Annotated in this window: 50 protein-coding genes and 2 pseudogenes (2 of these 52 running past the window's edge); 24 read left to right on the forward strand and 28 right to left on the reverse strand. The window is 59.5% G+C overall.

Translation table 11 applies throughout. The features are described 5' to 3' along the window. Positions 1-3,663: the 3' portion of an ATP-dependent RNA helicase HrpA gene (gene hrpA / locus A1WC_RS14215; RefSeq protein WP_016160916.1), read on the forward strand. 240 nt of this gene lie to the left of the window's left edge; the window shows 3,663 of its 3,903 coding nt (coding positions 241-3,903); the start codon falls outside the window, past its left edge; its stop codon occupies positions 3,661-3,663. 241 nt (positions 3,664-3,904) lie between these two features. Continuing rightward, a complete protein-coding gene (locus A1WC_RS14210) occupies positions 3,905-4,705 on the forward strand; it encodes a hypothetical protein (RefSeq protein ID WP_228691823.1) in 801 nt (266 codons plus the stop codon). A gap of 100 nt (positions 4,706-4,805) precedes the next feature. On the opposite strand, the gene A1WC_RS14205 is transcribed toward A1WC_RS14210, so the two are convergent. The 6 genes and pseudogenes from A1WC_RS14205 to A1WC_RS14180 all read right to left on the reverse strand — a co-directional run bounded on the left by A1WC_RS14205 (position 4,806) and on the right by A1WC_RS14180 (position 11,185). Then, on the reverse strand, positions 4,806-5,465 hold the full coding sequence (locus A1WC_RS14205) for an O-methyltransferase (protein ID WP_016160918.1): 660 nt from the start codon (positions 5,463-5,465) through the stop codon (positions 4,806-4,808). A gap of 103 nt (positions 5,466-5,568) precedes the next feature. Beyond that, complete coding sequence (locus A1WC_RS14200; protein ID WP_016160919.1) at positions 5,569-6,939, reverse strand: efflux transporter outer membrane subunit; 1,371 nt, start codon at positions 6,937-6,939, stop codon at positions 5,569-5,571. Then, a complete protein-coding gene (locus tag A1WC_RS14195) occupies positions 6,936-8,021 on the reverse strand; it encodes an HlyD family secretion protein (protein WP_008805107.1) in 1,086 nt (361 codons plus the stop codon). Before A1WC_RS14195 ends, A1WC_RS14200 begins: the two co-directional genes overlap by 4 nt. Before the next feature lie 28 nt (positions 8,022-8,049). Further along, positions 8,050-9,702: pseudogene (locus A1WC_RS14190) on the reverse strand (MFS transporter). Next, positions 9,702-10,133, reverse strand: coding sequence for a MarR family winged helix-turn-helix transcriptional regulator (locus A1WC_RS14185; RefSeq protein ID WP_008805105.1), 432 nt, complete (start codon positions 10,131-10,133; stop codon positions 9,702-9,704). The pseudogene A1WC_RS14190 and the gene A1WC_RS14185 overlap by 1 nt, the downstream one beginning before the upstream one ends. A 137-nt stretch (positions 10,134-10,270) precedes the next feature. Continuing rightward, entirely contained in the window at positions 10,271-11,185 is a 915-nt protein-coding gene (locus tag A1WC_RS14180) for a LysR family transcriptional regulator (protein ID WP_008805104.1), read from the reverse strand. 100 nt (positions 11,186-11,285) lie between these two features. On the opposite strand from A1WC_RS14180, the gene A1WC_RS14175 reads away from it, so the two are divergent. The 7 genes from A1WC_RS14175 (at position 11,286) to A1WC_RS14145 (ending at position 18,769) form a co-directional block, all read left to right on the forward strand. Beyond that, complete coding sequence (locus tag A1WC_RS14175; protein WP_008805103.1) at positions 11,286-12,284, forward strand: aldo/keto reductase; 999 nt, start codon at positions 11,286-11,288, stop codon at positions 12,282-12,284. A gap of 49 nt (positions 12,285-12,333) precedes the next feature. After that, positions 12,334-13,521: an MFS transporter gene (locus tag A1WC_RS14170; protein WP_016160921.1), complete on the forward strand. Its 1,188-nt coding sequence runs from the start codon at positions 12,334-12,336 to the stop codon at positions 13,519-13,521. Then, complete coding sequence (locus tag A1WC_RS14165) at positions 13,518-14,582, forward strand: aldo/keto reductase (protein WP_008805101.1); 1,065 nt, start codon at positions 13,518-13,520, stop codon at positions 14,580-14,582. The genes A1WC_RS14170 and A1WC_RS14165 overlap by 4 nt, the downstream gene beginning before the upstream one ends. A 61-nt stretch (positions 14,583-14,643) precedes the next feature. Continuing rightward, positions 14,644-16,128: an FAD-dependent oxidoreductase gene (locus A1WC_RS14160; protein ID WP_016160922.1), complete on the forward strand. Its 1,485-nt coding sequence runs from the start codon at positions 14,644-14,646 to the stop codon at positions 16,126-16,128. A 2-nt stretch (positions 16,129-16,130) separates the two neighbouring features. Continuing rightward, the gene (locus tag A1WC_RS14155) at positions 16,131-17,336 is read left to right on the forward strand and encodes an acetyl-CoA C-acyltransferase (protein WP_016160923.1); all 1,206 of its coding nucleotides are present in this window, start codon (positions 16,131-16,133) and stop codon (positions 17,334-17,336) included. Between the two features lie 13 nt (positions 17,337-17,349). Further along, on the forward strand, positions 17,350-18,135 hold the full coding sequence (locus A1WC_RS14150; RefSeq protein ID WP_016160924.1) for an AfsA-related hotdog domain-containing protein: 786 nt from the start codon (positions 17,350-17,352) through the stop codon (positions 18,133-18,135). Then, the gene (locus tag A1WC_RS14145; RefSeq protein WP_016160925.1) at positions 18,116-18,769 is read left to right on the forward strand and encodes an HAD family hydrolase; all 654 of its coding nucleotides are present in this window, start codon (positions 18,116-18,118) and stop codon (positions 18,767-18,769) included. The genes A1WC_RS14150 and A1WC_RS14145 overlap by 20 nt, the downstream gene beginning before the upstream one ends. A gap of 64 nt (positions 18,770-18,833) precedes the next feature. Here the strand turns inward: A1WC_RS14145 and A1WC_RS14140 are convergent, their stop codons facing one another. Together A1WC_RS14140 and A1WC_RS27910 are read right to left on the reverse strand one after the other, a co-directional pair. Further along, the gene (locus A1WC_RS14140) at positions 18,834-20,108 is read right to left on the reverse strand and encodes a Glu/Leu/Phe/Val family dehydrogenase (protein WP_008805096.1); all 1,275 of its coding nucleotides are present in this window, start codon (positions 20,106-20,108) and stop codon (positions 18,834-18,836) included. A 212-nt stretch (positions 20,109-20,320) separates the two neighbouring features. Beyond that, a pseudogene (locus A1WC_RS27910) lies at positions 20,321-20,467 on the reverse strand (hypothetical protein). Positions 20,468-20,636: 169 nt separating this feature from the next. Here A1WC_RS27910 and A1WC_RS14135 point away from each other — a divergent pair. The 6 genes from A1WC_RS14135 to A1WC_RS14110 are packed head-to-tail and all read left to right on the forward strand — an operon-like array spanning position 20,637 to position 28,148. Beyond that, positions 20,637-21,842, forward strand: a complete 1,206-nt coding sequence (locus A1WC_RS14135) for a bifunctional succinylornithine transaminase/acetylornithine transaminase (RefSeq protein ID WP_016160926.1) — start codon at positions 20,637-20,639, stop codon at positions 21,840-21,842. An 18-nt stretch (positions 21,843-21,860) separates the two neighbouring features. Beyond that, positions 21,861-22,883 (forward strand): arginine N-succinyltransferase, encoded by a 1,023-nt coding sequence (astA, locus tag A1WC_RS14130; protein WP_012968350.1) that lies wholly within the window; start codon positions 21,861-21,863, stop codon positions 22,881-22,883. Next, positions 22,874-24,340, forward strand: coding sequence for a succinylglutamate-semialdehyde dehydrogenase (gene astD / locus A1WC_RS14125; RefSeq protein ID WP_012968349.1), 1,467 nt, complete (start codon positions 22,874-22,876; stop codon positions 24,338-24,340). The genes astA and astD overlap by 10 nt, the downstream gene beginning before the upstream one ends. Before the next feature lie 21 nt (positions 24,341-24,361). Continuing rightward, a complete protein-coding gene (gene astB / locus A1WC_RS14120) occupies positions 24,362-25,702 on the forward strand; it encodes an N-succinylarginine dihydrolase (protein ID WP_004148240.1) in 1,341 nt (446 codons plus the stop codon). A 10-nt stretch (positions 25,703-25,712) separates the two neighbouring features. After that, on the forward strand, positions 25,713-26,708 hold the full coding sequence (gene astE, locus A1WC_RS14115; protein ID WP_008805092.1) for a succinylglutamate desuccinylase: 996 nt from the start codon (positions 25,713-25,715) through the stop codon (positions 26,706-26,708). A gap of 9 nt (positions 26,709-26,717) precedes the next feature. Continuing rightward, positions 26,718-28,148, forward strand: coding sequence for an amino acid permease (locus A1WC_RS14110; RefSeq protein WP_008805091.1), 1,431 nt, complete (start codon positions 26,718-26,720; stop codon positions 28,146-28,148). A gap of 354 nt (positions 28,149-28,502) precedes the next feature. Here A1WC_RS14110 and A1WC_RS14105 read toward each other — a convergent pair whose 3' ends face one another. Further along, positions 28,503-29,828: an MFS transporter gene (locus A1WC_RS14105; protein ID WP_008805090.1), complete on the reverse strand. Its 1,326-nt coding sequence runs from the start codon at positions 29,826-29,828 to the stop codon at positions 28,503-28,505. Between the two features lie 380 nt (positions 29,829-30,208). Between A1WC_RS14105 and A1WC_RS14100 the strand changes: the two genes are divergently transcribed. Further along, on the forward strand, positions 30,209-31,009 hold the full coding sequence (locus A1WC_RS14100) for a YdcF family protein (RefSeq protein ID WP_016160927.1): 801 nt from the start codon (positions 30,209-30,211) through the stop codon (positions 31,007-31,009). 61 nt (positions 31,010-31,070) lie between these two features. On the opposite strand, the gene A1WC_RS27915 is transcribed toward A1WC_RS14100, so the two are convergent. Continuing rightward, positions 31,071-31,208 carry a hypothetical protein gene (locus tag A1WC_RS27915; RefSeq protein ID WP_012541908.1) on the reverse strand — a complete coding sequence of 46 codons (138 nt, stop codon included), beginning with the start codon at positions 31,206-31,208 and terminating at the stop codon, positions 31,071-31,073. On the opposite strand from A1WC_RS27915, the gene aldA reads away from it, so the two are divergent. Next, positions 31,207-32,646, forward strand: coding sequence for an aldehyde dehydrogenase (gene aldA, locus A1WC_RS14095; RefSeq protein ID WP_016160928.1), 1,440 nt, complete (start codon positions 31,207-31,209; stop codon positions 32,644-32,646). The two genes, A1WC_RS27915 and aldA, sit on opposite strands and share 2 nt — an antisense overlap. Positions 32,647-32,694: 48 nt before the next feature. Here aldA and gap read toward each other — a convergent pair whose 3' ends face one another. Beyond that, the gene (gene gap, locus A1WC_RS14090; protein WP_016160929.1) at positions 32,695-33,693 is read right to left on the reverse strand and encodes a type I glyceraldehyde-3-phosphate dehydrogenase; all 999 of its coding nucleotides are present in this window, start codon (positions 33,691-33,693) and stop codon (positions 32,695-32,697) included. A 282-nt stretch (positions 33,694-33,975) separates the two neighbouring features. Between gap and A1WC_RS26190 the strand changes: the two genes are divergently transcribed. Continuing rightward, positions 33,976-34,134 (forward strand): YqaE/Pmp3 family membrane protein, encoded by a 159-nt coding sequence (locus A1WC_RS26190; RefSeq protein ID WP_002903230.1) that lies wholly within the window; start codon positions 33,976-33,978, stop codon positions 34,132-34,134. 38 nt (positions 34,135-34,172) lie between these two features. Here A1WC_RS26190 and A1WC_RS14080 read toward each other — a convergent pair whose 3' ends face one another. From A1WC_RS14080 to A1WC_RS14065, 4 genes are all read right to left on the reverse strand, one after another. Next, positions 34,173-34,565, reverse strand: a complete 393-nt coding sequence (locus A1WC_RS14080) for a DUF1398 domain-containing protein (protein ID WP_016160930.1) — start codon at positions 34,563-34,565, stop codon at positions 34,173-34,175. A gap of 260 nt (positions 34,566-34,825) precedes the next feature. Next, a complete protein-coding gene (gene yedF, locus A1WC_RS14075; RefSeq protein ID WP_002903233.1) occupies positions 34,826-35,059 on the reverse strand; it encodes a sulfurtransferase-like selenium metabolism protein YedF in 234 nt (77 codons plus the stop codon). Continuing rightward, entirely contained in the window at positions 35,056-36,267 is a 1,212-nt protein-coding gene (gene yedE / locus A1WC_RS14070; RefSeq protein ID WP_016160931.1) for a selenium metabolism membrane protein YedE/FdhT, read from the reverse strand. The genes yedF and yedE overlap by 4 nt, the downstream gene beginning before the upstream one ends. 103 nt (positions 36,268-36,370) lie before the next feature. Further along, positions 36,371-36,724 (reverse strand): DUF1304 domain-containing protein, encoded by a 354-nt coding sequence (locus tag A1WC_RS14065; RefSeq protein ID WP_012968344.1) that lies wholly within the window; start codon positions 36,722-36,724, stop codon positions 36,371-36,373. Positions 36,725-36,959: 235 nt separating this feature from the next. On the opposite strand from A1WC_RS14065, the gene A1WC_RS14060 reads away from it, so the two are divergent. Further along, the gene (locus A1WC_RS14060) at positions 36,960-37,439 is read left to right on the forward strand and encodes a hypothetical protein (RefSeq protein WP_162493319.1); all 480 of its coding nucleotides are present in this window, start codon (positions 36,960-36,962) and stop codon (positions 37,437-37,439) included. A 69-nt stretch (positions 37,440-37,508) separates the two neighbouring features. Here A1WC_RS14060 and ydfZ read toward each other — a convergent pair whose 3' ends face one another. Continuing rightward, on the reverse strand, positions 37,509-37,712 hold the full coding sequence (gene ydfZ / locus A1WC_RS14055) for a putative selenium delivery protein YdfZ (protein WP_004151566.1): 204 nt from the start codon (positions 37,710-37,712) through the stop codon (positions 37,509-37,511). A gap of 299 nt (positions 37,713-38,011) precedes the next feature. On the opposite strand from ydfZ, the gene A1WC_RS14050 reads away from it, so the two are divergent. Continuing rightward, entirely contained in the window at positions 38,012-39,040 is a 1,029-nt protein-coding gene (locus A1WC_RS14050; protein WP_016160932.1) for a CorA family divalent cation transporter, read from the forward strand. Positions 39,041-39,053: 13 nt separating this feature from the next. Here A1WC_RS14050 and A1WC_RS14045 read toward each other — a convergent pair whose 3' ends face one another. Then, positions 39,054-40,226 carry a MalY/PatB family protein gene (locus A1WC_RS14045; RefSeq protein ID WP_016160933.1) on the reverse strand — a complete coding sequence of 391 codons (1,173 nt, stop codon included), beginning with the start codon at positions 40,224-40,226 and terminating at the stop codon, positions 39,054-39,056. A 52-nt stretch (positions 40,227-40,278) separates the two neighbouring features. Next, on the reverse strand, positions 40,279-41,871 hold the full coding sequence (gene malX / locus A1WC_RS14040; protein WP_016160934.1) for a maltose/glucose-specific PTS transporter subunit IIBC: 1,593 nt from the start codon (positions 41,869-41,871) through the stop codon (positions 40,279-40,281). A gap of 173 nt (positions 41,872-42,044) precedes the next feature. On the opposite strand from malX, the gene A1WC_RS14035 reads away from it, so the two are divergent. Next, the gene (locus A1WC_RS14035; protein ID WP_016160935.1) at positions 42,045-43,073 is read left to right on the forward strand and encodes a Mal regulon transcriptional regulator MalI; all 1,029 of its coding nucleotides are present in this window, start codon (positions 42,045-42,047) and stop codon (positions 43,071-43,073) included. Positions 43,074-43,112: 39 nt separating this feature from the next. Here the strand turns inward: A1WC_RS14035 and A1WC_RS14030 are convergent, their stop codons facing one another. Then, positions 43,113-44,672, reverse strand: coding sequence for a YdgA family protein (locus tag A1WC_RS14030; protein WP_016160936.1), 1,560 nt, complete (start codon positions 44,670-44,672; stop codon positions 43,113-43,115). An 87-nt stretch (positions 44,673-44,759) separates the two neighbouring features. Next, the gene (manA, locus tag A1WC_RS14025) at positions 44,760-45,938 is read right to left on the reverse strand and encodes a mannose-6-phosphate isomerase (protein WP_016160937.1); all 1,179 of its coding nucleotides are present in this window, start codon (positions 45,936-45,938) and stop codon (positions 44,760-44,762) included. 201 nt (positions 45,939-46,139) lie between these two features. Between manA and fumA the strand changes: the two genes are divergently transcribed. Both fumA and fumC read left to right on the forward strand, forming a co-directional pair. Beyond that, positions 46,140-47,786 (forward strand): class I fumarate hydratase FumA, encoded by a 1,647-nt coding sequence (gene fumA / locus A1WC_RS14020; protein ID WP_012968340.1) that lies wholly within the window; start codon positions 46,140-46,142, stop codon positions 47,784-47,786. A 141-nt stretch (positions 47,787-47,927) separates the two neighbouring features. Next, positions 47,928-49,328, forward strand: coding sequence for a class II fumarate hydratase (gene fumC / locus A1WC_RS14015; RefSeq protein WP_016160938.1), 1,401 nt, complete (start codon positions 47,928-47,930; stop codon positions 49,326-49,328). Here fumC and tus read toward each other — a convergent pair. The 5 genes from tus to rstA form a co-directional block, all read right to left on the reverse strand. Beyond that, positions 49,318-50,250: a DNA replication terminus site-binding protein gene (gene tus, locus A1WC_RS14010; RefSeq protein ID WP_016160939.1), complete on the reverse strand. Its 933-nt coding sequence runs from the start codon at positions 50,248-50,250 to the stop codon at positions 49,318-49,320. The genes fumC and tus overlap by 11 nt on opposite strands. 74 nt (positions 50,251-50,324) lie before the next feature. After that, positions 50,325-51,626: a two-component system sensor histidine kinase RstB gene (gene rstB / locus A1WC_RS14005; RefSeq protein ID WP_016160940.1), complete on the reverse strand. Its 1,302-nt coding sequence runs from the start codon at positions 51,624-51,626 to the stop codon at positions 50,325-50,327. Between the two features lie 240 nt (positions 51,627-51,866). Further along, a complete protein-coding gene (locus tag A1WC_RS14000; RefSeq protein WP_016160941.1) occupies positions 51,867-52,607 on the reverse strand; it encodes an SDR family oxidoreductase in 741 nt (246 codons plus the stop codon). Between the two features lie 244 nt (positions 52,608-52,851). Continuing rightward, entirely contained in the window at positions 52,852-53,214 is a 363-nt protein-coding gene (locus tag A1WC_RS13995) for a hypothetical protein (protein ID WP_008805071.1), read from the reverse strand. Between the two features lie 252 nt (positions 53,215-53,466). Then, entirely contained in the window at positions 53,467-54,189 is a 723-nt protein-coding gene (gene rstA / locus A1WC_RS13990; RefSeq protein ID WP_008805070.1) for a two-component system response regulator RstA, read from the reverse strand. 128 nt (positions 54,190-54,317) lie between these two features. Between rstA and A1WC_RS13985 the strand changes: the two genes are divergently transcribed. Continuing rightward, on the forward strand, positions 54,318-54,653 hold the full coding sequence (locus A1WC_RS13985; protein WP_008805069.1) for a GlpM family protein: 336 nt from the start codon (positions 54,318-54,320) through the stop codon (positions 54,651-54,653). On the opposite strand, the gene folM is transcribed toward A1WC_RS13985, so the two are convergent. From folM to ydgH, 3 genes are all read right to left on the reverse strand, one after another. After that, a complete protein-coding gene (gene folM / locus A1WC_RS13980) occupies positions 54,650-55,372 on the reverse strand; it encodes a dihydromonapterin reductase (protein ID WP_012541894.1) in 723 nt (240 codons plus the stop codon). The two genes, A1WC_RS13985 and folM, sit on opposite strands and share 4 nt — an antisense overlap. 36 nt (positions 55,373-55,408) lie before the next feature. Next, positions 55,409-56,791: an amino acid permease gene (locus tag A1WC_RS13975; protein WP_012541893.1), complete on the reverse strand. Its 1,383-nt coding sequence runs from the start codon at positions 56,789-56,791 to the stop codon at positions 55,409-55,411. A 177-nt stretch (positions 56,792-56,968) separates the two neighbouring features. Further along, positions 56,969-57,671, reverse strand: the 3' portion of a protein-coding gene (ydgH, locus tag A1WC_RS13970; protein ID WP_008805066.1) for a DUF1471 family protein YdgH. The gene runs 248 nt beyond the window's last position; 703 of the gene's 951 nt are visible here — the last part of the coding sequence; its start codon lies beyond the right edge, outside the window; the stop codon is at positions 56,969-56,971.

A 57,671-nucleotide genomic window follows, 5' to 3' on the forward strand; every position in this document is an offset into this window, starting at 1 on the left:
CAGAAAAAACAAGAGATTCTCGAGGCGGTGCGCGATCACCAGGTGGTGATAGTCGCCGGAGAGACCGGTTCGGGTAAAACCACCCAGTTGCCAAAAATCTGCATGGAGCTGGGCCGCGGGCTGAAAGGGCTGATCGGCCATACCCAGCCGCGTCGTCTGGCCGCGCGAACCGTCGCCAACCGTATCGCCGAGGAGCTGCAAACGGAGCCGGGCAGTTGCATCGGCTATAAAGTTCGCTTTAGCGATCACGTCAGCGACAACACCATGGTCAAGCTGATGACCGACGGTATTCTGCTGGCGGAGATCCAGCAGGATCGCCTGCTGATGCAGTACGACACCATCATTATCGATGAAGCGCACGAGCGCAGTCTGAACATTGATTTTCTGCTCGGCTATCTGAAAGAGCTCCTGCCGCGCCGCCCGGACCTGAAAATCATCATTACCTCGGCGACCATCGACCCGGAACGTTTCTCAAAGCATTTCAATCATGCGCCCATTATCGAAGTCTCCGGGCGGACTTACCCGGTGGAAGTCCGCTACCGGCCGATAGTGGAAGAGGCGGACGACACCGAGCGCGATCAATTACAGGCGATTTTTGATGCGGTTGACGAACTGGGGCGCGAAGGGCCCGGCGATATTCTGATCTTTATGAGCGGTGAGCGGGAAATTCGCGATACCGCTGATGCGCTGAATAAGCTGGATCTGCGCCATACTGAAGTGCTGCCGCTGTATGCCCGCCTGTCCAACAGCGAGCAGAACCGCGTCTTCCAGCCGCACAGCGGACGACGCATCGTGCTGGCGACCAACGTGGCGGAAACTTCGCTGACCGTGCCGGGCATTAAATACGTTATCGATCCCGGTACTGCGCGTATCAGCCGTTACAGCTACCGCACCAAGGTGCAGCGCCTGCCGATCGAGCCGGTTTCCCAGGCGTCCGCCAACCAGCGTAAGGGCCGCTGCGGCCGCGTTTCGGAAGGGATCTGTATTCGTCTTTATTCGGAAGACGATTTCCTGTCGCGCCCGGAGTTTACTGACCCGGAAATTCTGCGTACCAACCTGGCGTCGGTCATCCTGCAGATGACCGCCCTGGGCTTAGGCGATATCGCCGCCTTCCCGTTTGTCGAAGCGCCGGATAAGCGCAATATCCAGGACGGCGTGCGCCTGCTGGAAGAGCTGGGCGCCATCACCACCGATGAGCAGGCCACCGCCTATAAGCTGACGCCGATGGGCCGCCAGCTCAGCCAACTGCCGGTGGATCCCCGTCTGGCGCGCATGGTGCTGGAGGCGCAGAAGCACGGCTGCGTGCGGGAAGCGATGATCATCACCTCCGCGCTGTCGATTCAGGACCCGCGCGAGCGGCCGATGGACAAACAGCAGGCCTCCGATGAGAAGCACCGCCGCTTCCACGATAAAGAGTCCGATTTCCTCGCCTTCGTCAATCTGTGGAACTACCTTGGCGAGCAGCAGAAGGCACTGTCGTCGAATCAGTTCCGCCGCCAGTGCCGGGTCGATTTTCTTAACTATCTGCGCGTGCGCGAGTGGCAGGACATCTACACCCAGTTGCGCCAGGTGGTGAAAGAGCTCGGCCTGCCGATCAACAGCGAGCCGGCGGAATATCGCGAGATCCATACCGCGTTGCTGACCGGTTTGCTGTCGCACATCGGCATGAAGGATGCCGATAAGCAGGAGTTTACCGGCGCGCGCAACGCCCGCTTCTCCATCTTCCCGGGTTCCGGTTTGTTTAAAAAGCCGCCAAAATGGACGATGGTGGCGGAACTGGTGGAAACCAGCCGGCTGTGGGGGCGCATCGCCGCCCGCATTGAGCCGGAGTGGGTTGAGCCGGTCGCGCAGCACCTGATCAAGCGCTCATACAGCGAACCGCACTGGGAGCGGGCGCAGGGCGCGGTGATGGCGACGGAGAAGGTCACCGTCTACGGCCTGCCGATCGTTGGCGCACGCAAGGTCAACTACAGCCAGATCGACCCGGCGCTGTGCCGCGAACTGTTTATCCGCCACGCGCTGGTGGAGGGCGACTGGCAGACGCGGCATGCCTTCTTCCGGGAAAATCTGAAGCTGCGGGCGGAAATCGAAGAGCTGGAGCATAAATCGCGCCGTCGCGACATCCTGGTGGATGACGAAACCCTGTTCGAGTTCTACGACCAGCGCATTAGCCACGACGTCATCTCCGCCCGTCATTTTGATGCCTGGTGGAAGCAGGCCAGCCGCGAAACGCCAGACTTGCTCAATTTTGAAAAGAGCATGCTGATTAAAGAAGGGGCGGAGCAGGTCAGCAAGCTGGACTACCCGAACTTCTGGCATCAGGGGAATCTCAAGCTGCGGCTTAGCTACCAGTTTGAACCGGGCGCCGATGCCGATGGCGTGACGGTGCATATTCCGCTGCCTCTGCTGAACCAGGTGGAGGAGGCCGGATTTGAGTGGCAGATCCCAGGCCTGCGTCGCGAGCTGATTATCGCGCTGATAAAATCGCTGCCGAAGCCGGTGCGGCGCAATTTCGTCCCGGCCCCTAACTATGCGGAAGCGTTTCTCGGCCGGGCGACGCCGATTGAGCTGCCGCTGCTTGATTCGCTGGAGCGTGAGCTGCGTAAGATGACCGGCGTGACCATCGACCGCGAGGCCTGGCAATGGGATCAGGTGCCCGATCACCTGAAAATCACCTTCCGGGTGGTGGATGACAAAAACAAGAAGCTGCAGGAAGGGCGCTCGCTGCAGGCGTTGAAAGACGCGCTGAAGGGCAAAGTTCAGGAGACGCTGTCGGCGGTGGCCGATGACGGCATCGAGCAGAGCGGGCTGCATATCTGGAGCTTTGGTACGCTGGCGGAAAGTTACGAACAGAAACGCGGCAACTATAAGGTGAAAGCCTGGCCGGCGCTGGTGGACGAGCGCGACAGCGTGGCTATCAAGCTGTTTGATAATCCACAGGAACAGCAGCAGGCCATGTGGCGTGGTCTGCGCCGCCTGCTGCTGCTCAACATCCCGTCGCCAATTAAGTATCTGCACGAAAAACTGCCGAACAAAGCCAAGCTTGGGCTCTATTTTAACCCGTACGGTAAAGTGCTGGATCTGATTGACGATTGCATCTCCTGCGGCGTTGATAAGCTTATCGACGAGGCGGGTGGTCCGGTGTGGACGGAAGAGGGCTTCAGTCAATTGCACGATAAAGTGCGAGCCGAGCTCAACGACACGGTGGTGGAGATCGCTAAACAGGTCGAGCAGATCCTCACCGCGGTGTTCAATATCAACAAACGGCTGAAAGGCCGCGTGGATATGACCATGGCGCTGGGGCTGTCGGATATCAAAGCGCAGATGGCGGGTCTGGTGTATCGCGGTTTTGTCACCGGCAACGGTTTCCGCCGTCTTGGCGATACGCTGCGTTATCTGCAGGCGATTGAAAAGCGTCTCGAGAAGATGGCTATCGATCCGCACCGCGATCGCGCACAGATGCTGAAAATTGAGAGCGTGCAGCAGGCGTGGCAGCAGTGGCTGAATAAGCTGCCGCCGAACCGCCGTGAGGACGACGATGTCCGGGAGATCCGCTGGATGATCGAGGAATTGCGGGTGAGCTTCTTCGCCCAGCAATTGGGCACCCCGTATCCCATCTCGGACAAACGCGTCCTGCAGGCGATGGAACAGATCACGCCGTAATCCCCTCATTCCCCAGCCCGGTGGCGCTGTGCTTGCCGGGCGGGGGCATATCCTGAGGCTGATACTCATCAGTACGCCGCACCCGATAATCTTCCCGCCCCGGATGTGGCCCATACCGGTTCTCCCGGACGTAAAATTAACGGATTCTGAAAATCAACCCGGTGGCTTGGGGAACCTGCTTTATTGGCGTATGTTTAGCCTCGCTTTGCCGGATAAACAGGACACGGAGTCTATTTTTACGATGATGGCTATGTACAGACTATTTATGCTGGTGTCGGCCATTCTTGTTATTACGGCGTGTAAGCCTTTCGTTGACGCTTTTTCCTGTGATGAAACACAGCGGGCGATCAACGATGCCAATTTTTTTATTTTGACCTATCTTCCGCCGCTCAATGGTGAGGTGCAGAGCGTAAAAATTGACGGTAGCCAAAATAACGACGCAGGCACGCTGCGTTTTGACCGGTGCCGCCGGCTGGAAAGTTACGAGCGAGCAAAAACTTTTAATACCGCGAATGACTCCACGATAGTCAGAGATAATGTTCACTGGCGAAATGATAAAGGATGGATGCGGGAATATATCCGACAGACCCGGAGCGCGACGGGAAATATCAGAAAAATGGTCATGCGTGAGCAGTTCTACACCGATAATCTCGGGCGCATTGTACGTTCAGATAATCTACTCGTGTCGCAGCAACCGCCCAAAGCCATGAGCACGACCACCTATCACTATGACGACCGCCACCGGTTGGTGCGTAAAACGGTCAATGGCGGCATGATGGCCATGCTTTCTGTCAATTATCGCTATGCGGAAGGGCATTTAAGCCGCATTGCCGACTCGGATGCGACCACGACGCTGCGTTGGGATGAAAAAGGGCGGTGGTTATCCGAGGAAAGAACCACCACGTATAGTACAAAACACCAGTCCCGCTGTTTAGGCTGGGACCCCGAGGGGAACTGTACCGGGGAATATGGCGAGCATGAAGGATACGGCGGAAAAAGCGAAGCGTCTCTGCACTATCAGTATACGTATTATCCCCAATGATCGTCAGCGGACGAATGCCGCTGGTGACGCGTCCCGGCGCGGGTTTTCTCCCTCTCCCTGGGGGAGAGGGCCGGGGTGAGGACATCAGGCCGCCCGGATCTTACCCATTCACCAGCGCCAGCGTAAACCCATCCCATCCCTTGATGCCCACCGTCTGCAGCGCGGTGGCGGTGAGCCGCGGGTTATCCCCGATCATTTCGATAAACCGACGCACGCCCTGCACGCGCGCATCATCGCTTTGTCCGTTAATCACTTCGCCATCGCGCACCACGTTATCGCCCACGATCAGCGTCCCGGGGTGCGAATAGTGCAGCGCCCACTCCAGATAGCGAGGATTATTAGGTTTATCGGCATCAATAAAGATCAGGTCGAACGGCTGCACATTCGCGAAATTTTCCAGCGTGTTCAGCGCCGGTCCTTCAATGAGTTCAATGCGCTCGTTTAGCCCCGCAAGGCGGATATTCTGGCGCGCCACCCCGGCATGGCCAGGATCGGCCTCGAGGGTAATCAGCTTTCCGTCGGCGGGCAGCGCACGCGCCATCCAGATAGCGCTATAGGCGCCGAGCGTGCCAATTTCCAGGATCCGCCGCGCCTGTGTTATACGCACCAGCAGCGCCAGAAATTGCCCCTGATTGGCCGCAACATCATGTTCAGGTAGCCCGGCGCGTTTGTTGTTTTCCAGTACCTGACTCAGTATGTCATCTTCAGGAATAAGCGAAGAAATCATGAAATTATCGACGGCAGACCACTGTTGTTGCATAGATTGACTCCCTGGTGGTTGTTGCCGGGTAGCGCTGCGCTACACCGGCCTGAATATGGGTTTCTGCGCTCTCCACGGTTGTGGACCGGCGCGCACAGGGTATTCACGCGTTCATCCAGCCGCCTCCCAGCGCCCGGTAAAGATCGATCTGCGCCAGCAGCAGGTTGTTCTTCACCTGCACTACGCTAAGCTGGGTGGAGAACAGCGTTCGCTGGGCATCGAGCACATCCAGATACGAAGAGTAGCCGTTACGGTAGCGATTCTGCGCAATGCGCAATGTTTCCTCCGCCACCGCCACCTGCCCCTGCAGTTCGGTCAGCTGTTCGCCGTAGCGGCTAATGGCGTCAAGGCTGTCATTCACCTCTTTGAACGCGCCGCGCACCGTTTTCTCGTAGCTATAGAGCGCCTGGTTGCGCTGGGCCATGGAGACATCCACCTGGGCATTTAACGCCTGGCGGTTAAGCAGCGGCGCCAGAATACTGCCGCCGACGCTCCACAGCCGCAGCGGGTTGTCCAGCAGGTCCGGCAGTGTACGATCCTGCAGGCTGCCGGTGGCGGTGAGGTTGATAGACGGCAGCAGCTGCGCCTGCGACGAGGCCAAGGTGGCATCGGCGGCCACCAGCTGACGCTGAGCCTGTACGATATCCGGGCGGCGGTTGAGTAAGGTGGACGGCAGTTGCGACGGCAGACGCAGCGGAGTGAGCTGGGCGAACTCGCCGCGTTTTACCGCGCCGGGGTTATCACCCAGCAGCACGCTGAGCGCATTTTCCTGCTGCGCAATCTGGTGCTGTAGCGGCGGGATCTGCGCCCGCGTTGAGCGCAGCTCCGAATCTGCCTGCATCAGCTCAAGGCGTGAAGTATACCCGGTTTCAAACTGACGCTTCGCCAGGCGCCACGCGTCTTCCCGTGATTTCAGCGTCTGTTGGGTAACCCGCAGCTGCTCATCCAGCGACAACAGGGTCACGTAGCCGACGGCCACCGAGCTGGCGACGCTCAAATTGGCCGCGGCTGCAGCGGCTTTTTGCGCCTCGAGGCTGGCCCCGGCGGCGCTGGCCGCGCTGCGATTCGCTCCCCAGATATCGACGTCATAGCTGGCGGTCAGGCCGCCTTTGTACAGCGTGCTGTGGATCGGCAGGCCGGTGGCGGCGGACTGCGCGCGGGCGCGGGTGCCGGTCAGGCTGGCGTCCAGCGAGGGGAAAAGGCTGCTGTCGGCGGCATAGGCCCGCGCCTGATACTCATTCACCCGCTCCCGGGCGATCAGCACATCGCTGTTATAGCGCAGCGCCCGGTCGACATACTGATTGAGCGTGCTGTCATGAAAATTGCGCCACCAGACGCCTTCCACCGGGCTGGCCGGGCCAACGTCGGCCCGCCAGGCGGCAGGGATGGTCAGGGTCGGCTGCGCGCGCTGCACGTCGGCGGATTGACAGCCGACCAGCGCGAGGATGACGGCAAGGGTGACCGGGCGGATCATGGCTGTTTCTCCGCGCGGGTATCAATGGTCACCTGCACCGACATACCGGGACGCAGGTGTTCGCTGTACTTCTGCCCGTCGTTGACCGTAATGCGCACCGGGATCCGCTGGGCGATCTTGACGAAGTTGCCGGTGGCGTTGTCCGGTGAGATGGCGCTGAATTCCACCCCGGTCGCCGGGGAGATGCTCTGCACCTTGCCATGGAAACGCTCACCGTTGAGCGCGTCGACGGTGAAGGTGACCGGCTGGCCGATACGCACCTCGGCAAGCTGGGTCTCTTTCAGGTTGGCGATCACCCAGTGCTGGGGCGGGACCAGCGAGGTCAGATGGGTTCCGGCGCTGACGTAGGCGCCAAGACGTACCGAGATCTGCCCCAGCTGGCCGCCGGTGGGGGCGATGATCTGCGTATTCTGCAGGTCGATCTGCGCCAGCTCGAGGGCGGCTTTGGCGCTGGCGACATCGGCTTCCAGCGAGTCTCGATTGACGATGGTCGATTCACGGTCCTGGCGCGACATCTCCAGCGCCGCTTTCGCCTGTTCAATATCCGCAGCCCCTTGCGCCGCGCTGGCGCGCGCCGAATCACGCTCGCGGATCGACAGCGAACCATCGGCAGTCAGCTCCTGCACCCGTTTTAAATCGGCCTGGATTTTCAGATTCTGCGCACGGGCGTTTTGCAGCGCAGCTTCATTTTTGGCGATCGTCGCCTCGGCGCTTTTGCGCTGCTGCAGGTTGTTGCGCAGCGCGGCCTCCTTCATCGCCAGGGTAGCCTGGGCCTGATGCACCCGCTGCTTATAGATGCGATCGTCTATCTGGAACAGCACCTCGCCCGGCTGGACAATCGCGAAATCTTTGACATTGACGGCGGTGATGTAGCCGTTGACCTGCGGGCTGATAAAGGTGGTCTGCCCGCGCACATAGGCGTTATCGGTAAACTGGCTATGCCGGGTGAACGGCGGCAGTTGCCAGGCGTAGAGGATCACTAATACGCCGACGAGGCCTATCGCTGCGGCGGTAAAAATGGAGACCACGCGAATGTTGTTCCGGGTGTTGGCCTGTTGTTTGGCCGCATCCTGCTGACTCATAACGACTCCAGAGATGAAATGATGATAATTATTTGCTGCCGGTGGCGCGTTTTAAGGCGATACGGGCGGTCAGTCGTAAGCGAATTAAGCGCCAGAAAACCCACACTAATGTGCCGGCGGAGATGGCCGCCGTCAGCAGATAGGTGTCATTCCAGGCGAGAATATTGGCCTGCAGCGTCGCGGCGTTTTGCAGCAGGGTGGTGGCCTGAACGTTAAGCAGCGTGCTATCGCCGATCTGGCTCTGATACATCTGGCTATACTGCTGCAGCCGCTCGACGATCAGCGGGTTCAGGGTGGTGATCTGGTCCGCCAGCTGGCTGGAGTGAAATTTTTCCCGCCAGGTCTGGAAGGTGCCGAGGATCGCCGACCCCAGCAGACCGCCGATGTTCTGGCTCATGCCGAATAGCACCGAGAAGCTGACCAGGTTGCGCGGATCGGCAAACACGCCGCCAATGCCGGCGAGCATCGCCGGGGCCAGAAAGAAGGCGCTGCCGAAGCCGAGTAAAAACTGGCTGAACATTAATTGTTCCGGACGGGTGAGGGCGTTAGACTGGCTGTCGAGCAGCGAGGCTACCATGATCAGCGCCAGGGCGGTGGCGGTCGGCCAGTAGAGCTTCTGCGGGTTGAGCGTCAGACAACTGGCGATGATCCCGCACAGAATGCCGGCGAAAATTGACCATGCGAGGTTAGTCATCTGTTCGTTTTGCAGACCAACGTACTGCAACCAGCCGATGACCCCGGTGTTTTGCTCCGCCAGCACGATGCGGATCAGCAGCATAATCAGGCCGAGGCGTACGATGCTGCCGCTGGAGAGCCACTTGGTATTGAGCAGGGGATTGCTGCGGTTATGCTCAAAGGCGATAGCGGCGACGATCAGCACCACCGCTGCCGCCAGCGACCAGCCGATCCACGGCGCTTCAAACCACCACTCGAGCCGCCCCAGCGACAGCACGGCGCACACCAGCGCCATGCCGGGCGCCAGCAGAAAGAAGGTGATAAAATCCTTCTTCTCGAACACCTTTTTACGATCGCTCGGCGGCAGTTTCAGCGCGATGACGCAGGCCAGCGACACCAGCGCCAGCCCCAGTTCAAAGAAGTAAAGGCCGCGCCATTCATCGATCTGCAGCAGTTCGGTGGAAAAGAGACGCGCCAGCGGAATGGCCAGCGATGAGCCGGTGATGCCGATGGTTAGCCCTTTCAGGCGGTGGCGTGTGGGCCAGGCCTGCACCTGGTAGTAGATCCCCAGCGAGCTGAGCGCTGCGGCCACCATGCCGTGGGCGGCGCGGACCATCATCGCCGAGCTGAGATCGTTGACGAACAGGTGGAAAAAGGTGACCAGCACATAGAGCACCAGAAAGCCTTCGGTAAAGGCGCGCAGCCCAAACTGCTGGCGAAATTTCACCAGCAGCAGGTTGATGGAGACGTTGGTCATGACGTACACCGCCGGCAGCCAGGCGATCTCGGTCGACCAGGCGGCGAAGGTGCCCTGCAGCAGCTGCAGGTTGGCGGTGACCACCGCGTTGCCCAGCGCGCCGGTGAGGCACACCAGCAGGCCGACCACGCCATAGGCGAGACGTTTCTGCGGACTGTGCAGCGGCGTCGAGGGCGAGCCAAGCAGGGCTGGTTTTTCATGCGGCGCCCAGTCATGCGGGGCATAGGGGTTATCCTGGCGACGGGGCATTATTTCTTCTCCACTTCGCGCAGCAGTTTTTCCAGCACCCGCTGAGTTTGCTCCCGCTCCTGCGGGGTAATCGCCGTCAGGATCTCTTCGCGCAGATCGTCCGCCACCGTTTTGACCTGCTCATACAGCGCCATTCCCTGCTCGGTGGCGACCAGCAGCCGCTTACGTTTATCGCTGGCGGTGGTGACACGCTCCACCAGGCCGAGGGCGACCAGCCGGTTGATCAGCGGCACAATGGTCGGACTCTCTACCCCCAGCTCCTGCGCCAGTTCGCTTTGCGACAGCGGCTGTGGCTGGCGGGCAATGGCCGCGACCGCCACCCAACTGGCCTGGCTCAGGCCAAGGTCCTTTAGCCGACGGTTGACCGCCAGCCGCCAGTGATGGGCGGTGAGGTATAAAAGATGGGAGAAGTTAAGCTGTCGATTGTCCATAGGTCGTCTGTCAATATCGTTAGAGCTCTAACGAGTTTATGTCGGGCGACCGCCATAATTCAAGGCGAAGGAAAAAAATTGGTTAACGGTATGTGCGTTTATTGTGGCTAATAGCGATGGGTTAACCCGCGAACCCTCTACTCACTGAGGATGCTCTTATTCTGCGCCATGACCCAGGTGATAAAGGCCCGTAGCGGCACCGGTATATGTTTCCGGCTCGGGTAGTAGACGCAGAAATGGTCGGCAGGATAGTGGTAGTCGGGTAACAAACGGACCAGGCTGCCCGCGCTCAACTGCTGCGTCACCAGCGACTGATAGACAAAGGCGATGCCTAATCCGCTCTCCGCCGCCTGGATCATCGCCGTATCGGAATCAACGACCAGATCGCCTCTGACCGAAACTTCGCTGGGCTCACCGCTGGGGCTAATAAACTCCCAACGGTACTTTTCACCGCTGGGAAAACAGCGGTTGATACAGCGGAAATTGACCAGCGACTGCGGGGTGTCGGGCTCGCCGGCCTCGCGGATATAGGCCGGGCTGGCCACCGGGATCAGCGACAGCTTCTCGCCAAAGGGGATGGCAATCATATCTTTGGGCACATCCTGCGAATAGCGAATACCGGCGTCAAAACCGGACTCAATAATATTGACTTTCCGATCGGTGGTATACAGTTCGAGCGTTACATCGGGATAGGCGGTTTTAAAGGCAATAAAATAGTGTTGAAAAAAAAGGTCAAGAACAATACGCGGTAAATTGACTTTCACCACGCCTTCCGGCGTCAGGCGATGATAATTCAGGCTGTCAACCACCCGGCGATAATCATTGACCACCGGCGTCATATTATTAAGAAATTCCTCACCCACGGCAGTTAATGACAAACTGCGCGTCGAGCGATTCAGCAGGCGCACGCCTAACTTTTCTTCCAGATGATTAATAGCGCTGGTGAGGGCCGGTGGTGAAAGATTTAATGCCCTGGCGGCCTGGCGAAAACTGCCATGTTTCACTATGAGTATTAATATTTCAATTTGTTGCAAATCCGGCAAGGTTTTCATTGTTAATTTCCAGCTAACACCGCGTTCGGAATAGATTAATTGTTATCAATGTAAAAGGGAAGTATATATTTAATAATATTCAGCACGTAAGGAAAATAAGGTGAAAACACGTTATCTCGGAAAAGAGAAGTTCCAGGTTTCCGCATTGGGTCTCGGGTGTATGGGAATGAGTTTCGCCTACGGCGGCGCCGAGGAGTCGCAGGCGATTAATACGATTCATGCCGCGGTGGACATGGGCGTGACCTTCCTGGATTCTGCCGAAGTGTATGGTCCTTTCGATAATGAAGTTCTTGTCGGGAAAGCGATAAAAGGTATCCGCGATAAGGTGCAGATTGCCACCAAGTTTGGTTTTCGTATTTTGCCGACCGGCCAGGGACTGGAACGCATGGCCGGCGTCGACAGTCGTCCGGAACATATTCGCGAGTCAGTGGAAGGGTCGCTGAAGCGGCTGAATATCGAGACCATCGATCTGCTCTATCAGCACCGCGTCGATCCGGCGGTGCCGGTGGAAGACGTGGTGGGCACCATGGCCGACCTGGTTAAAGAGGGGAAAATTCGCCATATCGGACTGTCGGAAGTCTCAGCCCAGACGCTGCGCCGGGCCTGCAAGGTGCATCCGATTACCGCCGTGCAGACGGAATACTCGCTGTGGACCCGCGAGCCGGAGGCCGGTATTCTCAACGCCTGCCGCGAGCTGGGGGTGGGCTTTGTCCCATACAGCCCGCTGGGGCGCGGCTTCCTGACGGGAAAAATCACCGATCCTGGCGTCTTCGCTGAGGATGATTTCCGCCGCAATCTGCCGCGCTTCCAGGCCGAGACCATGCGCAAAAACCAGCTGCTGCTTGAGCGCCTGCAGCAGGTGGCCACGCGCTATGACGCGACCCTTGCGCAGATTGCCCTTGCCTGGGTCATGAGCAAAGGCGAGGATATCGTGCCTATCCCGGGGGCGAGAAAAATTGCCCATCTGCGTGATAATGCCGGAGCCGCCAATATTACCCTCTCTCCTGAGGATATTCTCACCATCGAAGATATTTTCACTCCCGATAACGTCACTGGCTTACGCTATAACCAGGGCGACTTTAACTTAATCGAAAAATAACTCCCTGAATACTATTCTCCCGCCGTCCTGGCGGGAGATGAGGTTACTTATGACTATTGCTGTTTCCCGTTCGGCGGGATTGCCTGCGGCAGTTTATGCGCTTTCCGTGGGCTCATTTGGTATTGGTACCACCGAATTTGTGATTATGGGATTATTACTTGATGTGGCCCATGATTTTTATATATCCATTACGCTTGCCGCCTGGTCTATTACCGCTTATGCCTGTGGGGTGGTGATTGGCGCGCCGCTCCTCACACCGCTATTAAGCCGCTACCCCAAAAAACCGGCGTTGTTATTTCTGATGATCTTATTTTCCATCGGTAATTTAGGTTGCGGTATTGCCGGTAATATGACCATGCTCATTATTTTCCGGGTAATAACCGCCTTAGCTCACGCCTCATTCTTCGGCATCAGTTCGGTCTATGCCGCGGAGCTGGCGCCGGTGGATAAACGGGCTTCGGCGGTCTCCGCCGTCTTTCTCGGCGCCACCCTGGCCAATATTCTGGGCGTGCCCCTCGGCGCCTGGGTAGGGCAATACCTTGGCTGGCGCTACACCTTCTTTATGGTCACGCTGATTGGCATTCTTTCCGCCCTGGCAGTCATTGCCCTGGTGCCCGGCCGTCAGGCCCAACCGGCGGTGCAGAGTCGGATCCGCGACGAGCTGAAGGTGCTGCGCCATCCGACGGTGCTGCGCAGCCTGCTGATCACCGCGCTCGGGTTTTCCGGCGTCTTCGCCGCCTTTACCTACATTGCGCCCATGCTGAAAACCGTCACCGGGATGAGCGAACATCTCATTCCACCTGTGCTGGTGCTGTTTGGCGTCGGGATGGTCGCCGGGAATCACCTCGGCGGCCGCCTGACCGACGGTGGGGTCCGCCGGGCGCTGCTGCTGACCCTGGCCTTGCTTATCGTCGTCCTGTGCCTCTTTCCGTTCGCCATTCAGACGCTACCCGGCGCCTGCGCGGCGGTGTTTCTGCTGGGGGCGGCGATGTTCTCCACCATTCCGCCGCTGCAGATGCAGGCGCTGGACAGCAGTGAGACCGGCAAAAGCATGGTCTCCTCGTGCAATATCGCTGCCTTTAACCTCGGCAATGCCGCTGGCGCCTGGTTTGGTGGGTTGTTGCTCACCGCCGGCGTCTCCCTCTCGCATATTCCCCTGGCCGGTGCGTGCCTGACCGCCAGCGGATTTATTATCGCTAGTGTGACGTTGTCACCTTTAAAAGGAAGTCAAGCATGAAGTATCGGTATTTAGGTTCCACCGGGCTGTCGGTGTCAGAGCTCTGTTTTGGCGCCATGACGTTTGGTGAAAAAGGGGCCTTTCTCGGCGCGCCGGGACGCAACTGGTCGGAATTCGGCGTGGTGCCTGAGCATACGGCATACGATCTGGTGTACAAAGCGCTGGACGCCGGGATTAACTTTTTTGATACCGCGGACTGTTATAAAAACGGCCAGGGCGAAGAGCTGCTCGGTAACGCGCTGAAGGGGAAACGCCAGCAGGTGATTATCGGCACCAAAGGACGCTGGCAGACCGACCCCAATCCGAACGCGCTGGGGGCGTCGCGCTACCATATTATTAATGCCGTCGACGCCAGCCTGCAGCGGCTGAAAACGGATTATATCGATATCTATCATCTCCACGGGTTCGATCCGCGCACCGCGCTGGAGGATACCCTGCGGACGCTGGATGCGTTGATTCGCGCCGGGAAAATTCGCTACATCGGGGTCTCCAACTACGCGGCCTGGCAGCTGGCGAAGGCGCTGGGGATCTCAGAGCGCCTCGGACTGGAAAAATTCTGCGTCTATCAGGGCTATTACAATATCGCCGCGCGAGAACTGGAGCATGAGATTATCCCGCTCAGCGTCGATCAGAACGTCGGCATCACCGTCTGGAGCCCGCTGGCCGGGGGCTTCCTCACCGGTAAATACCCTCGCAATCAGGCGTTTCCTGAGGGCAGTCGGCTGGCGAACGCCACCCCGTTTGAGTCGGCGCCGATCGCCAATCGCGAACAAGCCTGGCAGACTCTGGAAGTGATGCAGGAGATTGCCCGTCAGCGCAACGCCAGCGTGGCGCAGGTGGCGCTCAACTGGTTGCGTACCCGCCCGGGGATCACATCGCTGGTGATCGGCGCGACCAAACTCGCCCAGCTGGAGGATAACCTGGCGGCACTGAACTGGACGCTGAGCGACGAGGAGGCGGCGATCCTCAACAGCGTGAGCGAAAAAGAGAAGCCTTATCCCTACTGGCATATCTGCAATGTCGCCGGCGATCGCCGTCTGGCCGACGATATCTACCCCTAACTCACCCTGCACCCAGGCAACACGCGTATGCCCCCCTGGGGGCATACAGAGAGGCTCGATCGTGAAAAAAGTACTCATTGTTGGCGCCGGCCCGGTAGGGTTAATCATTGGCTGCTATCTGAATAAGTATGGAATTGATTTTGATATTATTGATAAAAATACACACAGCACCACCTGGTCCAAAGCGCTGAGCGTCAGTCCGGCGACGATTAAAGCCTTCCACGGCTTAGCCCTTGCCGGGGAGCTGACCGCCCAGGGCAAGCAGGTTCAGTCAATTTACGCCTGGTATAAAAACCGCAAGTTTCTGCATATTGATAACCGCCATCTCCCCACCTGCTATCCCTTCCATGTCAGTATCCCGCAGCCGCGGACGGAGAAGATCCTTGAAACGGCGCTGGCCGAGGCCGGTCAACTGGTGAAACGCGGACATCAGCTGGTCTCCTGGCGGCGGGAGGAAGGGCGCTATCACGTCTCTCTGCTCGACGATGCCCGCCGGGCCTGTTCCGCTACTTATGACTATATTATCGGCGCCGACGGCGCGGCCAGCACCGTCCGGGAGCTGGCCGGGATTGGCTTTAGCGGCCATGATTACCCGCTGCATTTTGTAATGGCGGACGTGCAGTTCGCCAGCGCGGCGACGCTCCCGGGAACCTCTTACTATATTGACGAGCTGGGCTTTCTGATCTTTCTGCCCATACCGGACAATCAGGTCAGGATCGTGATTAAAAGAGCCGGTCGATTACCGTCGCCGCGTCCGGTGCCGGATCTGCAGGAGATCAACGTGGCGCTGGCGCGCTTCTGCCCCGAGGTTCCTCCGGCGCAGGCGCTGACCTGGTCCTCCAGCGCCAACTTCTATAACCGGATCGCCGATGACAATCTGCAGCACAATATCATGCTGGCAGGCGATGCTTTCCATCTGTTCAGTCCGATTGGCGGGCAGGGGATGAATACCGGTATTCAGGATGCGATTAACCTAGCCTGGAAGCTGGCCTTTTACCTGCATGGCGTCGCCAGCGACCGGCTGCTGGCATCCTATCGCACCGAGCGTTTCGCCGCGGTGAGCGGCGTGCTGCACGCCACCGATCACGATACCGGCCTGATCGCCGGTCTGGTGCCGAAAAACCATATCGACGCGGTCTACTTTCCGGAGTTTTGCAATCGTCACTATTATCGCCACCAGCTGCCGCTGCAGTACGCCGGCTTTGCCGCGCCGCAGAGCGCTCACCCGAACGGCCTGATGGGCCACCATGTCCCGTGGTACGTCTTTACCTCGCCGCAGGCGAGGTTTCGCAACAGTTATGACGCCTTCGCCAGCGGTAAGGTCGTGGTCTTTTCCGCGCGCGTCGACTGTCCTCCCTTATCCCGCCTGAAACCTGGCGGCTGGTTTATATTCTGCGCCCTTGACCCGGCGGACGAGGCGTTTCTCGAGGCGCTACAGATTGGCCGCGATGACTATGCGGTGATCAATCCCGATGGCTATGTGGGCTTTACCGGCAGCGAAGCCGGGACATCGCAGTATCTTTCCTCGCTCTACGTAATGGAATAATCATGAATAAAGTGTATATCGTCGCGGCCTGCCGTACGCCGGTGGGGCGTTTTCTTGGCGCCCTGAAAACGGTCTCTGCGGTGGAACTGGCCGCGCTCACCGTCCGCCACAACCTGCAGCAGGCCGGGATTGACCCGGCGTGGATTGACGAAGTGATCTGCGGCTGCGTCCTCGCCGCCGGGCAGGGGATGGGGCCGGCGCGTCAGGTCGCGCTGCGGGCGGGGATCCCGGTGCAAAAGCCGGCTTACACCCTGAATATGATCTGCGGTAGCGGCATGAAAAGTATTACCGAAGGGGCGATCCATATCCAGAGCGGTTATGCCGACATGGTCGTCGCTGGCGGGATGGAAAACATGAGCCAGGCGCCGTTTTTGCTGCGGGGAGAGATAAGGGGCGGCGTGAAATTTGGCGCGTTCAGCAGCGAGGATCTGATCCAGAGCGATGGCTTAACCGATCCGCTGTTGCATATTCCGATGGGGGAAACGGCGGAGGCCATCGCCGCGCATGAACAGATCTCGCGCGCAGAACAGGACCAGTACGCGCTGGACAGCCATCAAAAAGCCTCCGCCGCCAGCCGCGCCGGCCATTTTGCCGAGGAGATAGTGCCGGTGACGGTCAGCGGGAAGCGGGGCGTCAGCGTGGTCCGCGAGGACGAGCAGATCCGCCATGACCTTAGCGCCGACCAGCTGGCGGCGCTGAAACCGGCTTTTCGTCGCGACGGGAGCGTCACGGCGGGCAACGCCTCGGGGCTGAACGACGGCGCGGCGTCAGTGATCCTCGCCTCGGCGCGCGCCGTTGCGCAGTACGGCCTGCGGCCGCTGGCTGAGATAGTCTCCTTCGGCGAGGGCGGCGTCGACCCGGCGATGATGGGGCTTGGGCCGCTGCCGGCCATGACGTGCGCCCTGCGCCGCGGGCGGTTTCAGCTCAGCGATATGGCGCGACTGGAAATTAACGAAGCCTTTGCCGCGCAGGTGCTGGGGGTGGTCAAGGGGCTGGCCCGCGAGCATCAGATGACGGCGGAGGAGATAGCCGCCCGCCTGAACGTCAACGGCGGCGCGATTGCCCTCGGGCACCCGCTCGGCAGTTCCGGAACCCGGATTGTCGTGAGCCTTCTGCACGCGCTGCGCCGGGAGAATAAACCGACCGGCCTGGCCTCGCTGTGTATCGGCGGCGGGATGGGTATTGCGTTAATTGTGAAAGCGATCTGAGGAGACAAGCGCCATGAAAAAATTAATTGTGGTGGGTGAGAAATTTACCGATTTTGCCCGGCGGCATCAGAACGTGCTGACCGTCAACGAGTTTGAGCGTTTTGTCTGGAGCGGCGAGCTCGCCGGCGTCGATAAAATCGTCATTGGTCAGGGCGTGCAGCTCGACGACATCTCCCGCACGGTCTGCATTATTCGTCAGCACTATCCGGATAAAATCCGCCAGATCGTCAATCTGCAGGATCTCTATTATCAAAACAACCGCGATCATCAGCGGCTGGTGCATAAACGTAAAAAAGAGAACATCCTCATCACCTCGCCGGAAAAACGCGATGAAGATAGCTATTGCGCGCGTCTGATCCTGCAGGACGCCTCGGAGCTGCTCTGCGACCACCAGACCGGGCAACACATCCAGGGGATGGTGCTGATCGAGGCGGCGCGGCAAACCATCATCGCCACCTCGGAGAAATTTCTGCTGGCGGAGGCGGGCGTGGCGATGGACGAGAAGTACTTCACGCTGAGCTCGCTGCAGGTAGCTTTTTCCAGCTTTGTTTTCCCGCTGCCGGTGACCATTGTGCTGAATGTGGTGTCGCGCAAAAGCTCAGCCCACGGCCGCTTTACCTGCGAGTGTTCGGTCGGTTTTGACCAGACCGGCACCCGCAAAGCGGAAGTCGGCTTTAGCTTCAGCGTCTATGACCTGAACTACATTACTCGTAAGGAGTGTGAGCAGGCGGCGCTCTGCCATCAACATTATCTGGTCAGTATTGAGCAGGGGGACGGGGATGAGCATCGCCTTTTTTGACGTGGATGAAACGCTGATTACCGGCAAAAGTATGTTCCTGTTTCTGCACCGCTATGCCGAGGAATATCCGCTGCAGTGCGGTTTGACGGCCGCGGCGATTGTCCGCCAGCTCCAGGCGCTTAGCAAAGCGGGTCAACCGCGGGAGGCAATCAATCGCTACTACTATTCGCTGTTTCGCCATGAGCCGCGCGCCCAGGTACGGGCGGTTGCTGAGGCACTGTATCGCGAAGGTGGGTACGGTTTTCACCGTGAGGTGGTGGCGATCCTCCGGCAACATCAGGCGCGCGGGGATGACGTGGTGTTTGTCTCCGGATCGATGACCGACATTCTCTGGCCGGCGATGGCGGCGCTGGGGGTGGAGCATGCCCTGTGTTCAGAGCCGGTGGTGGTTGACGAACACTATACCGGGGAACTCTGGCGGACCGCCATTGGCGAACATAAGGCGTTGCATGCTCAACGCTACGCGCAGGAACGGGGCCAGCCGCTGGCGGCGTGCTATGCCTTTGGGGACCATATCTCGGATCTGCCGCTGCTCGCGCTGGTTGGCAACCCCTGCGCGGTCAATCCGTGCGCGGCGCTGCTGGCGGAGTCGCAGCGTCGGGGATGGCCAGTGCTGTGGTCTAACGGCGGTTGACGGCACGATAGCGAAAAAAAGGGGGCGGCGCTACGCCACCCCCTGATTCACACCCTGACGGGGATCAGCCCGGGTAGATGCCGCGGTCTTTACGCGCCATCAGGATGCGCTCGCAGGCCACGATATAGGCGGCGGTACGCAGCGTACACGCTTTCTCGGCGGCTTTATCGCAGACGTGAATAATGGCGTCGGTCATGATGCGGTCCATCTTGGCGTTGATCTCTTCTTCGCTCCAGAAGAAGCTGGCCATATCCTGCACCCACTCAAAATAGCTGACGGTCACCCCACCGGCGTTACAGATAACGTCCGGCACTACGATCACGCCGCGCTCGGCCAGCACGTCGTCCGCTTCCGGATAGGTTGGGCCGTTGGCCCCTTCCAGCACCAGTTTGCAGGTCAGCTTCTCCGCGCGCTCGCGGGTGATTTGCCCTTCCAGTGCCGCCGGGATCAGAATGTCCATCGGGGTGGTCCAGAAGGCGTCTTTATCGATCTCCTGGGCGCCAGGGAAACCGGCAATCTGCTTTTTCTCCGCCTGCCAGGCGGTGAGGGCGGCCATATCAATCCCGCCTTCGTTATACAGGGTCGCGGTATGATCCTGAATGACCACCACGCGGGCGCCGACGCCGGCGAACAGGCGGGCTGCTTCGCTACCGACGTTACCAAAGCCCTGCAGCGCGACTTTGGCGCCTTCAATTTCGATACCGGCGCGACGAGCCACTTCCCGGCCGGTGACAAATACGCCACGCCCGGTGGCCTTTTCACGGCCGAGGGAGCCGCCGAGGTGGATCGGTTTGCCGGTGACCACGCCGGTAATGGTGGTGCCATGGTTCATGGAGTAGGTGTCCATCATCCATGCCATCACTTTACCGTTGGTGCCGACGTCCGGCGCCGGAATATCTTTCTGCGGCCCGATAATAATGCCGATTTCGCTGGTGTAGCGGCGGGTCAGACGCTCCAGTTCACCTTCTGACAGTGAGAAGGGGTCGACGCGAATGCCGCCTTTGGCCCCGCCGTAAGGAATATTGACCGCGGCGCACTTAATGGTCATCCAGGCAGAAAGTGCCATGACTTCGTTAAGATCGACATCCGGATGGTAGCGAACACCACCTTTACCCGGTCCACGCGACAGATTGTGCTGAACGCGATAGCCCTCGAAGTGGCGGATGGTGCCGTCGTCCATTTGCACAGGAATGTCGACGATCAGCGCACGCTTCGGATGGCGCAGGGTTTCCACCCAGTAGGCAAGATCGCCGAGATAAGGCGCGACACGGTCGATCTGGCGCAGGTAGGTGGTCCATGGAGATGTACTACTTTCAGATGCGTAAGATAACTTTTCCATAAGAGTCCTGTTTCTCAGTGTTATTTATGTCGTGTAAAACCGTGGAATAGCTACAGCAGTAAACTCTGTGCAATGAATGGTATCACCAATTTTATAAAGCGGTATTTGACGGCAATTCCGATTTTTAAATTTTTGTTAGATTTTTTATTTTTTAAGTGAATAACTACGCACGTCAACCACCCGCAAGCTGTGCATTTTAATTCACTTTTTATTCACTTAAGTGCATAGAGAAATATTTTTTCTATGTTTTTCATTATCTTGATGATCTTCAAAAAGTGAATAAATTGCTTCCCCCCGTATTGACAATCTTATTGTTCACAGGCCAGCATTAGCCCACACAACAACATGGCATTAACCATGAATTAACAATTACCCGCAAAAAGAATAGGGCTTATTTTTCCTGTGGTGAATATTTTTGCCACCACAGTGGGCGCGCTCGTGCCCAAAACAAGCCGAGGGTCAGGGTTAATGTCGATTGTCCAACGCGGCGGGAGCATTTTCCGTCGTCTTTCGTTCCGGAGATGATTTATGTCAGGCAGTATGACTCGCGAAGATTTTGACGCTTACCTGGTTCCCTGTTTTGCCCCCGCGCCGTTTATTCCGGTCAGGGCGGCGGGCTCCCGCGTCTGGGACCAGCAGGGGAAAGAGTATATCGATATGGCGGGCGGCATTGCGGTGAACGCCTTAGGCCATGCCCATCCGGCGCTGGCTCAGGCCCTGCAGGATCAACTGGCGAAACTGTGGCATATCGGCAATGGCTATACCAACGAGCCGGTGCTGCAGCTGGCGAAAACCCTCGTGCAGTCGACCTTTGCCGACAAGGTGTTTTTCTGCAACTCCGGCGCCGAAGCCAACGAGGCCGCTCTCAAACTGGCGCGGAAATACGCTCACGATAAGTTTGGCGGTGAAAAAAGCGAAATCATCGCCTTCAATCATGCCTTCCACGGGCGAACGCTGTTCACCGTCTCCGTCGGCGGCCAGCCGAAATATTCCAGCGATTATGCTCCGCTGCCGCAGGGCATTACCCATCTGCCCTATAACGATATCGAGGCGGTCACCGCGGCCATCTCTTCGCGCACCTGCGCGGTGATCGTCGAGCCGATTATCGGCGAAGGCGGCGTGATACCCGCTGACCCGACGTTCCTCCAGGCGCTGCGCACCCTCTGCGATCGCCATCACGCGACCCTGATATTCGATGAGGTGCAGACCGGAGCAGGCCGTACCGGCCATCTCTACGCCTACCAGCACTACAACGTCGTCCCGGACATCCTCACCAGCGCCAAAGGACTGGGGGGCGGCTTCCCGATCGGCGCGATGCTGGCGAAAGAGGCCTGGGCGCAGGTCTTCCAGCCAGGCACCCATGGCACCACCTTCGGCGGCAACCCGCTGGCGGCGACCGTCGCTAACGCCGTGCTGGCCCATCTCGATGCGCCGCTGCTGGCGGGCGTTGGCGAGCGCCATGCGCTGATTGTTGACCAGTTGAATGCGATCTCTGCCCGTTACGATGCGTTCAGCGCCGTGCGGGGCACCGGTCTGCTGATCGGCGCTGAGCTGGCGGGGCCGCTGCGCGGCAAGGCCAAAACGTTGACCAACCTGGCGGCGGAAGAGGGGCTGATCGCCCTGATTGCCGGCCCGGACGTGCTGCGCTTCGCGCCGGCGCTCAATATCCCGCTGGCGGATATTGCGGAAGCCTTCGTGCGCCTTGATCGCGCCGTTGCTCGCTTAACCCGCTAACCGGGAGGACGGCCTGTGATGCTATTTCGTCCCGTACGGGAAAACGATCTCGACGACATCGTCCGCCTTGCCGCGCGGGCGGGGGTCGGCATGACCTCCTTACCGCATGATGCCGGGCGCCTGGCCGCCCGTATCCAGCGCAGTATCGAGACCTTCGCCGGCGAACTGCCGCGCGGCCAGCAGGGTTTCCTGTTTGTGCTGGAAGACACCGCGCTGGCGCGGGTGGTGGGGGTGAGCGCCATTGAGGTCGCGGTGGGCCTGGACGAGCCGTTTTACAATTTTCGCATTCAGAAAACGGTTCGCGCCTCGAAAGCGCTGGGAGTCTATAAGCCTCAGGAGCTGCTTAATCTCAGCTATGACCACACCGGGCACAGCGAACTGTGTACGCTGTTTCTCGACCCGGCCTATCAGCGCAACCGCAATGGTCTGCTGCTCTCCAAGGCGCGCTTTTTATTTATCGCCGCCTTCCGCGAGTGGTTTTCCCCGTACCTGTTTGCCGAACTGCGCGGCTGCAGCGATGAGCAGGGGCAGTCGCCGTTCTGGGATGCGCTGGGCCATCACTTCTTCGACATCCCGTTTGCCGATGCTGACCGGCTGACCGGCACCGGCATGAAAACCTTTATTGCCGAACTGATGCCGGCTTACCCGATCTATATATCACTGCTGCCGGAAGCGGCCCGCGAGGTCATCGGTCAGGTGCATCCCAATACCGCCCCGGCGCGGGCGATCCTCGAGAAAGAGGGATTCAGCTGGCGCGGCTCGGTGGATATTTTCGATGCCGGACCGGTGCTGGAGGCGAACACCGATCAGATCCGCGCCGTGCGCGACAGCCAGTGCCTGCCGGCCCAGCAGCTGATGGGCGCCCTGCCGGCGCCGACGCTCGTCGCCAACGGTCAGTTCGACAATTTCCGGGCGCTGCTGGTGGCCCACGAAGAGCAGGTCTCACTGGACGCCGCCGCGCTGGACGCGCTGCAGGTCAGTGAAACCGACCGCGTTTATACGGTAACCCTGAATCCAGAGGAAAACAGATCATGGCGGTAAAAGCACAGTTTATAGCCGGGCAGTGGCAGGCGGGCAGTGGGGCAACGATGAGCAAACTGGCCCCGGAGGATCAGTCGCTGCTGTGGCAGGCGGCCAGCGCGGGTGCCGACGACGTCCAGGCGGCCTGCGCCGCGGCGCGCGCGGCATTTTACCCCTGGTCGCACCGGCCGCTGGCCGAGCGTATTGCCGTGGTGGAGCGTTTTGCCGCGCTGCTGGAGACACATAAAGAGGCGCTGGCGACCCTGATTTCCCGGGAGACCAGCAAGCCGCTGTGGGAGACCCGCACCGAAGTGCAGGCGATGATCGGCAAGGCCGCGATCTCCATCGAGGCCTATCACCAGCGGACGGGCTTTCACGAGTCGACGCTGCCGGACGGAAAAGCACAGCTGCGCCACAAACCGCATGGCGTGATGGCGGTCTTTGGTCCCTACAACTTCCCGGGCCACCTGCCCAACGGGCACATCATTCCGGCACTGATTGCCGGCAATACCATCGTGTTTAAACCCAGCGAGCTGACGCCGGCCACCGCCGAAATGACCGTCCAGCTGTGGCAGCAGGCGGGCGTCCCTGACGGGGTGATCAATCTGCTGCAGGGCGGAAAAACCACTGGCCAGGCGCTGCTGGAAAATCGTGATATCGACGGCGTACTGTTCACCGGCAGCGCGGCGGCGGGTTTCCACTTCCATCGCTATTTCGGCGGCCAGCCGGAGAAGATGCTGGCGCTGGAGATGGGCGGCAACAACGCGCTGATCGTCGCCGACGTGGCCGATGTCGATGCGGCGCTGCATGTGATTATCCAGTCGGCGTTTATCTCCGCCGGGCAGCGCTGCACCTGCGCGCGCCGGCTGATCGTGCCGCGCGGCGAGCAGGGGGATGCGCTGCTGCAGCGGCTGGTCGCGGCCAGCGCGCAGATCCGCGCCGGCAAGTGGGATGACCAGCCCGCGCCGTTTATGGGCGGAGTGATTTCTCTCGACGCCGCGCAGAACATGCTGGCGGCGCAGCAAAAACTGGAGGGGCTCGGCGGCAAGGTGCTGCTGCGCATGCGCCAGCCCGACCCGCGCTCCACGGTGCTGACGCCGGGGATCGTCGACGTCACCGGTATCGAGGTGCCGGATGAAGAATACTTTGGCCCGCTGCTGACGGTTATCCGTTATGACGATTTCCCGGAGGCCATCCGCCTTGCCAACCAGACCCGCTATGGCCTGGCCGTCGGGCTGATCTCCAGCGACGCGGCGCAGTTTGACCAGCTGGCGGACGAGGCGCGGGCCGGGATCGTCAACTGGAACAAGCCGCTGACCGGCGCCTCGAGTAAAGCGCCGTTTGGCGGGGTGGGCGCCTCCGGCAACCATCGCGCGGCAGCGTGGTACGCCGCTGATTACTGTGCCTGGCCGATGGCCTCTCTGGTCAGCGATACGCTGACGCTCCCGGCGACGGTATCGCCGGGCCTGCCATTCTGATAACGGATCCTGTGAGGACATATGTCTGGTTTTGAAGCAAACTTTGATGGCCTGGTCGGCCCGACGCACCACTACGCCGGACTCTCCGTCGGCAATGAAGCCTCGCAAAATAACCGCGATGGTCTCTCTAACCCTAAAAAGGCGGCGCTGCAGGGGCTGTATAAAATGAAAGCCCTTGCCGATCGCGGATTCGTGCAGGGCATTCTGCCGCCGCAGCCGCGTCCGAATCTACGTCTGCTGCGCGAAGTCGGTTTCCAGGGCAGCGATGAGCAGGTCATCCGGCAGGCGGCCCACGCGGCGCCGCAGCTGCTCTCCGCCTTCAGCTCCGCCTCGTCGATGTGGACCGCCAATGCGGCGACCGTCTCACCGTCGGCGGACAGCGCCGATGGCAAAGTCCATTTCACCGTCGCCAACCTGAACAATAAGCTGCACCGTATGCAGGAGGCGCCCACCACCTCGGCGATCCTGGGCGCCACGTTCGCCGATCCGCGCTACTTCGCCCACCATGCGGCGCTGCCGCAGCATGGCGACCTCGGCGATGAAGGGGCAGCCAACCATAACCGCTTCTGCCGGGAGTATGACCGACAGGGGGTGCAGTTTTTTGTCTACGGTCGACGCGCCAGCGGCGGGATCGCCCCGGTGAAGTATCCGGCGCGGCAGACCCTCGAGGCCAGCGAGGCGGTGGCCCGCCTGCATCAGCTGGATCCGCGCTACACGGTGTTTGCCCAGCAGGCGCCGCAGGCTATCGATCGCGGCGTGTTTCACAACGACGTCATCGCGGTCAGCAATCGCCATGTGCTGTTCCACCATCAGCAGGCGTTTGTCGATCAGGCGACGGTGCTGGCGACGCTACGGGCTAAAAGCGACAGTCTGGATATCCCGTTCACCAGCGTGGAAGTGCCGGACGAGCGGGTGTCGCTCGATGACGCGGTGGCCTCTTACCTGTTCAACAGCCAGCTGCTGAGTAAACCTGACGGCAAGATGCTGATCGTGGTGCCGGAGGAGTGCCGCCAGCGGGAAAACGTCTGGCGCTATCTGAGCGACCTCGCCGCCGACAGCGCATCGCCGATCGATGAAGTGGCGGTCTTTGACCTGCGGGAAAGCATGCGCAACGGCGGCGGCCCGGCCTGTCTGCGGCTGCGGGTAGTGCTCAACGAGGCTGAACGCCAGGCGGTCAACGCCCACAGTCTGATGAACGACGAGCGTTATCAGCAGCTGACGGCATGGGTGGAAAAACACTATCGCGACCGGCTGCACGCCCGCGATCTGGCGGACCCGCAGCTGCTGCGCGAGGTTTATCAGGCGCTGGATGAGCTGACGCAGATCCTGCGCCTGGGCGCGGTCTATGATTTTCAGCGTTAAGGAGCGGCAGATGGAGCACCTGGTTAACGATTTACTGCACTGCCGCCTGCAGGAGTGGAGCTTCCCGGCGGGCATCGAGGCCCGCTGGCTGGGCGAGGGGATCCTGCAGTTGCTGCCGACGGCGCCGTGGCGCCAGGCGACGATCCTCTCCGCGGGCGTGCATGGCAATGAGACCGCGCCGACGGAGCTGCTGCTGCAGTTGACCCACGATCTGAGCCAGGGGCGGCAGCCGCTCACTCAGGCGCTGCTGATCGTCTTTGGTAACCTGCCGGCGATCCGCGCCGCACGCCGCTATCTGCACAACGACCTGAATCGCCTGTTCGGCGGCCGCCATCTGGCGGTCACCCCGGGGAATGAGTCGAGGCGGGCTTTTGCGCTGGAGCAAGCGGTGCAGGCCTTCTATCGCGCCGCCGATGCGGCGGGTCCGGTCAACCGTAGCCATCTCGATATGCATACCGCCATTCGCGGGTCGCTGTATCGCCAGTTTGCGCTGCTCCCGGCCCACGCCGGGGATTTTTCGCCTGGCTTCTACCAGCTGTTGCAGGCCAGCGGGATGGATGCCATCGTGCGGCATACCGAAGCGGGCGGCACCTTCACCCATTTCACCTGCGAAAAGTTCGCCGCGCAAAGCGCCACCCTGGAGCTGGGGAAAGTGATGCCGTTCGGCGCCAACGATCTCAGCCTGTTCGCCGCTACCGACGCGGCGATCCGGGCCTGGATTTCTGACGCGCCGCTACCGCCGCGCGACAAAGCGCCAGTGGACTACTTCCTGGTCGAGGAGAGCATCATCAAGCGCGAGGGGGAATTTACGCTTAATCTCGCGGCCAACGTTGAGAACTTCACCGCGCTCCCGGCGGGATACGAAATCGCTCGCCAGGCGGAGAAACGGTGGGTGGTGCAGGCCCGGGCCCCCTATATCCTCTTTCCCAATGCCGGGGTCGCCACCGGTCAGCGCGCCGGGCTGCTGCTGCGCGCCGCGGCTCTTCGCCTCCCACAACCAGCCTGAGGAAACACCATGACTGAACATCAACATCAGGCGTCTCCTGCCGCCGGAGGTGAGGGCGCGTCACAGCTTAAACGCGGGCTCGGCGCCCGCCACATTCAAATGATTGCCCTCGGGGGCGCCATCGGCACCGGGCTGTTTATGGGGGCGGGGCGCAACATCGCCGTCGCCGGCACCTCGATTCTGGTGATCTATGTGCTGGTCGGGTTCTTTACCTATATGGTGATGCGGGCGATGGGGGAGCTGCTGCTCACCCGCCATGACTACCGCTCGTTTGCCGACTTTGTCGGCGAGTATCTCGGGCCGCAGGCCAGCTTTTACCTCGGCTGGACCTACTGGCTAAGCTGGGTAGTGACCTGCATTGCCGACGTGGTGGTCTGCGGGAGCTATATGCAGTACTGGTTCCCGGAACTGTCGGCATGGATGCCGGCCCTCAGCATGCTGGCGATCCTGTTCCTGCTTAACCTGCTGTCGGTGAAAATGTTTGGCGAGGCGGAGTTCTGGTTCGCCCTGATCAAGGTGATCACCATTATCGCCCTGATCGGCACCGGCGGCTGGATGATTGCCACTGGCTGGACTTCTCCGGACGGCGTGACGGCTTCTCTCAGCCATCTTACCGACCCGACGGCTTTTATGCCTCACGGTATCACCGGTTTTTTCGCCGGCTTCCAGATAGCGATCTTCTCCTTTACCGGCATTGAGCTGCTGGGCACCATGACGGCGGAGACCCGCGATCCGCAGCGCATTTTGCCCAAGGCGATCAATGCTCTGCCGCTGCGGATTATCATCTTCTATCTGCTGTCGATGGTGGTGATTATCGCCGTCGCCTCCTGGCCGGGGGTATCGGCGGAGACCAGTCCGTTCGTGACGCTGTTTGCCAAGGCCGGGCTGCCTGCCGCCGCGGCGGTGATTAACTTCGTGGCGCTGACCTCGGCGATGTCCTCGGCCAACAGCGGCGTCTTCTCCAGCACCCGCATGCTGTACGGCCTGTCGGTGGAGAAGCATGCGCACTGGCAGTTTCGCATCCTGTCGCGCAATACCCGCATCCCGGTGCGTAGCCTGCTGTTCTCCTGCTTCTGCATGCTGATCGGCACGCTGCTGCTGTTCCTGGTGCCGAACGTGATGACCCTGTTCACCATCGTCTCGACCCTGGCGGCGATTATGGTGGTGTTCAGCTGGGGGATGATCCTCGTGGCCTATCTGGTCTATCGCCGTCAGCGTCCGGACCTGCACGCCGGGTCGATCTTTAAGATGCCTGCCGGGGTGGTAATGAGCTGGGTGAGCCTGCTGTTCTTCGCCTTCGCCATCTTCATCATGATCTTTGACCCGGACACGCTGCTGGCGCTGTTGGCTTCTCCGCTGTGGTTTATCGCGCTGTGGGGCTTCTGGAAGCTGAAGCAGCGGCGCGAGGGGCAGCTGACGCTGGATAACCAGAGCGCCTGACAGTCGCCGGCCAACCTGGCCGGTTAAGCAGGAGGTGAAGACTGGACGTCTGTTTGTGCCCGGTGACGGCTGGCGCCTTACCGGGCCTACTGTATTACCGGACCTGGAAGGTGCGGTTTCCCCCGCGGCGTGATCTCCCTCTGTAGGCCCGCGCAAGCGCAGCGCCGCCGGGCAGGATAGTCGGCTCCGTAGCGGCTTTACTGCCCGGTGGCGGCTGGCGCCTTACCGGGCCTACTGTCTTACCGGACCTGGGATGAGCGGTTTCCCCCGGGCGTGATCTCCCTCTGTAGGCCCGCGCAAGCGCAGCGCCGCCGGGCGGGATAGTCGGCACGCTACCTGCCCAGACGGCGGCGGTTAGGCGCTTTCCGCCCGGGAAGGGGCCGCACCCGGCGCGGACTTCATCCGGCTGGCGCAGAAAATTGCCAGCAGCGAAATCACCACCGTTACGCCCAGATAAACGGCCACCGGCCGCCAGTCCCCGTCATATTTTGCCAGCAGACCGGTGGCGATAAGCGGCGCGGTGCCCCCGGCCAGCGCGGCACCCAGCTGGTAGCCGAGGGTGATCCCGGTATAGCGCACATTGGCGCTGAAAATCTCAGAGCACAAGGTGCCGAGCACCGCAGTTACCGGCGCCCACAGGATGCCGAAGGCAACGACCGTCGCCAGCATGATGCCCCAGTTGGTGCCGGTGTCGAGCAGCAGGAACCACGGAACGATAAACAGCCCCAGCAGCACCACGCTCAGGGTATACATCTTTTGCCGCCCCACCTTGTCTGACAGCAGCCCCATCAGCGGGATCATCACGGTGGCCACCAGCGCGCCCAGGGTCACGGATTCCAGCGCCTGCGACTTCTGGTAGCTCAGGGTGGTGGTGGCATAGCTGACCACAAAGGTGGAGAAGATATAGAATGGGGCGGTCTCCACCACTTTCAGACCGGCGGCAATCAGCACTTCCCGCCAGTGGTGCTTGAGCGTTTCGCGCAGCGGGGCCTTCGCCACCTGGCCGGATTTTTTCACCTGCTTAAAGGCGGGCGTTTCGTCGATATCTTTGCGGATCCACAGGCCGAGAAAAACGAGGACGGAGCTGAGCAGGAACGGTATACGCCAGCCCCAGGCGAGAAACTGTGTCTCGTCAAACAGGGTCATCAGCGAGACGATAAACGTCGCCATCAGCATGCCGATAGTCACGCCGGCCTGGGGAATGCTGCCGAAAAAGCCTTTCCGCTTTTCCGGCGCGTATTCGTAGGCCAGCAGCAGCGCACCGCCCCATTCACCGCCGATACCCATGCCCTGAATAATGCGCAGGGTTATCAGCAGGGCGGGCGCCCAGAGGCCCACCATCTCATAGGTGGGAAGCAGGCCGATCGCCACCGTGGCGCTGCCCATCAGCGACAGGGTCAGCACCAGCGTCTTCTTGCGGCCGATGCGATCGCCGATATGAGCGAAAATGACGCCGCCGATGGGGCGGATAAAAAAGGTCAGCGAGAAGGAGAGCCAGGAGAGGATCAGGCCGATGACCGGGTCGACCATCGGAAAGAAGATTTTGTTGAACACCAGCGCGGCGGCGGTGCCATAGAGAAAATAATCGAACCATTCGATGGCGCTGCCTGTCAGGCTGGCGATCAGGACCTTCTTGTTTTTCTGCAGAATGGATGCAGTGTTGTCTTGTGGATTGCTCATTACGAAACGTTCTCCCGCCACGGTAAATAGGTCAGGTGTCACTCTGCGTAAACAGGGTGCAACCTGGTGTGAAAAGGTTGTGTAATTGTTAAGCAACTTAGGGTTGAAGGTTACAATTGGCAAGTTCATCGCTGGCAAACTGGGCGTTATGACGCGGTTTGGACTGGTGTAACCGCGACGCTATTTTTTATTTTCCACCTGATTTTGCTGTTTTTTGTTATTTTCATAGTGAGTTGTTCAGGTGCAACCCGCCTGTTTTTAGATGTTTCTTGTTATTTCAAAATGGTTACAAATTAACACCGCTTTGCCTCCCGCGAGGCGGCGTTTATGATGGCGAAAGCATCCTCTCCGATCGGCTGAGAGGGAATTAAGGAGACAGAATGGCAGAACAATTTCCCCCGTTGTCGGCGGCGACGCTGGCGGCGGCTAACCAGGTCGGCGCCTGGCTGGCGCAGGACGATCTGGCGACGCTGCCCGCGCTGCCGCAGGTGGACGTGGTGGTGCTGGCCGGCAACGCCGTGATCCCGACCATCGACGCCGCCTGCCGGCTGGCGGCGGAACGGGAAGTCCCGCTGCTGATCAGCGGCGGCGTGGGACATTCTACGAACTATCTCTACGAGGCGGTGCGCCAGGATACCCGTTACCGTATGTTGCCGGTGGTGGGGCGTCCGGAAGCGCATATTCTGGCCGATATTGCTCATGACTACTGGCAAATTCCGCGCTCGCGGCTGGTGGTGGAGGACCAGTCGACCAACTGCGGCGAGAACGCCCGTTTTACCCGGACCACGCTGGAGAACGGGGGGATCCCTCATCGTCGCGGGATCGTCATTCAGGACCCCACCATGCAGCGGCGAACCATGGCCACCTTCGCCCGCGTCTGGCAGGGGGTGACGACGCCGCCACAGTGGCTGAGCTTTCCCGGCTGCTCGCCGGTGCTGGAGCAGACCGATGTTCAGCTGGGGTTCGCGGGCGGCGGGTCGGGGCTGTGGCCGGTCGCCCGCTACCTGGGGCTGCTGCTGGGCGAGCTGCCGCGCCTGCAGGATACGCCTGAAGGATACGGTCCGCGGGGGAAAGACTTCATCAGCCACGTCACCTTCCCGCCGGAGATCCTCGATGCCTGGCGACAGCTGCGGGAGGACGGCCAGCTTGCCGGGGCGCTGCAGGCCCGCACCCTCGGCTGAAAACTGCCCGTTTGCGGCAGATTTATCGCAAACGGGCAGTTTGTGTTATTGGAATGTAACCTCAACCGGGCATTTTTGGCCCGGTTTTATGAATCAGCTCACAGAACGGCGCCAACGTGCTGCGAAGCCACGGCTTATCCGCCCGATATTTAACAAAAAAATCACTTGTTAAATACAAACGCACTACAGGAGCAGCCATGACAGCACCCGTTCAACACCAAATGTATATTGATGGCCAGTTCGTTTCCGGTCGCGGCGACGGCTGGATCGACGTGCTTAACCCGGCGACCGAAGCGCTGCTGTCGCGGATCCCGGACGGGACTGCCGAAGAGGCGCGGCTGGCGATTGACGCGGCTGAGCGCGCCCAGCCCGCCTGGGAAGCGCTGCCGGCCATTGAGCGTGCGGGTTGGTTACGCAAAATTGCCGCTGGTATCCGCCAGCGTGCTGAAGAGATTGCCGGGCTGATCGTGGCTGAAGGCGGCAAGATCCAGCAGTTGGCGGCGGTGGAAGTCGCATTCACCGCGGACTATCTCGACTATATGGCCGAATGGGCGCGCCGTTACGAAGGCGAGATCGTGCAGAGCGATCGCCCTGGGGAGAATATCCTCGTCTTTAAACGCGCGCTGGGGGTGACCACCGGGATCCTGCCGTGGAACTTCCCGTTCTTTCTTATCGCCCGCAAGCTGGCGCCGGCCCTGATCACCGGGAATACCATCGTCATTAAGCCCAGCGAATTTACGCCCAATAATGCCATCGCCTTTGCCGAGATCGTCCATCAGGTTGGGTTGCCGAAAGGGGTCTTTAACCTGGTGCTCGGCCGCGGAGAAACCGTTGGTCAGGAGCTGGCCGGCAATTCAAAGGTGGCGATGGTCAGCATGACCGGTAGCGTGGCGGCAGGAGAGAAAATCATGGCCGCTGCGGCGAAAAATATCACCAAAGTGTGCCTCGAACTCGGCGGCAAAGCGCCAGCCATTGTGATGGATGATGCGGATCTGGAGCTGGCGGTGAAAGCGGTGGTGGACTCGCGGGTGATTAACACCGGGCAGGTGTGTAACTGCGTCGAGCGGGTCTATGTTCAGCAGGGCATTTACGACCGCTTCGTCAACCGCCTCGGCGAGGCGATGAAGGCCGTGCAGTTTGGCGACCCGGCGACGCGGGATGACATCGCGATGGGGCCGCTGATCAACGCGGCGGCGCGGGACCAGGTGGCGGGTAAAGTGGCGAAGGCGGTGGCGCAGGGGGCGCGGGTGGCGCTGGGCGGCCAGCCGCTGGAGGGCAAAGGCTATTTTTATCCGCCGACCCTGCTGCTGGATGTGCGTCAGGAGATGGACATTATCCACGAGGAAACCTTCGGGCCGGTGCTGCCGGTGGTGGCGTTTTCGACCCTTGATGAGGCGCTGGCGATGGCCAATGACAGCGACTATGGCCTGACCTCCTCGATCTATACCCGCGATCTGAACGTGGCGATGAAGGCGATTAAGGGACTGAAGTTCGGCGAAACCTATATCAACCGGGAAAACTTTGAGGCGATGCAGGGTTTCCACGCCGGCTGGCGCAAATCGGGGATCGGCGGCGCTGATGGTCGCCACGGGCTGAATGAGTACCTGCAGACCCAGGTGGTCTATCTGCAGGCCTGAGGTACTTAACTCCGAGCCGGCGGGCAGCTCAGGCGGCCCGCCGTTCGCTTAGCGGGCGAATTTCTCCAGCACGCGGATCAACTGGGTGACGAAGCCGTATTCGTTATCATACCAGGCGACGGTTTTCACCAGCTGTACGCCGCCGGCCTCCACAATCTCCAGCTGGGTGGCATCGTAGATCGAGCCGAAATGGCTGCCGATGATGTCGGAAGAGACAATCTCTTCTTCGGTGTAGCCGAAGGATTCATTGCCCTCAGCCGCCTGCTTCATCGCCTGATTGACCTCATCCGCAGTCACTTTTTTCTCCAGCACCGACACCAGCTCTGTCACCGAACCCGTTTTTGTCGGCACACGCTGGGCATGGCCCTTCAGTTTACCGCTCAGGGCGGGGATCACCAGGCCGATGGCCTTTGCCGCACCTGTGGTGTGCGGGATGACGTTTTCTGCCGCCGCTCTGGATGCGCGCAGATCTTTGCCGCGCGGCCCGTCCACCAGCGACTGGGTGCCGGTATAAGCATGGATGGTGGTCATGGTGCCCACGGTGATGCCGAAGGCATCCTGGAGGACTTTGGCCATCGGCGCCAGGCAGTTGGTGGTGCAGGAGGCCACGGAGATGATGGTGTCATCCGGGGTCAGGGTGTCATCGTTGACGTTGTAGACGATGGTTTTCATCTCGCCAGCGGGGGCGGAAATCAGCACTTTGCGCGCGCCGGCCTGGAGATGGGCCTGCGATTTCTCGGCCGAGGTGTAGAATCCGGTACACTCCACAATCACCTCGGCGCCTGCCGCCTGCCATGGAATATGCTGCGCCTCTTTTTCGGCATACACCGTAATGGTTTTGCCGTTGACGATCAGCGCATCTTCTGTAAAGTCGACGCTCCACGGGAAGGGGCCGTAGTTTGAATCATGCTTTAACAGGTAGGCCAGCACCTTTGGCGAGGTGAGGTCGTTGATAGCCACCACTTCCAGGCTGCTGTCGACTTCTAATAAACGGCGTAACACCAAACGTCCGATACGACCAAATCCATTAATCCCAAGTTTACTCATGGACATTCTCCGGTTGGTAAAACGACTCGATGTGATAAAACTCCTCCAGGCTTAGTCCTGTCCCCCTGATTGGTCAACTGACAATCTGTGCGGTATGCCAGCGCTTGCGGGCCGGGGAGGAAAAAAGTGGATGTTTTCCCGGCCTTTTTTAGCGCTGACGGCAGGGAATAATTTTTGTTACCGGAGATGAGGGGGCCGCCTGCTGGCGAAGCGGTGAAAAGCGTCTATGCTTAACTATTGAATAGCTTAGTAAAATATTGACGTTAGACGAAGGGAGAGGTTATGGGATTCTGGAGAATCGTTTTCACTATCATTCTGCCGCCGCTGGGCGTACTGCTGGGGAAAGGCTTCGGCTGGGCGTTTATTCTCAACATTATTCTGACCCTGCTGGGCTATATTCCTGGCCTGATCCACGCCTTCTGGGTGCAGACCCGCGACTGAGGGGCGAGCAGATAACCACGCCTCCCCCTGGGACCCGCTCAGGGGGGCATCAGGTTCTCTTTATACAGCAGCGTATTATCCTTCGACCAGTAGTGCCGGGTCTCCTCTTCCAGATCAACGATCCACTTAAACACGCCGGCGCTGGCGAGATCCTTGCAGTACTGTTCAAAGTTGATGGCGCCGGCAAAATGGCGGATGACCGCGGCCGAGGTCAGTCGATGGCTGGGGGCGCTGCGCACGCGTAGCAGGCCGCGGGCGCTTTTTATCGAGATCACCTCGTCGTTTGCCATCACGAAATTCATATTGCCGGTGGAGACAAAATAGATGTAGTAAGAGACCTGATGCCGGCGGAGTTCACTGGCGAAGGTGGTAAAATCGGCATCCGCGCGAACCTGTTCGAAAAAGTGACCCAGCCTTGCCAGCAGTTCCATTTCAATCCTTGTTGTGTTGTTGCTGCGCATGGTTTCGGCGTCTGTCGGCATAAACCATTCACACGTTTACTTATTCGTATTTTAATAATATAGGCGCGTTATATTAATGGTTATTATGTAACTGGAACATCGTTTCAAGTGTTACAAGCTATTGCAAAGGTTCGCAGGGGATCCTCGAGGCAAGCAGAAGGTGTGGTAAGACGGGAAGGGGCGAAATTAGCGCCGGCGATGTTCGTCGCCGGCGGGGTCATGAGCCGCGGCTATTTCTGGATCAGATAGCGAATGGTTGGGCCATCCTGCTGAATATCCAGCACCGTATAGCCGTGGTTCCTGGCATCGAGTGGAATGTTATTGATCGACTGCGGACAGTCGCTGACCACTTCCAGGATCTCGCCTTTTTGCAGGGAGGGCATCGCCTCCAGAGTGGCCACGGCCGGATAGGGGCAGGGTTCGCCGACCATATCCAGGCGATAATCAGGGATGATGTTTTTCATGCGCTCTCCTTCACGGTCCGGACCGCCGTCGACTGGCGGCGGAAAAAATGTCTTTCCCAGGCGATCACCAGCAGCAGGGCGATCAGCAGCAGCAGATAGGTCGCCAGCAGCCCGCCGAAGGGACCGAAGGCGTTCAGCAGGTTGATTTTCTGCCAGTGGGTGGCGAGCGGAGCGGCGATTTCGTCCCAGCACCAGGCGAGCAGCGTTGAGCCAATGACATTGCCCAGCCCAACCCACCAGTAGTGAACCTGGCCCTCCACCGCACGATACATCCAGCCGGTTTCACAGCCGCCGGCCAGCACGATGCCAAAGCCAAACAGCAGCCCGCCAATCGCCGCATTGGGACCGGCCCACATAATTTTCGGCGCCATCCCCAATTGCACATAGCTAAAGATACCGATGGCGCTCGCCGCCATGCCGAAGATAATCGCCTTCGCCATCACCGTCCGGCCGGTGATCCACATATCGCGAAAGGCGGAGGTAAAGCAGATCTGCGCGCGCTCGATAAGCAGACCGAAGCCGATGCCGAACAGCATCGCCAGGCCGAGCGCCGGGTGGTCTGCGGCGGTGAGCAGGCCCCAGCCGATCATGGCGAAAAAGATCACCATCCCCAGCCGGAAACGGCGGCGCGCCTGCTGCGGTTTTTGGGTTAACGGCGAGGCGGCGGACACCTTTTGCATTTTTACCGGAATGCGAAAAAGGGGCAGCAGCGTGAAGCGGGCGCCAAACCAGGAGCCGATGGCGGTGGCGATGGCAAACAGCCAGGCGTGCAGGGAGAACTGCGGAATACCGGTGAAAAAAGCCGCCAGATTGCAGCCCATCGCCAGACGTGCGCCGAACCCGGCGATGATGCCGCCTGCCACGGCCTGCACAATGCGGATCCGGCTGCGTGGAAAGCGCAGTTTGACGTTATTGGCCCATAGCGCGGCGGCCAGGCAGCCGCCGAACATGCCGATGATCATCCTGCCATCGATGCGGGTCAGCGGCGTCCCTTCGAGATGAATCAGCTGGTAATAGCCCCACTGTTCGCTGTGGACGCCCAGCAGTTGCAGCAGTTGACCACCCCAGCGGGTGAATTCGCCGGTCACCGCCCAGAAGGTGCCGGTGATGCCAAAATAGTAGGTGGAGAGGATGCCCGCCGCGATGACCGCCGGGACAGGGGACCAGAACCGGATAAGCCAGGCCTGTTTGAAGGATTGCCATGTCATAAAAATGCCTCTGAACTCAGAAGGTATTAAAGGTCGATGACCGACCGAAGGGGGCAAATAGTACCCGCCTTAACGCCTGCTTTCTCTGTTTTGGATCAAGGCCCTACGCTTGCGCCACCACGGCAAGCAGCGCCAGCAGTGCGGGCAGCGCCTGAATATAGAGAATTTTGCGGCTGGCGGTCAGCGCGCCGAAAATTCCGGCGGCCAGCACGCAGGCCAGGAAAAAGATAACCACCTGCACCCCCGACGCCCCCAGCCACAGCCCCCACGCCAGGCCGGCGGCCAGAAAACCGTTATACAACCCCTGGTTGGCCGCCAGCACCCGGGTCTCCCGGGCGAAATCGGCGCTGAGGTTAAAGGCCCGGCGCCCGGCGGGGGCTTCCCAGAGAAACATCTCCAGCACCAGGATGGCGAGATGAATAATAGCGACCAGCGCAACGAGGAGAGTGGCTAACACAGCAGTCCTTAATCAATAAGATGAATGTGTCTGCAGTATAGCTGCAAGCGCTAACGAAGCGGGAGCGCCGCTGCTATAGTGCAGATAGGGTCATGTTTTCTGCCGCGACCAGCGTCGGTTATCTGATTGCCCTTCGGTTTAGTTTAGCGGTGCTAGTATGCCGGGTTCTTTTTACGGGTGTGGCGTAGGTTACTGAATGTTAAATAAATTATGGATTTTGTTATCAGGGCTACTGGTGGTTGCCATGCCGTCGGCGCAGGCCGGGGAATTAAACCTCTATTCGATGAATACCGGCTCCTATGTTTATCATATGACCGGTAACCACGGACAATATAACGAGCATTTCAATAACAATTTTTTCTCGGTGGAGCGCAAGTTTTCTCAGGATTCAAAATACAGCGTGCTGGTCGGAACGATGAAAAACAGCTTTGACGATCGCTGTTTGACCCTCGGCGTGCGCCGCGACTGGCTGAAAAACGATACCGGCTGGGTGCTGAAAGGGGTGTATGCCTATACCGGGGAATTTTTCTTTGACGCCTTCAGCCACTGTGGGGATTCCGGCACCTACCGCACCGCCAAAAAAATCACCGGCGTCGGTTTTTCGCCCTACCTCTATCATGGTCTGCAATATAACTTCACCGATTATTTCGGTGTGGAAGGCGGCATTATTGTGCCGGCGATCTTTGTGATGAGTATTCAGTGGAGCTTTCGCTAGCCGCTTTATTATCCGGGAAAAGAGCAGGCCGCCTCAGGTGGCCTGCTACTGATGACCTGGCGGCAGGAATTAATGGAAGCCGAGACGGATCAGATCTAACGGGCAAAAGCGGCCCTCGCAGCCGTCGATTTCAACGCAGTCCGCCCGGCGAAGCTGCTCGGCGGTTTTCCCTTCACCATGGATAGCTTTAATCACGCCTGTTGTGCCGTTACCGGCGATCATTACCATGCTGCCGGTAGCAATAGCGTTACGATTACGGTCATAGGTTTTCATGGTCTCCTCCTCAATAAACCAGGGTAAGCAATGATTAAGCGGCTAAAGTAATACGCTTTTTTTCCTAAAAAAGTTTTGAGGATAATCAAATTTATTTTAATAACTCCGGAGCGAAAAGGGCCACAAGTCCCCTCTATTCGCGCCGATCGCATCGCCTGCGTGGCGCGCGACACTGACGGCAATATGTCATTCAGGTTACTGTTTTATGACCAGATTATTAACCTTGCCAGCCCGAGGAAAATAGCGAAAGATGGCGCTATTCGGGCATCAACAGTGCCAGTGCGTGTCCTGAGGGAGCCATGAGTCAAGACGTCACCGCGAAGATGTTAAAGCCCGATTTTGATAGTGAAGTTTCCGGCCTGGTGCATGGTTATCTGTTTCATGAACAGCGCCCCCCGCAGCCCATCGCCTCTGGCGAGGTGTGCGCCCGTTATCAGGCGCTCGCCGATGACAAGGCGTTTAACTGGTTACACCTGAATCTCAATCATGCCACCGCCGAAAAATGGTTAACCAGCCACTTTCCGGTGGCGGACTTTTTCTTCGAGGAGATCCGCAGCGGCTCGCACACCACCCGCATTGAGCGACAGGGGGAGAATCTGTTCGCTGTGCTCAACGATGTGCTGTTTCGTCCGCAGGATACCAGCGCGGAAACCGCCACGCTGTGGCTCTACTGTAGCCCTAAGCTGGTGGTGACGGCGCGCTTCAAACCGTTGCGGTTTATCGAATGGATGCTGCCGCGTCTGCAGACGCTCAGGGTGAATACCTCTACCGAGCTGCTGGCTTTTCTGCTGGAGGAGCAGGAGGAAGTGCTGGAGCAGGTCGTCCGCCAGGCCAGCCGCCATGTCGACCTTATTGAAGAGCGTCTCCTGAGCAATCACGTGCAGCGCAACCGGGCCGATCTGGCGCGGCTGCGGCGGATGCTTTTACGTTTTCAGCGGCTGCTGGCGCCGGAGCCGGCGGCGATGTTCCGGCTGCTCAACCGGCCGCCGGCGTGGATGGATCGTGCAGTGGTGCAGGCGTTTCGTCAGTTCACCGAAGAGTTTAGCGTGGTGCTCAATGACCTGTCCGGCCTGATCGAGCGCATCAGTCTGCTGCAGGAGGAGATTGGCGCCCGCCAGCTGGAGCAGAGCAACCGCACCCTCTACACCCTGACGGTGATCACCGTTCTCGCGCTGCCGATTAACATCGTCGCCGGTTTCTTCGGCATGAACGTCGGCGGGATCCCGCTGGCGAGTAACCACCACGGGTTTATTCTGCTGGTGGTGATAGTCGCCATCTTTACCCTCGGCGCCGGCTACCTGGCATTCCGCCGGCGCGATGACCTGTAGATTGCGCGTCGAATCAGCTGAGGCTGCGCAGGGCGGCAATCAGTCCTTCGACACCGCGTTCCAGCTTCTCGCGCGGGCAGCCGACGTTGAGGCGCAGAAAGCCGTTGCCCTCAGGACCATAGGTATAACCCGGCATAATCGCCACCTTCTGTTCGGCGATCAGCGCCTGCTGTAGCGCGTGGTCGTCGATGTTCAGGGGGCGCAGGTCGATCCACGCCAGGTAGGTGGCCTCCGGCGGCTGCCAGCAGAGTGCGGGGAAGGCATTGTTAAGCGTAGCGGCGACATAGCGCATATTCGCCTGCAGATAGTCACGCAAGGCGTCGAGCCAGGGAGCCCCGTCGCGGTAGGCGGCGATATGGGCGACCAGCGCCGGCACGGAGGGAGAAGAGAGCCCGTCGCGGGCCTTCAGCGCCTGCAGGTAATTGTCGCGCGCGTTCGCCTCGGGGATAAAGCCATAGGCCCCGGTAAAGGCCGGAATATTAAAGCTCTTCGAACCGGAGGTGAACAGCGCCCATGGCCCCTGAGCGACCTCGCTCCACGGGATATGGCGGTGTTCGCCCCAGGTCATGTCCATATGAATTTCGTCGCTAATCACCCTGACGCCATGTTTTTGACACAGTGCCGCCATGGTTTGGAGCTCCTCGCGACGCCAGACTTTCCCCGTTGGGTTGTGCGGGCTGCACAGCAGCAGCAGGGTATTCTTCGGTTCCGCCAGCGCGGATTCCAGGCGGGCCATATCGCAGTGCCACTGATTATCCGTCAGGGTCAATGGCACCGGGGCAATCTCCCGGCGGTTAGCGGTGATGGTCTTATAGAATGCATCGTAGGCAGGGGTATGGACGACGACGCCGTCGCCTTCGCTCGACCACTGGCGGATGGTTTCCGCCACCATGTAGATAACCGACGGCCCGTAGACCACCGTTTGCGGATCGATGACGCTGTTAAACCGGCTGGCGTACCAGTGGGCAATCGCCCCGAGAAACGCCTCGTTCTGCCAGCGACTGTAGCCGAACACCCCGTGGGCCAGCCGCTGGCTGACGGCGTCGAGAATGCAGGGCGCGGTGGCGAAATCCATATCGGAGATGGTGAACGGCAGCAGGTCGGCGGCGCCAAACCGGTCGGCGACATAGTCCCACTGTGTGCACCAGGTACCGTGGCGGTCGATGGGGGTGGCAAAATCAAACATCGGAACTTCCTTAGCGAATGTCCCCCTCCGCGCGGAAGGGGGACCAGTGGGGTCAGGCCTGCACGGTATTCATCAATACGGCCATTTCATCTTTTACTGACTGCACCTGCGGGCCAATAACCACCTGCAGGTTATGCTGATTGAGCTGAACCACCCCGATGGCGCGATGGGCTTTCAGCGCGGCGGCGTCCACTTTGCTCATATCGTGTACCGACAGACGCAGACGAGTAATGCAGTTATCCAGCGAAACAATGTTCTCGGCGCCGCCGAGCGCTGCCAGAATCGCCGGCACGTTATAGCCGGATTTGCCGATGGTACCGGCGACGGCTTTCTCCACGCTGGCGGCGGTGTCGATATCGCGGCCCGGCGTTTTCAGATTGAAGCGGGTAATGGCGAAGCGGAAGATGGCATAGTAGACCGCGAACCAGATAGCCGCTACCACCGGCACCAGATACCACTTGGTCGCCAGGCCATGCAGGATGCCAAACACCACGAAGTCGATGATATTGCCGTCGGTGTTGCCGACGGTCACCCCGAGCACCGCCATGATGGTAAAGCCGAGACCGGTCAGCAGCGCGTGGATGACATACAGCACCGGCGCGACGAACAGGAACAGGAACTCCAGCGGCTCGGTGGTGCCGCCGACCACGCAGGCGATGACCCCGGAGATCAGCAGGCCTTTAATTTTATGCCGGTTTTCCGGACGGGCGCAGTGGTACATCGCCAGCGCGGCTCCCGGCAGGCCGCCGAGGAAGGCCGGCATTTTACCCTGCGACAGGAAGCGGGTGGCGCTTTCGGAGAAGCCGTGGGTGGTCGGGCAGCTCAGTTGCGCCTGGAAGATGGTCAGCGCGCCGCTGACGCTGTGGCCGCAGACGTCGAGGGTACCGCCGGCTTCAGTGAAGCGGATCAGCGCCACCAGAATGTGGTGCAGGCCAAACGGCAGCAGCAGTCGCTCGCCGGTGCCGAAGATCATCGGGCCAAAATCCCCGGCGCTGTTGATCATCTTCCCGAGGGCGTTGATCCCCATGGCGAAGACTGGCCACACCAGCGGGATCGCCAGCCCGACCAGACCCAGCACCACGGTGGTGATGATCGGCACGAAGCGGGTGCCGCCGAAGAAGGCCAGGGCGTCCGGCAGGCGAATGTTATGGAAACGTTCATGCAGCAGCCAGACGATAATCCCGGCGATAACCGCGCCGAGGATCCCGGTATCGATCGACGGAATACCGATGATGTTCTGGATATTGTTGGCCTTCAGGATCGCGGCGTCGGTGGTGGGCAGAATGCCTTTCGCCGTCAGCCAGAAGTTGACCGCCAGGTTCATGACCGCGTAGCCGACAAAGCCGGCGAAGGCGGCGACGCCTTTGTTCTCCCGCGCCAGCCCCAGTGGGATGGCGATACAGAACATGACCGGCAGGAAGCTGAAGGCAAAGGAGCCGACTTTGCTCATCCAGATAAAGATGGCCTGCAGCAGCGGCATATCCAGCCACGGCAGCAGCGTCAAAACATCGTGACTGCTTAACGAACTGCCGATCCCCAGCATGATCCCACAAAACGAGAGCAACGCTACGGGCAGCATAAAGGTTTTTCCGAGCTGCTGGAAAAACTCCCATAAAGTGATTTTTGGTGCTGTTTTCGCCGTCATAACACGGTTCCTGATTCTCAAGTGGTCGGGAAGAACTAACGCCACGGCAAGATAAAACGTTTTACCAGTTTTTAGTGCGATAAAAATCACATAATCAAGCGATAATAAGGTTTATAAAGATTGCACAATGATAAAACGTTTTATCGACAGGCAAGGGAGTCAGCCAGCACGTTATGGCTATCGCAAAAAAGATCACCATCAATGATGTGGCGCAGGCCGCCGGGGTCTCCGTGAGCACCGTCTCGCTGGTGCTGAGCGGTAAAGGGCGCATCTCCAGCGCCACCGGCGAGCGAGTTAATCAGGCCATCGAACAGCTGGGATTCGTGCGCAACCGCCAGGCCGCCTCGCTGCGTGGCGGGCAGAGTGGGGTGATTGGCCTTATCGTTAGCGATCTGTCAAAGCCGTTTTACGCCGAATTAACCGCCGGCCTCACCGACGCCCTGGAAAGGCAGGGGAAAATGGTGTTCCTCACCCAGGGCGGGCGCAGCGGCGAGAAGATAGATCAGCGGTTTGATACCCTCGCGACGCAGGGGGTCGACGGGGTGATCATCGCCGGGTCGATCGATCGCGGGAGCGAACTGCGCGAGCGGGCCGCGCAGGCCGGCGTGCCGCTGGTGTTTGCTTCCCGCGCCAGCTACCTTGACGATGTCGACCTAATCCGCCCGGACAACATGCAGGCGGCGCAGCTGGTGACCGAGCATCTTATCCGCCGCGGCCATCAGCGGATCGCCTGGCTTGGCGGGCAGAGCTCGTCGCTGACGCGCGCCGAGCGGGTCGGCGGCTATTGCGCCACCTTGCTGAAATACGGTCTGCCGTTTCACAGCGAATGGGTGCTGGAGTGCGAGTCGAGCCAGAAGCAGGCGGCGGAGGCGATGGCGGGGCTGTTGCGCCAGAACCCCACCATCACCGCGGTGCTGTGCTACAACAACGTGGTGGCCACCGGCGCATGGTTTGGTTTACTGCGGGCCGGAAGGCAGAGCGGAGAGGATGGCGTCGAGAGCTATTTCGAACAGCGGGTGGCGCTGGCGGCCTTCGCCGACGTGCCGGAGGCGGCGCTGGATGACCTGCCGCTCACCTGGGTAACGACCCCGGCGCGCGAGATGGGGAAAACCCTGGCAGAGTCGATGCTGCGACGGCTGGAGGAAGGTACCGGCGAGGCGCGAAACCAGATTATGCCGCCGCGGCTGGTGACACGGAAGTGAGGGAGACGGCGCGCGATGGCCGTCTCCTGAGACGATAAGTTACGGCTGCGGGGCGGCGTCGTCCTGCTGAGGAGCGGCGTCATCCTGTTGCGGCTGGCCTTCCTGCGGCGCCGCGTCCGGTTGAGCAGGCGCTTCCAGACCAAACATCGCGGCAAAATCCTCCAGCGGCATTTTCTGTCCGTTCAGCGTCACCTGGCCGTTAGCGTACTGCAGGCTGCTGCTGATGGCGTTATCTTCCATGGTGGTGATGCGGAACATCTGGCCCATCGCCGCCAGGCCTTTGACCTGCTGATCGGCGAGTTTGGCCGCATCGGCTGGCTGGTAACCTTCCAGACCGGCGATTTTGGTCATCAACTCCGTCGCCATATCCACCGGGATCACCACCTTGCCGTCAAGGGACTGCACCACGCGATCCAGACTGTCCGCCAGGGTCTGCGGTGGGGTGGTCACCTGGGCCGGATCCTTCAGCAGAACCGACAGATTCAGGGTACTTTCCCCTTTGGCATTGCGCCAGCTCAGCGGAGAGATGGTCACCGATGGGTTGCCTTTAAGCAGGATCGGCAGCGCATTGAACAGGGTTTCGGTTAACGCCTGCTGATACAGTTCCGGGTTTTGCGCCAGTTCCGGTTTTGCCAGCAGCGCCTGAGACTGTGCGCTGTACTGCTGACTAAACTGGTGCCACGCCTGACCGTCGACATTATCCACTTTCAGCGTCAGTTTGCCGCTGCCCATATCCTGCCCCTGCAGCTTGAGGCTGTTCACGGTGTAGTTCACCTGACTGTTCACGCCTTTGCCGTCCTGGGTCAGCGTCGAGCCGCCGTCCAGCGCCATCCCGTCAACCAGCGCCAGCTCTTTGCCTTCGACGCTGATGGCCAGTTTATCGAGGGTCATTTTTTGCTGGCCGATACGTTCGTTGAAGCTGGCCAGTTCGGTGGCTCCGTCGGTGGTCAGGTTGACGAAGCGCAACTGTACCTTCTGATTATATTCGTTGAGCGCATCGATCTGCCCGCTGCCGGCCTGGCCCTTCAGGCTGATGTTTTTGCCGTCGCGGTCGGCGTCGAGCTGGAACTGACCGCCGCTGAAGGTGACTTTCTCATCACCTTTGGCATAGTCGAGGGCATTGAGCACGATCGCCGACTGGCTGTCGCCGCTGTAGGCGATGCGTGTATCGACGGTAAAGGGAGTGTTGCCTTTGGCGATCTCGAACAGCGCCTGGCTGGCATCATTTTTCACCAGCGTCGTGTGGACCGAGGCCATCGCCGGCGCCAGATTAAAGGTTTTTAATGAGGCCAGCGGGAAGGGTCCATGATCGACCACCTCGTCAAGTACCACGCTCTGTCCGGCGGCCAGCCAGCTGTTGGCCTGACCGGCGATCGGCTTAACCACCAGCTGCAGATGGCTGCTGAACAGCCCGCGCTGGTAATCCTGATAGCTCAGCTCCAGACCTGATTCCGGCGCGCTGCTGCGTAGCTGCGCGTTAGCCTGCTGCACCATATCGGCGATCCGGCCTTCCAGCTGTTTGCCGGTGTACCAGGCGCCGCCTGTCCATACCACGCCCAGCGCCACGATGATGCCTGCTGCGACCAGCGATTTTTTCATAGCATTTGTCCATAAATGAAGCCAGGCGGAGAGACCGCCTGGCTGAGTTGTCATCATTCAGTAAGCGCGACCTGAAAGGTCAGTTACTTACTGGAGCTTATTGAACACGCGCGCCACGCGACCGCGTCCGCTAACCTGCACCGGTGATTCGTTGGCGGCCACGAAAGCCGACTCGCCCGGCTTGAGCGTCAGGCTCTGGTCACCTTTGTGCAGTACGGCTTCGCCGTCGACGCAGAAAATAATCGCCGCGCTCGCCTGAGCCAGATCGCTGGCCTCGGCGGAGAGGTCGTGCAGCGAGAAGGCAAAATCTTCCACCGGGATCGGGAAGTCCAGCTCTGCGCCGTGCTGCTGCGGCTGGGTCAACAGCTCACCCGCCGGTTTGGCTTCGAACTTGACGTTAGCGACCAGCTCAGGAATATCAATGTATTTCGGCGTCAGACCGGCACGCAGTACGTTATCCGAGTTGGCCATCACCTCCAGCGCCACCCCCTGCAGATAGGCATGCGGCGTTTCGGCGAACAGGAACATGGCTTCGCCAGGGTTCAGCTTCACCACGTTCAGCAGCAGCGGCGAGAAGAGGCCGCTGTCGTCCGGATAGAATTCCGCGATCAGGCGGATAGTCTGCCACGGTTCGCCTTGTTCACGGGCCAGTACGTCGCGCAGCACCTGCAGCGCCTTGGCTTTTTCCTCACCCTGCATATTGAGCAGGCTGGCAAACAGCTGGCTCAGATGAGCCGCGTCCGGCTGCTGCAGGAAGGCGCCAATCGCCGGATGCGCGCTAGCCACCGGCTGCAGCAGGGTGACAATCTCGCTGAACTCGCGAAACGCATTCATCGCCAGGAACGGCGTCAGGGCAAAAACCAGCTCCGGCTTGTGGTTTGGATCTTTATAGTTACGCTCGGCGGCGGAGAGCGGGATGCCGGCGGCGTTCTCGCGGGCGAAACCTTCTTCCGAGGCCTGCTTGTTGGGATGGACCTGAATAGAGAGCGGCTGAGCGGCGCACAGCACTTTAAACAGGAACGGCAGCTCACCAAAGCGGGCGGCAACCTTGTCGCCGAGCAGGGCGGTTTTATCCGCGTCAATCACCTCGCGCAGCGAACGCGGCTGGCCGTCGGCCGCCAGGATCTGCGAGCTGCTCTTCGGATGCGCCCCCATCCACAGCTCCGCCATCGGCAGGTTGTCCGGGTTGGCAATGCCATACAGTTCAGTTAAAGCGGTGTGGCTTCCCCATGCGTAGTTCTGTACGGCGTTGATCAGCTTTTGCATTCTCATTCCCTGTATCAATCAAAGTAAAAATTATTGCTCTATTAAACCAGTAAACCGTGGAGAAGCAACTGCTGAAAGAAAAAGTCGTCCCTGTCTCAGTTTTTGTTAAAAAATTGTGTAAGATTGATCGACTCGCTTTTCTACAGGCACATGGAGTCCCTGCCTGAAACATAATCAGCCAAAGCAGTAAGTGAGAGTACAATGTCGAATAAACCGTTTGTTTACCAGGATCCTTTTCCCCTCAAAAAGGATGACACCGAGTATTATCTCCTCAGCAGTGATTACGTCTCCGTCGCCGAATTTGCCGGCCAGGAAGTGCTAAAAGTCGACCCTCAGGCGCTAACCCTTCTGGCGCAGCATGCTTTCCACGACGCCTCCTTTATGCTTCGCCCGGCGCATCAGCAGCAGGTGGCGGATATCCTTAACGACCCGGAAGCCAGCGAAAACGACAAATACGTCGCCCTGCAGTTCCTGCGCAACTCGGATATCGCCGCCAAAGGCATTCTGCCCACCTGCCAGGACACCGGCACCGCGATCATCATGGGTAAAAAAGGCCAGCGCGTGTGGACCGGCGGCGGTGATGAAGCCGCTCTGGCGCAGGGTGTGTACAACACCTATATCCAGGACAACCTGCGCTACTCGCAGAACGCGCCGCTGGATATGTATAAAGAGGTTAACACCGGTACCAACCTGCCGGCGCAGATCGATCTTTATGCTACCGATGGCGATGAGTACAAATTCCTCTGCATCGCCAAGGGCGGCGGTTCGGCGAACAAAACCTATCTGTACCAGGAAACCAAAGCGCTGATCACCCCGGCGAAGCTGAAAAACTATCTGGTTGAGAAGATGCGCACCCTCGGGACCGCCGCTTGTCCGCCGTACCATATCGCCTTTGTGATCGGCGGGACTTCGGCGGAAGCGACGCTGAAAACCGTGAAGCTGGCCTCCACCAAATACTACGATGGCCTGCCGACCGAAGGTAACGAGCATGGCCAGGCGTTCCGCGACATTCAGCTGGAGCAGGAGCTGCTGCTGGAAGCGCAGAACCTTGGCCTCGGCGCGCAGTTCGGCGGGAAATACTTCGCCCACGATATCCGGGTGATCCGTCTGCCGCGTCACGGCGCTTCCTGCCCGGTAGGGATGGGCGTCTCCTGTTCCGCCGACCGCAACATCAAAGCCAAAATCAACCGCGACGGCATCTGGATCGAGAAGCTGGAGAGCAATCCGGGGAAATATATCCCTGAGCATCTGCGCCAGGCCGGGGAAGGCGAAGCGGTGAAGGTGAATCTTAACCAGCCGATGAGCGAGATCCTGGCGCTGCTGTCGCAGTACCCGGTGTCCACCCGTTTGTCGCTGAGCGGCACTATTATCGTGGCCCGCGATATCGCCCACGCCAAGCTGAAGGAGCTTATCGACAGCGGTGAAGCACTGCCGCAGTACGTCAAAGATCACCCGATCTACTATGCCGGTCCGGCCAAGACACCGGACGGTTACGCCTCCGGCTCTCTGGGACCGACCACCGCAGGGCGCATGGACTCTTATGTTGATCTGCTGCAGTCGCACGGCGCGAGCAAGATCATGCTGGCGAAAGGCAACCGCAGCCAGCAGGTCACCGACGCGTGCCACAAACACGGCGGCTTCTACCTCGGCAGTATCGGCGGCCCGGCGGCGGTACTGGCCCAGCAGAGCATCCGTAGCCTCGAGTGCGTGGCGTATCCGGAGCTGGGTATGGAGGCTATCTGGAAAATTGAAGTGGAGGATTTCCCGGCGTTTATCCTCGTCGATGATAAAGGCAATGACTTCTTCCAGCAGATCCAGACGTCGCAGTGCGCCCGCTGCGTGAAGTAACCCAGACCGCCCTTCGGGCGGTTTTTTTATGTCGCTTCGCGGCACGAACCACCAAAACAACTTATAAATCTGGCCAATACTTAGTCTTTTAAGCAGGTGAGCTTTGTCGCTATGACGCACTTTGAATCCAAGGAGAAAGTAATGACAACGCATCGCAGTGAAAAAGACTCGATGGGCGCCATCGACGTCCCGGCCGATAAACTCTGGGGCGCCCAGACCCAGCGCTCGCTGGAGCATTTCCGCATCTCGACCGAAAAAATGCCCGGGGAGCTGATTTACGCCCTGGCGCTGACCAAGCGGGCGGCGGCGAAGGTTAATCAGGATCTCGGGTTGCTGACGGCGGAGAAAGCCGGGGCGATCGTCGCTGCCGCTGACGAAGTCCTCGCCGGAAAGCACGCGCAGGAGTTCCCGCTGGCTATCTGGCAGACCGGCTCCGGCACCCAAAGCAATATGAATATGAACGAGGTGCTGGCCAACCGCGCCAGTGAACTGCTGGGCGGTGAACGGGGGATGGCGCGAAAAATTCATCCCAATGACGATGTGAATAAGAGCCAGAGCTCAAATGACGTGTTCCCCACCGCCATGCACGTCGCGGCGCTGATTGCCCTGCGGGAAAAAGTGATCCCGTCGCTGCAGGCGCTGCGGGCGACGCTCAATGAAAAAGCGGTAGCCTTCAGGGATATCGTCAAGATCGGCCGCACCCATCTGCAGGACGCCACGCCGCTCACGTTAGGCCAGGAGATCTCCGGCTGGGTGGCGATGCTGGACCATAGCCTGAAGCACATCGAAGCCAGTCAGCCGCATCTTGCCGAGCTGGCGCTGGGCGGGACGGCGGTAGGAACCGGGCTGAATACCCATCCGGAGTATGCCGTGCGGGTGGCGGCCGAGCTGGCGTCGCTCAGCGGACAACCATTTGTCACCGCACCAAACAAATTCGAAGCGTTGGCCACTGTGGATGCCCTGGTCCATGCCCACGGCGCGCTGAAAGGCCTGGCGGCGTCCCTGATGAAAATCGCTAACGATGTCCGCTGGCTGGCCTCCGGCCCCCGCTGCGGCATTGGCGAAATCGCGATCCCGGAAAACGAGCCAGGGTCATCGATTATGCCCGGCAAGGTTAACCCAACCCAGTGCGAAGCCCTGACCATGGTCTGCTGCCAGGTGATGGGCAACGACGTGGCGGTGAATATCGGTGGCGCCTCCGGCAACTTTGAGCTTAACGTCTATCGCCCGATGGTCATCCACAACTTCCTGCAGTCGGTGCGTCTGCTGGCGGACGGCATGGCAAGTTTTAACGAGCACTGTGCGGTGGGTATTGAACCGAATCGCGAGCGGATCAGCCAGCTGCTCAATGAGTCGCTGATGCTGGTCACTGCGCTGAATACCCATATCGGCTACGACAAGGCGGCGGAAATCGCTAAAAAAGCCCACCATGAGGGGCTGACCCTCAAAGCCTCGGCGCTGGCGCTGGGCTACCTGACGGAAGCCGAATTCGACAGCTGGGTGCGCCCGGAAGAGATGGTCGGCAGCCTGGCTACTCGCTAGCCAGCCAGAGGTGCAGGCGCGGGATAAGTAATCTCAGCGACTGCGCCTCCGGTTTGTAGCGGTACTGGACATTGTCGGCGTCATAGTTCAGCAATTCGCCGATATCCGGGACGCTGACCCCCTGGCTGCCGGATATCAGCGCGATCAGCGGGCTGGGGCAGGCGTACTGCACCTGTTTCTGCTCGCTGGCGTACCAGACGCGGGCAATCGGCTGCACTTTCACCGGCCGTTTGATTTTCAGCCGCGCTCGCTGCGGCAGGGCGGCGATGTCCTGATACTCCCTCTCAAGCTTGCTCTGCCACTGCTCACGGGTCCACGGCGGCACCGCCCGCGGTGATTGCAGGCTTTTCTCCAGCATCATCAATACCTGGTCGCGGGTCAGGTTCTTGATCACGTGTTTATTGGCCCAGCCGAAGCGGATGGTGCTCGGGTCGATAAGGGGCGTCAGCGTGCGGTAGGCGCTGAGGGTGATCAAGCCCGGCAGGTGGCGATGCACCCATTCAAAACGGGCAGTAGGGGGCAGGCCAGAATCGACGGTGACGATTTTCTCGAAGGTAGCCTTCAGGGCGTTAATATGCTGAATGCGCGCCAGCAGATCCTGCTGCTCCGCGGCGGTGACCTGCAGGCAGATAGCCCCTGGCAGACGGACGGCGGCCTTGCTGCTGCGGTTTTCCGACTGCTGCTGGATAAACAGATGGCTGTAGTGGCGCAGGGCGAGGGCCAGCGCCGCCTTGCCGCTGTGCTGCACCACCGGTATGTTCGCCAGCGGATCGTGCTCGGCATCCTTACTGACCGCCGGCAGTTCAAATACCCGGGCCGCCAGCAGCCGACAGCTGCTTAATGTCTGCTGGAGCGTCTGCAGCTCCAGCTCGATCTGGCGAAAGGTATCATTCAGACGTTCAACAAGATCGTAGCTGGCCATCATTTCACCTTAGTTACAACATACTATTTGATTTTTACAGCATACGCAGCGCGCGGCCGCTGCGCAAGTTTTATTCAGGCAGAGGTAAAATCGGGCAACTGATGATAAACCGGCCAGCTAAAGCAGAAGCGGGCGCCGCCGAGAGGGCTGGCCTCACAGCGCACGTCACCGCCCATCGCCTGGGCAATACTGTGCACAATCGCCAGGCCGAGGCCACAACCTCCTGTCGCCCGATCGCGGCTGGGGTCAAGACGGACAAAGGGCTCAAACACCCGCTCGCGCTCTTCGGGAGCGATTCCCGGGCCGTCATCCTCGACCTGCAGCGACGCGCGCGGACCCTGCAGGGTCAGGCTGACCGCCACCCGCTGGGTGCTGTAGCGCAGGGCGTTATTCACCAGATTATCCAGTACCCGCTCCATCAGCCGCATATCCAGCGCGCCGTAGTTGCCGTGGGTCAGCGTCGCCAGAGCGACCTCGCGCTGCGGGTTGACCATCTGGATATCCTCGACGTGATCGCTGATCCAGGCGGGAAAGTCAGGCGTCGTCAGGCTGAGTTCCGTCTGCGGGCGGTCGAGGCGGGCGTAGGTCAGGAGCTCTTCAATCAGCGCCTCCAGCTGGCCGATATCGCGGTTCAGCGCTTGCGATTCCGCCTCGGTGAGGTTTTCGCTCATCTCCAGACGGTAGCGCAGGCGGACCAGCGGCGTCCTGAGCTCATGGGCGATACCGTCAATCAACTGCTTCTTACTGACAATGAGGGCGTTAATGTTATCGGCCATTTGGTTAAAGGCCACGCCGAGCCGTTCAAAGCTGGACATGCTGTCAAAATGAATGCGCTCGCTGAAGTGGCCCTCGCCAAAGCGCTGGGCAGCGGTTTCAATGCGCAACATGTCCTGCCAGTGCGGACGCATCCAGATAAACACCGGAAAGGCCAGCGAGATAGCAATAAACGCCATCAGCGCCACGTCCAGCAGGCGCATTTCATGCAGAAAATAGAGATAAGGCACCGGGCCCACCGACAGCACATAATGGCTGCGGGGAATACGCTGAATAAAGGTGTACTGGTCATCCAGCGCGACAATATCGCCGGCGCGCAGGTGCTGCATCGAGCTTTCCGACAGCTTAAATTTGCTCATTGGTTCGATGTGCAGATCGAACGACAGGTTCAGATCCAGCTCTTTGAGCGTCTTGCTCCAGTCGCGCGGCGGAATTTCCCGCAGCTCGCTGCGCATCAGATACAGCGAACTTTTCATCAAATCGTCCAGCGACTGTCGTCCGGCGCGCTCAGCGGTAAATTTATAGACCAGACCGACCAGCATGGTCATTACCAGAAAGCAAACGAAGAGCAAAAGATAGAACTGCACAAACAGCTTTTTCATTAAATCTCACTTAAATCAGAATGTTAATTACCTATCTTTTGCCTTCATGGCGCGGTGTGGTATGTGTCTTTCCGCTAAAGCGGTGATGCAGGAACGAAACCAGACCGCAGTCCAGGGCGTTTGTCACGGCAGAATATACCGCAAAATCACTTCTGCGTTTCATGCCCCGTTTAATGCGCTATCAAAGCAGGGTTCACCCTCACTGACAACATCCCGTATGCATAAATAATGACGCAGCCCTTATAAGCGCAGCAGTCCGCCATCCACCACATACTGGCTACCCGTCACATACCTGGCATCATCCGATAATAAAAACAGCGCAACCGCCGCCGCTTCCTCCGGCGTTCCCTGGCGTTTTAGCGGCACGTTAGCCCTAATCTGCTCATCATACTGCTCGCGGAAGGGGACGGGGATCGCGTCAAGCAGAGGGGTATCGATTGCCCCGGGGACCAGCGCGTTAACTCTGATCCCGCGGGCGGCGAAGGCTGTTGCCCAGCTGCGAACCAGGGCCAGCTGCGCGCCTTTGCTGGCGGCATAGAGCGCCGCCAGTGGCGTGCCTTCGTAGGCGGCCGTAGAGGCGGTGATGACCACCGAGGCTCCGCTCTTTAAAAAACGCGAAAGTGCGGCGATTTGCAGGACAGCGGAACGGACGTTGTTGGCCATGATGGTATCGAACTGCGTTTCGGTGGTATTTTCCACCGTAGAAAAGGCGAGCTGCCCGGCGTTCAGCCACAGGCCATCCAGCATGCCAAATGATTCTACAGACTCGGCGAGGGCATGCGCCGCCTCAGGTTCCGCACCATCGTTCTGAAGAAACCAGGCACGCTCGGGCAGCAATGTGCGTAACGACGCCAGTTTTTGCTGATGGCGCCCGGTCAGCATCACTTCGCCCCCTTCATCAATAATGCGCATTGCCCCCGCCAGACCAATACCGCTGCTCGCCCCTGTAATCACAATTTTCTTGCCTGAGAACCGTCCCATTGTCTCTCCCGTACCGCGTGAGTGTTGAGTTAACTCACACTAGAACAATGAAAATTTATTGTAAAACGACCATCTTTGGGGGCCCGGCATGTTGCACCTTGCCATCTTTGTGGCGCCGGTATACCCGGTATAGGTCGCGTCATCCGGGATGATATCGGCCGGGAATATCTGAATTAGTGACGTTGTCACAAATTAATTATAACCACCAGACCTGCACTACCCTGGAGCGTCGAGCGGGGTATCGCTACTCGCGAAAGTAGGGAATATCCACCGGATAGAGGGTCGTCAGACTCAGCAGACGACAGCGCACCAGCTTTTCCGTTTTGGCATACCAGTAAGCAAATTCGCCGGTGGTCTGGTGGTAAATCATCTGATCGAGGTTGGCAAACGGGATCACCAGCAGCGGTCCCTGGCGAACGTGGCCGCCTCCCGTTTCAAAGTGATGCTGTCCCCAGGATTGCTGGGTATGTTCATAGCGGTGGAGGATCACCTCGATTTGCCCGCGCTGTGGACAGAGGAGTCGAATATCGGCGTTGTCGAGGGAAAAAGCCCAACCAGAGAGTGAAGTGAAGAGTGAGAGTGCCAAAAGTACAACGTATTTCATCATGCAAAAGTCCTGTGTTTTCAGGCTTTATGCCACTCTGATAACGGTAAGTCCTTGAGCACAATCATATTGAAGGCTTATGTGATGGGGAACTGTACGGCTAAACCTATTGATTTACGCAATATGACAAATTCGCAGCGGGCAGCGGGCGCGCAGAGGGAAACCCGCGCAGTTGCCCTAAGCAGTAAAAGTTGAGGTGGTTACTGTCGGGGAGTGCGCCATAAAACGGGCCCCTCGCAGGGCCGCGGGAGAAGCTTAGTTGTCCCAGGCGTGTGGGGCGAACAGGTAGCCTTTGTTGCGAACGGTCTTAATACGATAGGGCTCCGTGGCGTTGTCGAGCAGTTTTTTGCGCAGGCGGGAGATAGCCACGTCAACGCTGCGATCCATCCCGTCGTAGGTGACGCCGCGTAAATTTTTCAGCAGCGCGTCGCGGTCCATAATTTGCCCGGCGTGGGTGGCCAGCTCCCACAGCAGATCGAAATCGGCCGTCGACAATGCGACGTTTTCTCCGCCAAGCAGCACCTGGCGGTTGACCGGGTCAATGGTCAGCGAACCAAAGGAGATGGTTTTGTGCGGCGTGAGCGTTGCCGGGGTACCGGCGCCGGCGCCCGCCGGAGCGATATGCTGGCGTAAATGCAGACGCAGTCGCGCGAGAAGCACCGCTGGCGGCGTGGTTTTCAGGATATAATCGCTGGCGCCCATCTCCAGGGAGAGGATATGGTTCATGTCGCTGTCGAGTGAGGTCAGCAGGACAATGGGCCCTTGCCATTGCCCGCGCAGATCGCGGCAGAGCGTCATCCCGTCTTTGCCGGGCAGCATAATGTCCAGCAGCACGAGGTCCGGTTTCTCCCGCGCGATCACGTCCTCTGCGCGGTCGCCGCGAGGCTCGACCACCACCTCCATATCATGCTTGCCGAGATAGGCGGCGATCAGCGCCCCAACCTCAGGGTCATCCTCAACAAAAACGATTTTATTCATGTCTATTGCACATCAGTAAAAGAAGTAACATACACTGCGTCTATTTTACCCGCCATTACTCTTTTATAAACAGCGCTATTTCCGCTATGCTGCGCTAACTTGTTGATTCATTGTTAAGGCATAAGGACATGGGGCTGTTAATCAAAGGGCTGCTGGGTGCGCTGGTGGTGGTGCTGATTGGCGTGCTGGCAAAAACGAAAAATTACGCTCTCGCCGGGCTGATCCCGCTGTTTCCTACCTTTGCGCTCATCGCCCACTATATCGTCGCCAGCGAGCGCGGTATTGAAGCCCTGCGCGCCACCATCGTGTTCGGCATGTGGTCGATTATTCCCTATTTTGTCTATTTGGTATCGCTGTGGTACTTCACCGGGATCATGCGCCTGCCGTTGGCGCTGGCAGGCGCGGTGGGATGCTGGGGGCTATGCGCCTGGCTGTTAATCCTGGGCTGGAACCACTTCCACTAGCGCAGCGGGCGGCCGCCGTCGACGGCGAAGGACCGGCCGGTGACGTAGCGGCTGGTAAACAGATAGTCGATAAGGTCGCTAATCTCTTTTTCGCCTGGGGCGATTTTCATCAGCGATTTATCCAGCGCCTGCTGACGATAGGCTTCGTCGTCACCCTCATTAAACATAATCAGCGACGGGGCGATGGCGTTGACCTTGATCTCCGGCGCCAGCTTGCGGGCGAAGGAGCGGGTCATATTGTCCAGCGCGGCTTTGCTGGCGGCGTAGGCGATATGTTTATCGCTGCCGCGCTCCACGACGTAATCGGTAATATGGATAATATCACTGGCGGCATGGCCGTGGCCGCGCAGCAGATCCTCCAGCGCGTGGTTGAGCAGGTAGGGGGCATGGACGTGGATCTGCATCATGCGGTTGATCACTGTGCTCAGCGCAACTCCCGGCTTCTCCGCCATCCAGTCGCTGGCGTTGTGGATGATGGCGCGCAGGCCGCTGGTGTGCGATTTGACCGCTTCGGCGAAGGTCAGTATGCCGTCATCGCTGCTGAAATCGGCCTGCAGACAGAGGGCGCCCGCGTCGCGCAGGCCATCGATTGCCGGATAGGGCGTGCGATAGCTGACGATGACCGGCTGGTGTTGCAGCAGAAAATGGTGTGCCAGCGCGAGACCGATGCGGCGGCCTCCTCCTGTGATCAGAACCGGGCGGGGCTGTTGTTCAGCCATGGGTATCTCCTATGCGTTCTGCGGCAGGGCGAGCGCTTACCCCACCAGCATCCACGTTGCCGGCACAGCGGCAACCAGCAATAAACCAATTAGCGCCAATTCGCGGCGTTTGAGCGAACGATCGTGCTGGTGCGTACGTCGAGCGTACAAAAAGACCAGAAGACCCGGAGCGTAAAGTACCACCGACAACAGCAAATGCACAGGTCCCGACGCGTATAATAACCATAAGCCATAAATGCAGGCGCCGATACCCACCGCTTTGTGCAGCGGGCGAGTGGCGATTTTCAGCAGAAAGGCGCCGACCAGCAGATAGGGAACGAGGATCATCTCTGAGGCGATGGTCAGCAGGGTGCCGTAGTCCGACCCGGTCAACCAGATCAGCACCAGCGATACCTGAACGCTGATATTGGTCAGCCACAGCGAGGCGGACGGGGCATTGTTGCTGTTCTGGCGGGCAAACAGGCGCGGGAAGGCTTTATGAGTGGCGGCCAGGAAAGGCACTTCCGCAGCCATAATCGTCCAGCTCAGGTAGGCGCCACACACCGACACGATCAGGCCCGCCGCAATCACGATTTCTCCCCACGAACCCATCATGTTGACCATCAGTCCCGCCATCGACGGGTTACGCATACCGGCCAGTTCGCTGCGCGGCACCACGCCCAGCGACAGCAGGGTGACCAGCAGATAGACCGTGAGGGCGGAGAGCACCGCCAGCAGCGTTGCGCGACCGACATCGCGCTTGTGTCGGGCGCGGGCAGAAACCACGACGGCACCTTCCACGCCAATAAACACCCACAGGGTGATCAGCATGGTGTTTTTAACCTGCTCCCACACGGGGATTCCCAGCGCCAGTCCGCGGAAATCGAGGCGGAACGTATCCAGCTGGAAGGCCAGGGCGGCGAGCGCGATAAACGCGCCCAGCGGCAGGAGTTTGGCGAGGGTGGCCACCAGGTTAATCCCCGCCGCCGTCTGCACGCCGCGCAGGACCAGAAAATGGACAACCCACAGCAAAACCGAAGCGCCAGCGATAGACTGCCAGGTGTTGCCATCGCCAAACAGGCGCAGCTCAGGGGTATCGGTGAAGAAACTGAGCGCCGAAAAGACGATGACCAGATAGGAGACGTTGGCGATCACCGCGCAGAGCCAGTATCCCCAGGCGGAACAGAAGCCAATCAGCTCACCGAACCCTTCGCGGGCGTAGGTGAAGATCCCGCCGTCGAGGTCGGGGCGAATGCGGGTTAACAGCAGCATGGCGAAGGCGAGGAACAGGATCCCGACGCCGGTGATGGCCCAGCCGATAAGCAAAGCGGAGGGGCTGGCTACGGCAGCCATATTTTGCGGCAAACTGAATACGCCAGCGCCGAGCATTGAGCTAAGGACCAGGGCGGTCAGGGCGCTCAGGCCCAGTTTCTTTTCCATTGCATTCCCGAGGTGAAAATGGCTGTTCCAGAATATTTATTTTGCGAAATCGCATAAAAATGGAGGATTGCGCTAAGGCGCGGGATTTTACGGAGTGTCCGGGAGCCATGCAATGGCGGGGGATGAAAAAAAATGAAAAGGCGGCATTGCGCCGCCTTTTTAGCCAGTCAGCAGTGATTATTTGTACAAATCAGCGCTGATGGTGATGTTGCCGCCGCGTTCCTGCCACTGACGGGTGATGTGGTAGTACTTCGCCCCTTTCTTCGCCGCGCGTTTCGCCGTCTGATAGGAGATTTCCGTCATGTTGCCGTAGTTGCCGGTGAACTGGATATTATCGAACGGCACCATTTGCGCCGCGGTCACTTTGTTCACTTCTTCCACTTTTGTGCCGTCCGGCAGCGTGACAGTGTAACGCCCGCCTTTGGAAGACTGGGTCTCGAAGAAACGACCGACGCCAGTGCCTGAGCCCACAGCCGCGGTGGTGGCGACGCCCGGGATTTCCACGTTTTTCGCGGCTTCACCGCCTTTGGCCAGCGCCGCGCGACCGGCGTCAGAGTCTGCCGGGATGGCGTCCGGGCTCTGCAGCACGCGTTTTTCAGCATCTTTTTTATAGATATAAGCGGTAATGCGCTGGTTGCCGCCCTGGTTGGCATCCACCTGGCGCACGATAAAGAACGCATAGGCGCCTTTCGCTTTTGCCGCTTTGGTGATGGCATCATTGACTTCCGGCTGGCTGCGATAGAAGCCCTGAACGGTGACAGTGTCGTAAGGCATCAGCGTCACGGCCTGATCTTTCGGCAGTTCTACCACGCCATTGATGATGCGATTTTTCGGCGCATCCGCTTGCGGCGCGTTGTCTTTATAGAGGTCAGCCGTGACG

Source organism: Klebsiella sp. KTE92 (assembly GCF_000398905.1).
GTDB classification, from domain to species: Bacteria; Pseudomonadota; Gammaproteobacteria; order Enterobacterales; family Enterobacteriaceae; genus Klebsiella; species Klebsiella variicola.

Coding starts and splice junctions, on each gene's coding strand:
- A1WC_RS14200 (WP_016160919.1), bottom strand. CDS start 6,939: ATGATCCGCCCGGTCACCCTTGCCGTCATCCTCGCGCTGGTCGGCTGT.
- yedF (WP_002903233.1), bottom strand. CDS start 35,059: ATGAAAAACATCATCCCTGATTATCGCCTGGATATGGTCGGCGAACCC.
- folM (WP_012541894.1), bottom strand. CDS start 55,372: ATGGCTGAACAACAGCCCCGCCCGGTTCTGATCACAGGAGGAGGCCGC.
- A1WC_RS14045 (WP_016160933.1), bottom strand. CDS start 40,226: ATGTTTGATTTTGCCACCCCCATCGACCGCCACGGTACCTGGTGCACA.
- fumC (WP_016160938.1), top strand. CDS start 47,928: ATGACAACGCATCGCAGTGAAAAAGACTCGATGGGCGCCATCGACGTC.
- A1WC_RS27915 (WP_012541908.1), bottom strand. CDS start 31,208: ATGGCTGCTCCTGTAGTGCGTTTGTATTTAACAAGTGATTTTTTTGTT.
- A1WC_RS14195 (WP_008805107.1), bottom strand. CDS start 8,021: ATGAGTCAGCAGGATGCGGCCAAACAACAGGCCAACACCCGGAACAAC.
- A1WC_RS14140 (WP_008805096.1), bottom strand. CDS start 20,108: ATGGAAAAGTTATCTTACGCATCTGAAAGTAGTACATCTCCATGGACC.
- A1WC_RS14110 (WP_008805091.1), top strand. CDS start 26,718: ATGACTGAACATCAACATCAGGCGTCTCCTGCCGCCGGAGGTGAGGGC.
- A1WC_RS14000 (WP_016160941.1), bottom strand. CDS start 52,607: ATGGGACGGTTCTCAGGCAAGAAAATTGTGATTACAGGGGCGAGCAGC.
- A1WC_RS14050 (WP_016160932.1), top strand. CDS start 38,012: ATGAGTCAAGACGTCACCGCGAAGATGTTAAAGCCCGATTTTGATAGT.
- fumA (WP_012968340.1), top strand. CDS start 46,140: ATGTCGAATAAACCGTTTGTTTACCAGGATCCTTTTCCCCTCAAAAAG.
- A1WC_RS13975 (WP_012541893.1), bottom strand. CDS start 56,791: ATGGAAAAGAAACTGGGCCTGAGCGCCCTGACCGCCCTGGTCCTTAGC.
- astA (WP_012968350.1), top strand. CDS start 21,861: ATGCTATTTCGTCCCGTACGGGAAAACGATCTCGACGACATCGTCCGC.
- A1WC_RS26190 (WP_002903230.1), top strand. CDS start 33,976: ATGGGATTCTGGAGAATCGTTTTCACTATCATTCTGCCGCCGCTGGGC.
- yedE (WP_016160931.1), bottom strand. CDS start 36,267: ATGACATGGCAATCCTTCAAACAGGCCTGGCTTATCCGGTTCTGGTCC.
- astD (WP_012968349.1), top strand. CDS start 22,874: ATGGCGGTAAAAGCACAGTTTATAGCCGGGCAGTGGCAGGCGGGCAGT.
- rstB (WP_016160940.1), bottom strand. CDS start 51,626: ATGAAAAAGCTGTTTGTGCAGTTCTATCTTTTGCTCTTCGTTTGCTTT.
- ydfZ (WP_004151566.1), bottom strand. CDS start 37,712: ATGAAAACCTATGACCGTAATCGTAACGCTATTGCTACCGGCAGCATG.
- A1WC_RS14155 (WP_016160923.1), top strand. CDS start 16,131: ATGAATAAAGTGTATATCGTCGCGGCCTGCCGTACGCCGGTGGGGCGT.
- A1WC_RS14145 (WP_016160925.1), top strand. CDS start 18,116: ATGAGCATCGCCTTTTTTGACGTGGATGAAACGCTGATTACCGGCAAA.
- A1WC_RS14080 (WP_016160930.1), bottom strand. CDS start 34,565: ATGGAACTGCTGGCAAGGCTGGGTCACTTTTTCGAACAGGTTCGCGCG.
- A1WC_RS14165 (WP_008805101.1), top strand. CDS start 13,518: ATGAAGTATCGGTATTTAGGTTCCACCGGGCTGTCGGTGTCAGAGCTC.
- A1WC_RS14100 (WP_016160927.1), top strand. CDS start 30,209: ATGGCAGAACAATTTCCCCCGTTGTCGGCGGCGACGCTGGCGGCGGCT.
- A1WC_RS14105 (WP_008805090.1), bottom strand. CDS start 29,828: ATGAGCAATCCACAAGACAACACTGCATCCATTCTGCAGAAAAACAAG.
- rstA (WP_008805070.1), bottom strand. CDS start 54,189: ATGAATAAAATCGTTTTTGTTGAGGATGACCCTGAGGTTGGGGCGCTG.
- A1WC_RS14205 (WP_016160918.1), bottom strand. CDS start 5,465: ATGCAACAACAGTGGTCTGCCGTCGATAATTTCATGATTTCTTCGCTT.
- A1WC_RS14035 (WP_016160935.1), top strand. CDS start 42,045: ATGGCTATCGCAAAAAAGATCACCATCAATGATGTGGCGCAGGCCGCC.
- A1WC_RS14135 (WP_016160926.1), top strand. CDS start 20,637: ATGTCAGGCAGTATGACTCGCGAAGATTTTGACGCTTACCTGGTTCCC.
- A1WC_RS14185 (WP_008805105.1), bottom strand. CDS start 10,133: ATGGACAATCGACAGCTTAACTTCTCCCATCTTTTATACCTCACCGCC.
- gap (WP_016160929.1), bottom strand. CDS start 33,693: ATGAGTAAACTTGGGATTAATGGATTTGGTCGTATCGGACGTTTGGTG.
- A1WC_RS13995 (WP_008805071.1), bottom strand. CDS start 53,214: ATGATGAAATACGTTGTACTTTTGGCACTCTCACTCTTCACTTCACTC.
- A1WC_RS14150 (WP_016160924.1), top strand. CDS start 17,350: ATGAAAAAATTAATTGTGGTGGGTGAGAAATTTACCGATTTTGCCCGG.
- astE (WP_008805092.1), top strand. CDS start 25,713: ATGGAGCACCTGGTTAACGATTTACTGCACTGCCGCCTGCAGGAGTGG.
- A1WC_RS14030 (WP_016160936.1), bottom strand. CDS start 44,672: ATGAAAAAATCGCTGGTCGCAGCAGGCATCATCGTGGCGCTGGGCGTG.
- A1WC_RS14170 (WP_016160921.1), top strand. CDS start 12,334: ATGACTATTGCTGTTTCCCGTTCGGCGGGATTGCCTGCGGCAGTTTAT.
- A1WC_RS14210 (WP_228691823.1), top strand. CDS start 3,905: ATGATGGCTATGTACAGACTATTTATGCTGGTGTCGGCCATTCTTGTT.
- A1WC_RS13985 (WP_008805069.1), top strand. CDS start 54,318: ATGGGGCTGTTAATCAAAGGGCTGCTGGGTGCGCTGGTGGTGGTGCTG.
- A1WC_RS14180 (WP_008805104.1), bottom strand. CDS start 11,185: ATGAAAACCTTGCCGGATTTGCAACAAATTGAAATATTAATACTCATA.
- astB (WP_004148240.1), top strand. CDS start 24,362: ATGTCTGGTTTTGAAGCAAACTTTGATGGCCTGGTCGGCCCGACGCAC.
- aldA (WP_016160928.1), top strand. CDS start 31,207: ATGACAGCACCCGTTCAACACCAAATGTATATTGATGGCCAGTTCGTT.
- manA (WP_016160937.1), bottom strand. CDS start 45,938: ATGCAAAAGCTGATCAACGCCGTACAGAACTACGCATGGGGAAGCCAC.
- tus (WP_016160939.1), bottom strand. CDS start 50,250: ATGGCCAGCTACGATCTTGTTGAACGTCTGAATGATACCTTTCGCCAG.
- malX (WP_016160934.1), bottom strand. CDS start 41,871: ATGACGGCGAAAACAGCACCAAAAATCACTTTATGGGAGTTTTTCCAG.